Source organism: Meiothermus cerbereus DSM 11376, from assembly GCF_000620065.1.
Lineage (GTDB): Bacteria > Deinococcota > Deinococci > Deinococcales > Thermaceae > Meiothermus > Meiothermus cerbereus.
Map to the genome: position 1 here is coordinate 1 of NZ_JHVI01000022.1, position 55,670 is coordinate 55,670.

Annotated in this window: 52 protein-coding genes, 1 tRNA gene, 1 pseudogene and 2 riboswitches (1 of these 56 running past the window's edge); of the genes and pseudogenes, 18 read left to right on the top strand and 36 right to left on the bottom strand. The window is 59.1% G+C overall.

Annotated features, from left to right (window positions below; genetic code table 11):
• Together Q355_RS15675 and Q355_RS0108980 are read right to left on the bottom strand one after the other, a co-directional pair.
• Positions 1-585 (bottom strand): annotated as a pseudogene (locus Q355_RS15675) (helix-turn-helix domain-containing protein); the annotation flags it as partial.
• A gap of 171 nt (positions 586-756) precedes the next feature.
• On the bottom strand, positions 757-1,107 hold the full coding sequence (locus Q355_RS0108980; protein WP_027877495.1) for a hypothetical protein: 351 nt from the start codon (positions 1,105-1,107) through the stop codon (positions 757-759).
• Positions 1,108-1,233: 126 nt separating this feature from the next.
• Here Q355_RS0108980 and Q355_RS0108985 point away from each other — a divergent pair, with 126 nt between their 5' ends.
• Positions 1,234-1,704, top strand: a complete 471-nt coding sequence (locus tag Q355_RS0108985) for an Lrp/AsnC family transcriptional regulator (protein WP_027877496.1) — start codon at positions 1,234-1,236, stop codon at positions 1,702-1,704.
• Between the two features lie 148 nt (positions 1,705-1,852).
• Here Q355_RS0108985 and Q355_RS0108990 read toward each other — a convergent pair whose 3' ends face one another.
• The 9 genes from Q355_RS0108990 to Q355_RS0109030 form a co-directional block, all read right to left on the bottom strand.
• A complete protein-coding gene (locus Q355_RS0108990) occupies positions 1,853-2,821 on the bottom strand; it encodes a 4Fe-4S dicluster domain-containing protein (RefSeq protein ID WP_027877497.1) in 969 nt (322 codons plus the stop codon).
• A gap of 70 nt (positions 2,822-2,891) precedes the next feature.
• The gene (locus tag Q355_RS0108995) at positions 2,892-3,977 is read right to left on the bottom strand and encodes a bifunctional 3-deoxy-7-phosphoheptulonate synthase/chorismate mutase (RefSeq protein WP_027877498.1); all 1,086 of its coding nucleotides are present in this window, start codon (positions 3,975-3,977) and stop codon (positions 2,892-2,894) included.
• A gap of 108 nt (positions 3,978-4,085) precedes the next feature.
• Positions 4,086-4,838 (bottom strand): twin-arginine translocase subunit TatC, encoded by a 753-nt coding sequence (gene tatC / locus Q355_RS0109000; RefSeq protein WP_027877499.1) that lies wholly within the window; start codon positions 4,836-4,838, stop codon positions 4,086-4,088.
• A gap of 11 nt (positions 4,839-4,849) precedes the next feature.
• Positions 4,850-5,104 (bottom strand): Sec-independent protein translocase protein TatB, encoded by a 255-nt coding sequence (gene tatB, locus Q355_RS0109005; protein ID WP_027877500.1) that lies wholly within the window; start codon positions 5,102-5,104, stop codon positions 4,850-4,852.
• Between the two features lie 138 nt (positions 5,105-5,242).
• Positions 5,243-6,616, bottom strand: coding sequence for a bifunctional UDP-N-acetylglucosamine diphosphorylase/glucosamine-1-phosphate N-acetyltransferase GlmU (gene glmU / locus Q355_RS0109010; protein WP_027877501.1), 1,374 nt, complete (start codon positions 6,614-6,616; stop codon positions 5,243-5,245).
• A gap of 44 nt (positions 6,617-6,660) precedes the next feature.
• Entirely contained in the window at positions 6,661-7,572 is a 912-nt protein-coding gene (gene lgt / locus Q355_RS0109015; protein ID WP_027877502.1) for a prolipoprotein diacylglyceryl transferase, read from the bottom strand.
• 13 nt (positions 7,573-7,585) lie between these two features.
• The gene (locus Q355_RS0109020) at positions 7,586-7,807 is read right to left on the bottom strand and encodes a glutaredoxin family protein (protein ID WP_027877503.1); all 222 of its coding nucleotides are present in this window, start codon (positions 7,805-7,807) and stop codon (positions 7,586-7,588) included.
• 228 nt (positions 7,808-8,035) lie between these two features.
• Positions 8,036-9,265 carry an aminotransferase class I/II-fold pyridoxal phosphate-dependent enzyme gene (locus Q355_RS0109025; RefSeq protein ID WP_027877504.1) on the bottom strand — a complete coding sequence of 410 codons (1,230 nt, stop codon included), beginning with the start codon at positions 9,263-9,265 and terminating at the stop codon, positions 8,036-8,038.
• Between the two features lie 2 nt (positions 9,266-9,267).
• Positions 9,268-10,227 (bottom strand): L-threonine 3-dehydrogenase, encoded by a 960-nt coding sequence (locus Q355_RS0109030; RefSeq protein ID WP_027877505.1) that lies wholly within the window; start codon positions 10,225-10,227, stop codon positions 9,268-9,270.
• A 175-nt stretch (positions 10,228-10,402) separates the two neighbouring features.
• Here Q355_RS0109030 and Q355_RS0109035 point away from each other — a divergent pair, with 175 nt between their 5' ends.
• From Q355_RS0109035 to Q355_RS0109055, 5 genes are all read left to right on the top strand, one after another.
• A complete protein-coding gene (locus Q355_RS0109035; protein ID WP_245597542.1) occupies positions 10,403-11,347 on the top strand; it encodes a CobW family GTP-binding protein in 945 nt (314 codons plus the stop codon).
• A 63-nt stretch (positions 11,348-11,410) separates the two neighbouring features.
• Positions 11,411-12,112, top strand: a complete 702-nt coding sequence (gene lipB, locus Q355_RS0109040) for a lipoyl(octanoyl) transferase LipB (protein WP_027877507.1) — start codon at positions 11,411-11,413, stop codon at positions 12,110-12,112.
• Positions 12,109-13,083: a lipoyl synthase gene (lipA, locus tag Q355_RS0109045; RefSeq protein WP_027877508.1), complete on the top strand. Its 975-nt coding sequence runs from the start codon at positions 12,109-12,111 to the stop codon at positions 13,081-13,083. The genes lipB and lipA overlap by 4 nt, the downstream gene beginning before the upstream one ends.
• 6 nt (positions 13,084-13,089) lie before the next feature.
• Positions 13,090-13,479 (top strand): DUF3054 domain-containing protein, encoded by a 390-nt coding sequence (locus Q355_RS0109050; protein WP_036259140.1) that lies wholly within the window; start codon positions 13,090-13,092, stop codon positions 13,477-13,479.
• Positions 13,480-13,648: 169 nt separating this feature from the next.
• Positions 13,649-14,272 (top strand): MOSC domain-containing protein, encoded by a 624-nt coding sequence (locus Q355_RS0109055; protein WP_027877510.1) that lies wholly within the window; start codon positions 13,649-13,651, stop codon positions 14,270-14,272.
• A 302-nt stretch (positions 14,273-14,574) separates the two neighbouring features.
• Here the strand turns inward: Q355_RS0109055 and rplI are convergent, their stop codons facing one another.
• From rplI to Q355_RS0109090, 6 genes are all read right to left on the bottom strand, one after another.
• Entirely contained in the window at positions 14,575-15,024 is a 450-nt protein-coding gene (gene rplI, locus Q355_RS0109060; protein ID WP_027877511.1) for a 50S ribosomal protein L9, read from the bottom strand.
• An 11-nt stretch (positions 15,025-15,035) separates the two neighbouring features.
• Positions 15,036-15,317, bottom strand: a complete 282-nt coding sequence (gene rpsR / locus Q355_RS0109065; protein ID WP_027877512.1) for a 30S ribosomal protein S18 — start codon at positions 15,315-15,317, stop codon at positions 15,036-15,038.
• Between the two features lie 11 nt (positions 15,318-15,328).
• The gene (locus tag Q355_RS0109070) at positions 15,329-16,162 is read right to left on the bottom strand and encodes a single-stranded DNA-binding protein (protein ID WP_027877513.1); all 834 of its coding nucleotides are present in this window, start codon (positions 16,160-16,162) and stop codon (positions 15,329-15,331) included.
• A 143-nt stretch (positions 16,163-16,305) separates the two neighbouring features.
• On the bottom strand, positions 16,306-16,620 hold the full coding sequence (gene rpsF / locus Q355_RS0109075; protein WP_027877514.1) for a 30S ribosomal protein S6: 315 nt from the start codon (positions 16,618-16,620) through the stop codon (positions 16,306-16,308).
• Between the two features lie 323 nt (positions 16,621-16,943).
• On the bottom strand, positions 16,944-18,047 hold the full coding sequence (locus Q355_RS0109085) for an NAD(P)/FAD-dependent oxidoreductase (protein ID WP_027877515.1): 1,104 nt from the start codon (positions 18,045-18,047) through the stop codon (positions 16,944-16,946).
• 132 nt (positions 18,048-18,179) lie between these two features.
• Positions 18,180-18,254: transfer RNA gene (locus tag Q355_RS0109090), tRNA-Ala, on the bottom strand.
• A 179-nt stretch (positions 18,255-18,433) separates the two neighbouring features.
• Between Q355_RS0109090 and rpsB the strand changes: the two genes are divergently transcribed.
• The 10 genes from rpsB (at position 18,434) to mqnC (ending at position 27,075) form a co-directional block, all read left to right on the top strand.
• Positions 18,434-19,177 carry a 30S ribosomal protein S2 gene (rpsB, locus tag Q355_RS0109095; RefSeq protein ID WP_027877516.1) on the top strand — a complete coding sequence of 248 codons (744 nt, stop codon included), beginning with the start codon at positions 18,434-18,436 and terminating at the stop codon, positions 19,175-19,177.
• A gap of 97 nt (positions 19,178-19,274) precedes the next feature.
• Entirely contained in the window at positions 19,275-19,865 is a 591-nt protein-coding gene (tsf, locus tag Q355_RS0109100) for a translation elongation factor Ts (protein ID WP_027877517.1), read from the top strand.
• Between the two features lie 141 nt (positions 19,866-20,006).
• Positions 20,007-20,711 (top strand): UMP kinase, encoded by a 705-nt coding sequence (gene pyrH, locus Q355_RS0109105; protein ID WP_027877518.1) that lies wholly within the window; start codon positions 20,007-20,009, stop codon positions 20,709-20,711.
• Between the two features lie 113 nt (positions 20,712-20,824).
• Entirely contained in the window at positions 20,825-21,385 is a 561-nt protein-coding gene (gene frr / locus Q355_RS0109110; RefSeq protein ID WP_027877519.1) for a ribosome recycling factor, read from the top strand.
• Between the two features lie 60 nt (positions 21,386-21,445).
• Positions 21,446-22,306, top strand: a complete 861-nt coding sequence (locus Q355_RS0109115) for a phosphatidate cytidylyltransferase (RefSeq protein WP_027877520.1) — start codon at positions 21,446-21,448, stop codon at positions 22,304-22,306.
• Positions 22,307-22,398: 92 nt separating this feature from the next.
• Positions 22,399-23,526 carry a 1-deoxy-D-xylulose-5-phosphate reductoisomerase gene (dxr, locus tag Q355_RS0109120; RefSeq protein ID WP_027877521.1) on the top strand — a complete coding sequence of 376 codons (1,128 nt, stop codon included), beginning with the start codon at positions 22,399-22,401 and terminating at the stop codon, positions 23,524-23,526.
• Positions 23,527-23,567: 41 nt separating this feature from the next.
• Entirely contained in the window at positions 23,568-24,581 is a 1,014-nt protein-coding gene (locus Q355_RS0109125; protein ID WP_027877522.1) for a M50 family metallopeptidase, read from the top strand.
• A gap of 88 nt (positions 24,582-24,669) precedes the next feature.
• The gene (locus Q355_RS0109130) at positions 24,670-25,302 is read left to right on the top strand and encodes a glycosyltransferase family 2 protein (RefSeq protein ID WP_027877523.1); all 633 of its coding nucleotides are present in this window, start codon (positions 24,670-24,672) and stop codon (positions 25,300-25,302) included.
• 16 nt (positions 25,303-25,318) lie between these two features.
• Entirely contained in the window at positions 25,319-25,555 is a 237-nt protein-coding gene (locus Q355_RS0109135; RefSeq protein WP_027877524.1) for a hypothetical protein, read from the top strand.
• A gap of 386 nt (positions 25,556-25,941) precedes the next feature.
• Complete coding sequence (gene mqnC / locus Q355_RS0109140; RefSeq protein ID WP_027877525.1) at positions 25,942-27,075, top strand: cyclic dehypoxanthinyl futalosine synthase; 1,134 nt, start codon at positions 25,942-25,944, stop codon at positions 27,073-27,075.
• Here the strand turns inward: mqnC and Q355_RS0109145 are convergent.
• From Q355_RS0109145 to Q355_RS0109165, 5 genes are all read right to left on the bottom strand, one after another.
• Positions 27,072-28,250 (bottom strand): ABC transporter permease, encoded by a 1,179-nt coding sequence (locus Q355_RS0109145; protein ID WP_027877526.1) that lies wholly within the window; start codon positions 28,248-28,250, stop codon positions 27,072-27,074. The two genes, mqnC and Q355_RS0109145, sit on opposite strands and share 4 nt — an antisense overlap.
• 209 nt (positions 28,251-28,459) lie before the next feature.
• On the bottom strand, positions 28,460-29,647 hold the full coding sequence (locus Q355_RS0109150; protein WP_027877527.1) for an ABC transporter permease: 1,188 nt from the start codon (positions 29,645-29,647) through the stop codon (positions 28,460-28,462).
• 11 nt (positions 29,648-29,658) lie between these two features.
• Entirely contained in the window at positions 29,659-30,381 is a 723-nt protein-coding gene (locus tag Q355_RS0109155) for an ABC transporter ATP-binding protein (RefSeq protein WP_027877528.1), read from the bottom strand.
• A 57-nt stretch (positions 30,382-30,438) separates the two neighbouring features.
• Positions 30,439-31,266: an ABC transporter permease gene (locus Q355_RS0109160; RefSeq protein ID WP_027877529.1), complete on the bottom strand. Its 828-nt coding sequence runs from the start codon at positions 31,264-31,266 to the stop codon at positions 30,439-30,441.
• Positions 31,267-31,344: 78 nt separating this feature from the next.
• The gene (locus Q355_RS0109165) at positions 31,345-32,154 is read right to left on the bottom strand and encodes an ABC transporter ATP-binding protein (RefSeq protein WP_027877530.1); all 810 of its coding nucleotides are present in this window, start codon (positions 32,152-32,154) and stop codon (positions 31,345-31,347) included.
• A gap of 349 nt (positions 32,155-32,503) precedes the next feature.
• Between Q355_RS0109165 and Q355_RS0109170 the strand changes: the two genes are divergently transcribed.
• Together Q355_RS0109170 and Q355_RS0109175 are read left to right on the top strand one after the other, a co-directional pair.
• Complete coding sequence (locus Q355_RS0109170; protein ID WP_051529367.1) at positions 32,504-33,109, top strand: TetR/AcrR family transcriptional regulator; 606 nt, start codon at positions 32,504-32,506, stop codon at positions 33,107-33,109.
• 50 nt (positions 33,110-33,159) lie between these two features.
• Positions 33,160-33,846 carry a Crp/Fnr family transcriptional regulator gene (locus Q355_RS0109175; protein ID WP_027877532.1) on the top strand — a complete coding sequence of 229 codons (687 nt, stop codon included), beginning with the start codon at positions 33,160-33,162 and terminating at the stop codon, positions 33,844-33,846.
• On the opposite strand, the gene Q355_RS0109180 is transcribed toward Q355_RS0109175, so the two are convergent.
• The 14 genes from Q355_RS0109180 to mglA all read right to left on the bottom strand — a co-directional run.
• Complete coding sequence (locus tag Q355_RS0109180) at positions 33,847-34,299, bottom strand: cytochrome P460 family protein (RefSeq protein ID WP_027877533.1); 453 nt, start codon at positions 34,297-34,299, stop codon at positions 33,847-33,849.
• Positions 34,300-34,645: 346 nt separating this feature from the next.
• On the bottom strand, positions 34,646-35,515 hold the full coding sequence (locus tag Q355_RS0109185) for an alpha/beta fold hydrolase (protein WP_027877534.1): 870 nt from the start codon (positions 35,513-35,515) through the stop codon (positions 34,646-34,648).
• 150 nt (positions 35,516-35,665) lie between these two features.
• On the bottom strand, positions 35,666-35,890 hold the full coding sequence (locus Q355_RS0109190; protein WP_027877535.1) for a hypothetical protein: 225 nt from the start codon (positions 35,888-35,890) through the stop codon (positions 35,666-35,668).
• A gap of 61 nt (positions 35,891-35,951) precedes the next feature.
• Complete coding sequence (locus Q355_RS0109195; protein ID WP_027877536.1) at positions 35,952-36,542, bottom strand: class II aldolase/adducin family protein; 591 nt, start codon at positions 36,540-36,542, stop codon at positions 35,952-35,954.
• Positions 36,543-36,768: 226 nt separating this feature from the next.
• Complete coding sequence (locus tag Q355_RS0109200) at positions 36,769-41,346, bottom strand: DNA-directed RNA polymerase subunit beta' (protein WP_027877537.1); 4,578 nt, start codon at positions 41,344-41,346, stop codon at positions 36,769-36,771.
• A 53-nt stretch (positions 41,347-41,399) separates the two neighbouring features.
• Entirely contained in the window at positions 41,400-44,774 is a 3,375-nt protein-coding gene (gene rpoB, locus Q355_RS0109205) for a DNA-directed RNA polymerase subunit beta (protein ID WP_027877538.1), read from the bottom strand.
• 339 nt (positions 44,775-45,113) lie between these two features.
• Positions 45,114-46,391, bottom strand: coding sequence for a serine--tRNA ligase (serS, locus tag Q355_RS0109210; RefSeq protein ID WP_027877539.1), 1,278 nt, complete (start codon positions 46,389-46,391; stop codon positions 45,114-45,116).
• 114 nt (positions 46,392-46,505) lie between these two features.
• Positions 46,506-46,793 carry an Asp-tRNA(Asn)/Glu-tRNA(Gln) amidotransferase subunit GatC gene (gene gatC / locus Q355_RS0109215; RefSeq protein ID WP_027877540.1) on the bottom strand — a complete coding sequence of 96 codons (288 nt, stop codon included), beginning with the start codon at positions 46,791-46,793 and terminating at the stop codon, positions 46,506-46,508.
• A 148-nt stretch (positions 46,794-46,941) separates the two neighbouring features.
• A complete protein-coding gene (metX, locus tag Q355_RS0109220; RefSeq protein WP_027877541.1) occupies positions 46,942-48,081 on the bottom strand; it encodes a homoserine O-acetyltransferase MetX in 1,140 nt (379 codons plus the stop codon).
• Positions 48,082-48,128: 47 nt separating this feature from the next.
• Positions 48,129-49,421: an O-acetylhomoserine aminocarboxypropyltransferase/cysteine synthase family protein gene (locus tag Q355_RS0109225; protein WP_027877542.1), complete on the bottom strand. Its 1,293-nt coding sequence runs from the start codon at positions 49,419-49,421 to the stop codon at positions 48,129-48,131.
• 186 nt (positions 49,422-49,607) lie between these two features.
• Positions 49,608-49,783, bottom strand: a riboswitch (SAM riboswitch).
• Between the two features lie 383 nt (positions 49,784-50,166).
• Positions 50,167-53,055: an aminomethyl-transferring glycine dehydrogenase gene (gcvP, locus tag Q355_RS15680; protein WP_051529369.1), complete on the bottom strand. Its 2,889-nt coding sequence runs from the start codon at positions 53,053-53,055 to the stop codon at positions 50,167-50,169.
• A gap of 131 nt (positions 53,056-53,186) precedes the next feature.
• A riboswitch (glycine riboswitch) is annotated at positions 53,187-53,272 on the bottom strand.
• A 131-nt stretch (positions 53,273-53,403) separates the two neighbouring features.
• Complete coding sequence (gene gcvH / locus Q355_RS0109235; RefSeq protein WP_027877543.1) at positions 53,404-53,784, bottom strand: glycine cleavage system protein GcvH; 381 nt, start codon at positions 53,782-53,784, stop codon at positions 53,404-53,406.
• Between the two features lie 55 nt (positions 53,785-53,839).
• Positions 53,840-54,910, bottom strand: a complete 1,071-nt coding sequence (gene gcvT, locus Q355_RS0109240) for a glycine cleavage system aminomethyltransferase GcvT (protein ID WP_027877544.1) — start codon at positions 54,908-54,910, stop codon at positions 53,840-53,842.
• 221 nt (positions 54,911-55,131) lie between these two features.
• Positions 55,132-55,670 carry the 3' portion of a GTPase MglA gene (gene mglA, locus Q355_RS0109245; protein ID WP_027877545.1) on the bottom strand. The gene runs 52 nt beyond the window's last position, so only the last 539 of its 591 coding nucleotides appear in the window; its start codon lies off the right edge, out of view; it ends in the stop codon at positions 55,132-55,134.

The following is a 55,670-nucleotide window of genomic DNA, read 5'->3' on the forward strand; positions in this document are numbered from 1 at the left end:
TCCACATGGCCGTTGAGCTTAGGACTTCGCGGGGGCAGCACGAAGAGCCGGATGCCCAGAGCCTGGCAGCCCTCCTCAAACGCCGCCATGAACTCGCTTCCCCCATCCACCTGCACCGCCCGGATGGGAAAAGGACACCGCTCCACCCGTCCCTGGCCCTCCAGGTAGACCAGGATGCGCCCCACCGTGCGCTCGCTCAAGGTATAGCCCGCCTTCCGCAAGGAAAGCCAGATGGGCCAGCGCCCCCAGGTGGGGTTCTCCTTCCGCAAGCCTTCCACCTGCGCCAGCAGCTCGGGGGTCCAATGCACCTTGCCCCGCAGGCGTTGGGGTCGCTTACTTCTGGGTTTCAGGCCGGTGAGTCCCTGCTCCTTGAGCCTTCCCTTCCAGCGGTAGTAGCTGGCCCGGCTGAGGCCCACCACCTCCTGCACCTCGCTCCAGGGTACCCCCCGTTTCCTGAGGGCTTCCACCTGCTTGAGCTGGCGCAGGCGTTCTAAGGACTGTGGGGTCACCTGCGCCGGCCTCGGCCAGTTCTAAAGCTTTCCTGGCGCCCCTAAAGACCTCTTTGCCAACTGTGGTAAGCTGCATCTGGGGAACCTCCTCTTCCTAAAAGTGGTTCCCCTATTTTGCTTCACTCGGAGTCTCACCTGTGTTTGTCCGAGTACACCCAGTGGTTAAAAAGTTGAAAAACGAATGCGCCTGTATCCAGCGGAGCTTCCTGGCAAGAAGCACACTACGGGTTCCTCAGGGGGCAGGACACTAGCTGGCGCAACTCAGCATTCGGTTCAGCAGCCGTGGGTTCTGCGTGTGGGCCTGCAACTCGAGGGCCAGCAGCTTCAGGTATTCGGCAAAGAAGGGCTCGAGCTGGGGTCGCCAGTTCACCAATAGGGTTTCGGACAAACCCAGGTGTTCAGCCCATAGCTCCACAAGCTCATCGGCTTTGATGGGAAGGTGCGCCTGCAAACGATAAAGCAACGTTGGAATTAAGTGCTCAGACACAAAATGCCGGTCTACCAACCAGTCTTGCTGGCCACCTTGCTTTTGCACAAACAGGGCGAGGGCGGTGTGGGCGCTTTGCTCCAGAGTTTTGGCGTTAAGGGCGTGCTTCATATCGTTCTCCCCGATCGGCTCGACTCGAGCCGATGTCTTAATGGTAGTAGGCACATGAGCGATTGAGAATGGTAAAACAAAAGAAAAGTGGGCTCATAACAAGCAAAACTAAAGTAAACTTTGCATATGGCTATTGATTCTAAATATCTAGATGGAACCTCTTGGAAAATCCTCGAGCTGCTCCAGCAAAACGCCCGCCTGCCTTTTAGCGAGATTGGCCGGCAGGTGGGGTTGTCGGCTCCTGCTGTTGCCGAGCGGGTGCGCCGGATGGAGGAAGCTGGGATCATCCGGGGCTACCGGGCCGAGGTAGACCCAGGCAGACTGGGCTACACCCTCGAGGTCTTTATTCGGGCCGAAATAACCCACAGCAACCACGATGCAGCCATCCGTTACATTGCTCAGCTACCCAATGTGCTCGAGTTCTGGAACCTGACGGGCCGCGATGGCTACCTGATTCGAGCAGTTTTTCGCTCCGTACAGGAGCTCGAGCAGGTGCTCAACCAAAAACTGGGTATGTACGGAACCACCACCACCGCCCTGGTGCTTTCCAAGCCGGTCGCCTTTCGCGTCCTAAGCAAGGAGCAAGCCGCTTTATAATCGAGCGCACCCTTTCCGGGCAGTTGAAGCCCAGGTTTGACTGAACAGTCTCTAACAGCGGGGCGACGCTCTTTTCGCCCTAGGGAGCGAAGGGTGGGCACTGGGCTTCACAGCGATAACTTTGATGGGCAGCTCTGTGAAGCCGCTATTACAGGTCGTACCAGGGTGGCGTTCCGCGAAATAGCTCGATGGGCTCACCCAAAACTTCTGCCCGGCTGGCCTCTACAAGCGAAATTACCTGTGGCGGGCAGCTTTCCACACAGGCCCGGCATCCCGTACAGGCCGACACGTTTAGTTTCAAGACGTACTCTTCGCCCCCTGCGCTGTCGCGTTCACGCTCGACTGCTTTGGTGGGGCAAACGTTGGTGCAAACCGGGCATAGCGTACACCCTTCTGCTACCGCAATGCGCGTCCACTGCACAGCCGGGGCTCGGTAGGCAGCCACTTTACGCAAACGCAGCTCTGCGGGCAGGTCGCCCCGCTTGTCCTCGTAGGGTTCCGCTGGTGGCAGGGGCAGGTTGGGCACCAGCTCGGCAGCCGAGCGCTTGGCCCCGCCAAACATCGCCCCAAAAAACTCCCGCCGACCCACCTCGGCCCCACGTAAGGCCTCCTGCTGCATATGCGCCTCGAGCCCTGGAAAATACCTCTTCGCTTCCTGCAGCGCCCATTGCACCCGCTCTGGAACGGTAGGGCCACCAATCTTGCAGCTTTGGCAGTCGCCGTGGGCCAGCTTGAGCGAACCAAAGCGCGAGGCCGCCTCGGCTAAAACCCCGGGCGTAAGCTGGCCCAGGCAATGGATTTCGTCGCCCGCACCGGGCGCTTTGGAGCAGCGAAGCTGTCCCTGGCCCCGGTGCAGCTTCTCCTGGATTGGGCCAAGCGGAAACTCCAGTGCTACGCCCGGACAAACGGCGGTACAGAGCCCACAGCTGGTGCAGCTCACCTCATCTATCTCGACGGTAAAGTTTTGCAAGTTGATGGCCTGGTGCGGGCACACCTGCTGACATTTATCGCACCCACCCACGCTGTTGCGCTCGAGCAAGCAGCGCGGCCCGGTATATTCCGGGGTGGGGTCGGTTAGTTTGAGAAAAGCGCCTACGAGGTTATCGAGTAATCCCACAATAAACAGCGTACAGGGTAATGGGTAGCGAGGAGGGACAAAACTGACATTTCATCGCGCTGGCGGAGCTTCAAGCAGGGGAGCTCGAGGCCGCCTTTGGCATCAGGTCGCCAAGGGCCTGTAGGAACTGTTCGAACTGGGCAAAGTCGAGCTGCTGTTCGTTATCGGAAAGGGCCACTTTAGGGTTGGGGTGTACCTCAATGTGAACCCCATCGAGACCAGCCGCCAGGGCCGCTCGAGCCAGTGGTGCCAGCAAATCCCGCCGCCCGGTCGCATGGGTTACATCCACAATCACCGGCAGGTGGGTTAGCTGCTTGGCCAGGACGGCCGCCGAAAGGTCGAGGGTATTGCGGGTCCATTTTTCGTAGGTGCGGATGCCCCGTTCGCACAAGATTACCTCGGAATTGCCCTGCGAGAGGATGTATTCCGCGCTATAGAACCACTCTTCAATGGTCTGGGCAAAGCCCCGCTTGAGCAAGACCGGCTTGTTGGCTCTGCCCACCTCGCGCAGCAGGGCAAAGTTTTGCGCGTTGCGGGTGCCCACCTGCAGAATGTCGGCATACTGGGCCACCAGCTCCACATCGCGGGTATCCATCACCTCGGTCACGAAGACCATGTCGTTGGCATCGGCAGCCGCGCGTCCGAGTTTCAGGGCAGGCTCCCCCATGCCCTGAAAACCGTATGGCGAGGTACGGGGTTTGTAAGCACCACCACGCAATACTTTGACCCCGTGCGCCGCCAAAAACCTGGCCGTAGTGAACATCTGCTCTTCCGACTCTATGGAGCAGGGCCCGGCCACCAGCACCTTGCCCCGGCCAAAGACCACATCCCCTACCTTAACCGTGGTGTCCTCGGGTTTTACCTGGCGGGAATAAAGAAATTTTTGCTGATCTTGCTTCTCCTCTAAGTCGAGGGAGGCCTTAAAAATTTCCTTGAACAACCGCTTGATGGTCTCGGCCGGGTAGGGACCAGGGTTCTCCCGGGTGAGGTAGGCCAGCATCTCCTCCTCTCGCTTGGGGTCGTAGTGGGGCATGCCCACCTCAGTTTGAACCCGCCCAATCTCACTCACCAGCCGGCCCCTTTCGGAAAGCAAGCGGAGCAGTTCCCGGTTGATGCGATCTACTTCTTTGCGCAAGTCTACGATTCGCTGGTCCATGAACACAATGGTATACCAAGCCAGCCCCTTTGAGGCAAGCCCGCCTGATACACCCAACCAATCGCCGCATCGGCTGGTGGGGTGATGCCAGTAAAGGTTCCGACAAGCTCAGACCGGGCTGGTCTCAACCTCTTTAGGACGCCCCCGCTCAGCCCACTTGACCAGCAGAATTGAGAAGCCATAAAGCACCATCAGGGGAATAGAAACCAGGCTCAGGTTGACCACGTCTACGGTCGGGGTTATCAGGGCTGCCAGGGTAATCAGCAAGACCACCGCAATGCGCCAGTTGCTGATCAGGAAGCGGCTGGAGAGCATCCCCAGCTTAGCCAGCAGGAAGCTCACCACCGGCATCTCAAAGAGAATACCCATTACGGCCAGGAAGGTAACCACCTGACCCATATACATGCCAATGGAGATTTGCGGCGTAACCACGTCCCCCAAAAAACCCAGCAAGAAGGGCACGGCAAAAGGCAACAGCACAAAATAAGCGAACAGCGCGCCCAGGGCAAAGCTAAAACCCGCTCCCAGGATGAATGGAATCGCCAGTCTGCGCTCGTGAGGATACAAACCGGGGGCAATGAAGGCCCAGATCTGGTAAACGATAAAGGGCAGGGCCAGGGCCAGTCCACCAAAGGCCGCTACCTTAAAAGCGGTAAGGAAGGGCTCAGTGATATTGAGCACAATCAGCTCGGCTTTGAGCGAGGCGCTTGTGTTGTAGGCGTCCAGGGGCCGCCGCAGGGCCTCGAGGATCTGTACACGAAAGGTAAAGGCCACCACGGTCATCGCCGCCCAGGAAACTATGGCCCAGATTAGGCGGTTGCGCAGTTCCTCCAGGTGTTCCATCAAAGGGGCTTCACGCATGGCAACCCCCACTAGGACTTAGGTTCTTCCTTGGCCTCGAGGGGCTTTTTGAGTTCCTCCAGAGGCTTGCTGATCTCTTCTTTGATCTCTTTTAACTCCTGCACATCGGCGGCTTTTTCAAACTCCTCGCGGATGTTCTTGGCGCCGCGTTGAAACTCGCGGATACTCTGGCCCAGGCTGCGCCCCAGCTCAGGCAGCTTGCGGGGGCCAAAAAGCAGCAAGGCGATCAACAAGATAATCAGGATTTCCGTCATTCCAAGGTTCATGGCAATCTCCTAAACACAGTTTACTCGCTACCCTGAAACCCATCTGAAAGCCGGGCCACCGCATGGCCGCCCCCTCGGGTGCAGGTTTCTCCTGGCAGCAGCACAGGGAGGGGCCAAAAAGGCCGGGAAGTTTGCGCTTTACTGGCTCCGCTTGCGCTTAGCATAGTCTTCGATGTTGCGTTGCCGCCCACGGGCAATGGCGAGCGCACCCTCGGGCACGTCCTGGTTGATGCTGCTTCCCCCAGCAATAAAAGAATGGTCAGCAAGCGTAACCGGGGCGATCAAAACGCTGTTAGAACCAACAAACACCCGCTTGCCGATGGTGGTTTTGTGCTTGTGCTGACCATCATAGTTGGCCGTAATAACCCCAGCCCCGATGTTGGATTCCTCCCCCACCTCGGCATCGCCGAGATAAGCCAGGTGTCCGGCCTTGGCCCGCTTACCCAAGCGGGCATTCTTGAGTTCAACAAAATTGCCCACATGGGCGCCTTCATCCAAAAAGGCTTTGGGGCGCAGCCGTGCGAAAGGTCCGGCGTCGGCGCCACTCGATACGTAGGCCTCTTCGCAAACCGTATGGGATTTGATCTTCCCTCCCGGCTCTACTACGGTATCACTTAGCGCCGCATAGGCTCCAACCTCGACCCCCTCACCCAGTCGGGTTTTACCTCGCAAAATTACCCCTGGCCACAAGGTAACATCGGGGGCCAGCTCGACCGTAGGCTCAATGTAGATGGTCTCGGGCTGGATCATCCGCACCCCAAGAGCCATCCAGTGGGTACGCAAGCGCTGTAGCAGCACCTGCTCCACCTGGGCCAGTTGGGCACGGGAATTAACGCCCAAAAGTTCTCCCGTATCCCTGGACTCAATGGAGGCGATTTTTTGACCGGCCTCGCGGTAGATGCGAATCAGGTCGGGTAGGTAGTATTCACCTGCGGCGTTGCGATTGTCCACCAGCTTTAGTTTTTCCCAGAGGCTGGCATCGAAACAGTACACTCCAGGGTTGATCTCCTGAATTGCCCTTTGTTCTGGGGTAGCGTCTTTTTGCTCGACGTTGCCGATAATCTGACCCTGTTCATCGCGCAGGATGCGGCCATATCCGGTGGGGTCATCAAGGTGCATGGTGAGCATGGCCATTCCTGCCCCCTCAGCCTGCATGGTGTGCACCAATCCGGTCAGGGTCTCGACCTGGGTAAGGGGTGTATCGCCCTGGGTTACCACAATGGGACCCTGAAAACCCTGCAAAACTGGCTCTGCCTGGGCCAGGGCATGGGCCGTGCCCAATTGCTGCTCCTGTACCACAAAGCTCAGGTTTGGGTACCCTTCGAAGACCTGGCGTACCTGTTCGGCCCCATGACCTATGACCACCACCACTTTTTCGGCCCCACTGGCAAAAGCGGTATCGATGCAATACCCCACCAGGGGTTTGCCCAGCAGGGGGTGTAGAACTTTTGGTAGCCTTGATTTCATGCGGGTTCCCAAGCCCGCCGCGAGAATCACTACAGCATGTGCCATATCACTCCAATTGTATTGCCAAAAACGAAAGACCCGACCAAAATCTAGCGTTTCTTCCCAGGTGTGCTGGGCCTGGCCGAAGACCCTACCGAAGCAGCAGCAGGCGGGTTTTCACGCGATCCCTTCCAGCGCATTAAGAAAAAGATGGCCAGGGCGATGAGGGGGATGGAGATTATCTGGGTTGCGGTGAAAAGGCCAATGCCTGCTTGCTCGTTGAGGTAAACCTTAATCCACAGCGGGTTGAGTCGGAAGGTTTCCTCGAAGACCGAGCGCAAAAGGCTGTACCACAAAACAAACTGCCAAAACACATAGCCATAGGCTCGGTTCTGCCTTAGCCAGTAGATCGAAAGCAGCAACAGAACCAGCCCAATCAGAACCCCGTACAACTGGGTAAAGTGGACTGGGCCGCGTACCAGCGCCTCCGGGGCACAGCGCACCACCTCGCTAATGTCGTTGATGCCAGGGCAAACACCCGGAAAACCGCTGGCCGAAGCGGGCCAGGTAAACCCGATGGGCCAGTTGGTCAGGCGGCCCACGGTATCGGAGCCGTTCATGATGTTACCTAGGCGACCTGCCACAATGCCCACTGCAACACCCGGCACCACCGCGTCCAGGTAGGCCCAGACCGGGATTTTGCTGCGGTAGTAGTGGTAAATGAATGGAATCAGGCCCCCGATGATCGCCCCGTGGAAAGAAAGGCCGCCCTGCCAGATGTAGAGGGCCGAGATGGGGTTGCTGCTGAAGTCGCCCGGACTTGTAAGCACGTATCCCAGGCGGGCCCCAATAACACCCCAGATAACAGCCCAAAAGGCAATTTGCTCGAATCGGTCGGGGTCAAAACCCCAGCTCTTTAGAATACGCTTGGCAATTTCAAAGGATGCAAAAATGGCCAGTACTAGGAACAGCCCGTACCAGCGTATTTGCAGCGAACCAATTTCGACTAGGATTGGATCCATTCAAAGCCTCCAGTCACAACGATAGTTTCTTGGATAGGCGCTCGAGGGTAAACTTGCCCTCGAGCAGCACCCGGCCCTCGCGCAGGAGAACCGGAACCCGGAAGGTATATAGATTTTTGAGATTTTCGTCAGCGTCTACATCCTGAAAAGTATAGGCAATACCCTGCGCTGCCAACAGCGCCTCGGCCTCCTCGCAGAGGTGGCAACCTTTCCGACTGATCAGCACGTAGCCCATCTGCCAAACAAGTATAGCCCGCACAAGCAGAAATCCAAATGCATCTACTAGAGCACGGTGCATATGCCAAACCCAACCAAAACTACTAGCCGGTGGGTTTAGCCTGGCCGTAGCTATTTTTCGCTGCGGGCACAGACCGCCAAACAGGCTGGAGCAGCCCTTTGCGTTTTTGCTGAAGGTTACTTTAGTTGCGCGTCTAGCAGAGCAAACCCTGGATACTCCATCAACTCAGGCCGCTCTTGCAGCCTGTAAAATGCCCAGCACCTCGTCCACATCGCGCTGGGTGTGTTCAGCAGAAATCTGGAATCGGATGGAGGCCTCGCCTTTGGGCACCACCGGGTACACAATGGCAGTAGCCAAAACCCCCTGTTCACGCAGAAAGCCCACCAGGCGGTTGGTTCGGGCCGCATCGCGTAGGAGCAGCGGAACTACCGGGTGTGCTCCGGGGAAAGACTCGTATCCCAGGCTCAGAAGGCCCTGGCGAAAACGCTCGGTCATGGCGGAGAGGTGCTGCAGGCGCTGCTGACCTTCTGGGGCCTGTACCAGCTTTAGGGCAGCCACCGCGGCGGCCGCTTCGCCCGGCGTGATGGGATTAGAGTAGATGTACATGGGAGAGGTTTCGCGCAGATAAGCAATCAGGTCTGCTGCGCCCACCACATATCCCCCATTCACCCCAAAGGCTTTACCCAGGGTTCCAATCAAAACGTCGGCTTGCGCAGCGGTGTGCTCCTCTGTGCCACGACCCGTAGCGCCAAACGCACCCACCCCGTGTGAGTCGTCCACAATCAGAATGGCGTTTTCCGCAAACCGCTCATCGTACTGTTCTACCAGCCGGGCAATTTCTGCCAGCGGGGCGTGCGAACCGCGCATGCTGAACACCCCGTCGGTAATCACCAGAACCCGCCGGGCTCCCAAAGCTGCGGCCTTTTGCAGGGCTTGCTCTAAGTTATCCAGGTCGAGGTGCTTGTAAATCAACTTCTCCAAAGGCCGCGCCAGGCGCACTGCGTTGATGATGCAGTTGTGGTTAAGCTCGTCGCTGATGAGCACCGTTTGGTCGGTAGTAAGCGGCACCACCACGCTGAGGACGGTGGCATAGGCCGAGGAAAAAATCATGGCCGCCTCACGCCCATGAAAAGCAGCCAGGTGGCCTTCCAGTTCTACGTGCGGCGCATAGGTGCCGCTAATAAAACGCACCGCTCCCGGCCCCACGCCAAAGTGTTCGATGGCTTCCTCCTCAGCTTTTTTGAGGGCCGGATGTCTGGATAGCCCCAGGTAGCTGTTGGAGTTCATGCGGATAAAAGGTTTATCGCCATAGCCTTGCAGCAAGTAGCGTGGCCCCCGATCGCCCTGGGGTGGCAAAATCCCCACCACAACAGTTTCGTGGCCCTTGCGGCGGCCTTCTTGCTCCAGGGTTTCCAGGCTCGGGCGTAAAACAGCACTCAGGCGGTTCAAAGGCATATTCAGACCTCCTTCAGGGCACGTTCGGCTAGTTTTTCTAGCATATCTGCGGTCATGCCAGCCAGGTTATAGCGCGGTTGCCATCCCCACTCCTCTCTAGCGGCGCTGTCATCCAGGGTACGTGGCCAGGATTCCGCGATGGCCTGGCGAAGCGGATCCACGGCATAGTGCATTTTGAAACCAGGGCGGTGTTTCTGGATCTCCGCGGCCAGCTCGGCTGGGGTGCAGCTAAAAGCCATGATGTTGAAGGCATTGCGGTGGCGAAGCCGGGCTGGGTCGGCCTGCATAAGCTCGAGGGTGGCCCGTATTGCATCGGGCATGTACATCATGGGTAGCCGGGTATCGGGCCCCAGGAAAGAGGTGTACTGGTTGTGGCGCAGGGCATGATGAAAAATCTCCACCGCGTAGTCGGTGGTGCCACCGCCCGGGTGTGCGGTGTAGGAAATTAGGCCGGGATACCGCAAGCCCCGCACATCCAGGCCAAACCGCAGCGCATAGTAATCGCACAACAGCTCTCCTGCCACCTTGGTCACGCCGTAGAGGGTATTGGGCCGCTGGATGGTGTCCTGGGGTGTGTGATCCTGGGGCGTGTTTGGGCCAAAGGCCGCAATCGAACTAGGAACGAAGACCTGGGCATTTATCTGGCGTGCAGCCTCGAGCACGTTGTAAAGGCCCTCCATGTTCACCCGCCAGGCTAGCTGAGGATCGGCCTCGGCCCGGGCCGAAAGGATGGCCGCCAGGTGATAGACCACCTTGAACCGGTGGCGCTCGAGCAGTTCCCGTAAGGCATTTCCGTTGGCACAGTCCAACTGCTCATACGGACCACCCAGCGAAGGATGTTCTGCTGGCGCACCCCGAATATCCGTTGCCAAAACCTGTTCGGTTCCGTAAAAGCGACGCAGAGCCGGAACCAGCTCAGAACCCACCTGACCCAACGCACCAGTAACCAAAACTTTAAGCATACACACCTATGTTAGTTCTTCCTTAGCGGGACTTACTGCCCACGCAGCGGGGGTAAGTATAAGCGTTTCCATCTATTTTTTGTCACTAAGAGCAGTCTGCAATTCGACAAAAGCTAAACTGGCAAGCTCAAATGTAAAGCTGGTTTCCCTTCATCGTAGTCGCTGGAGTATGGTAATGCCCATGGCCCAATTGCAAAAGCGCATTCCCGTAAGCATCATCGGGGGTTTTTTGGGAGCCGGAAAAACCACCCTGGTCAACCACCTGGTAGCCAGCAAAGCCCACAGGTTCGGCATCATCGTCAACGAGTTTGGGGAGACGGGCATAGACGGCTCACTGATTGAAAATGTGGACACCGATGGAATCGCCGAGCTGTCCAACGGCTGCTTGTGTTGTGTGGGACGTGAAGATCTGGTCTCGGCCTTGTTTAAGCTTGTATCCCGCAAAGACAAACCTGATTACGTCTTAATCGAGCTATCAGGCCTGGCCGACCCGGTGCCAGTAGCCCAGACCGTGATGGATCCATTTGCCCGCATCAAGTTTGAACTGGACGGCATTATTGGAGTGGCCGATGCCCGCAACCTCGAGCAAACCCTGCGCGATGGCCCCGAAGGCGCGGTTCAGCTAGCCTACGCCAGCACCGTGGTGCTGAACAAAACCGACCTGGCCAGCCCTGCGCAGGTGGCCGAGGCTGAGGGCTTGATCCGCCAGATTAATCCGCTAGCCCAGATTTACCGCACCTCGCGGTCAAGGGTAGACCCACAAGACCTGTTGCACCTGCGCGCATTCGACCTGGACTGGCGGCCCCAGCATTACCAGCACCTGCACACCCCCAAAGTTCAGAGTTTCACCCTTACCGCCGAAGGGCTGCTCGAGCGCCAAAAAGTAAATGCGTTTATTGATCAGTACCTGATTTCCCGACCCGATGCAGTTTTTCGTGCCAAGGGTTTCCTTAGCGTAAAAGGCTTCGACAAGCAGGTGCTGTTTCAGTCGGTGCGTGAGATATTTAGCCTCGAGCTAGCCCAGCAGCCGGTGCAGGCCCTGTCGCGCCTGGTGGTGATTGGCCGGGGCCTGAACCAGCCTGAGTATGAAGAAGCTTTCCAGGCCCTAAAAGCGGGTTGACCTGGCAGCTATGTGTAGCTTCGTTCCTATGCGAACAGCAGGCTGGGAGTATGCTTTAGAGGTATGAGCGCCGCCTTCGAGGTGGAAAAACTTGGAACAGTGCCCTATGCACAGGCCTGGGAATACCAGAAGCAGGTTCACGCCGAGGTGGTGGCGGGGCGGCGTAAGCCCACTTTGCTGCTTTTGGAGCACCCCCGCACCATCACCCTGGGCCGTGCAGCCAGGGCCGAAAACCTGCTGTTGAGCGAGGCCCAGTACCGTGCCATGGGCATTGAACTGTTTAGCATCGAGCGGGGGGGCGACGTCACCTACCACGGCCCCGGCCAGCTGGTGGGGTATCCCATCTTTCCGGTGGGGCGGCAGGTGCGGGGGTTCTTGCGGCAGCTCGAGCAGGTGGTCATGCAGGTGGCCCGCAGCTATGGCATCGAGACCTATGCCACCCCAGGCTACGCGGGGGTCTGGGTGCGCCAGGCCGCGCCGGTGGCAGGCTGGCCCGAGCGCGAGGAAAAGCTCTGTGCCTTTGGGGTAGCGGTCAAGCAAGAGGTGGCCCTGCACGGCTTTGCCCTCAATGTGAACACCCAGCTCGAGGACTTCAACCTGATTGTGCCCTGCGGCATTAAAGACAAGGGTGTAACCTCGCTCCAGAAAATCCTGGGCTACCCGGTTAGCATGAACCAGGTAATGGAACGGGTGGTGCAGGCTTTCGGGCAGCAGTTTCCCAGCTTCGACTTCAAGCCCGCTACTTCTGCAAAGGAACCGGCATGAGCAAACTCAAGACCGTTCAACTCGAGGACTTCCAGCACGGCGGCCTGATCGAACTCAAGGTCATTCCGGGTGGCATTGCCCAGGAACGCCCCGAACCCATCGACCGCAACAAGCCCGCCTGGTTGCGAGCCACCGTGCCTACCGGCCCCAACTACCAGCGCCTCAAAGAGATGACCAAGCGGCTGCGCCTGAGCACCGTTTGCCAGGAGGCCAGGTGCCCCAACATCGGCGAATGCTGGGGGCATGGCACCATGACCATCATGCTGCTGGGCAGCGTCTGTACCCGGGCCTGCAAGTTCTGCGCGGTGGACACCGGCAACCCCAGGGGCTGGGTAGACCCCCTGGAACCCCTGCATGTGGCCCAGGCCGTGGCCGAGATGGGCCTCAAGTACGTGGTGCTAACCTCGGTTGACCGCGACGACCTGCCCGACGGCGGGGCCGCCCACTTTGCCGAGGTGGTGCGGCAGATCAAGCGGCTCGACCCCTCGGTCAAGGTCGAGACCCTCACCCCCGATTTCCAGGGCCACCTGGCCGACGTCGAGACCGTTCTACAGGGCGGCCAGGACGTTTTTGCCAACAACCTCGAGACCGTCCGCCGCCTGACCCCCCGCGTGCGCGACCCCCGCGCCGGCTACGATCAGACCCTGCGGGTGCTCGAGCACGCCAAAAAAGTGCGCCCCGAGGTGCTCACCAAGTCCAGTCTGATGCTGGGGCTGGGCGAAAGCGATGAGGAAATCCGCCAGGCCCTGCGCGACCTGCGGGCGGTGGGGGTGGACATTGTGACCTTCGGGCAGTACTTGCGCCCCACCCAACACCATTTGCCGGTCGAGCGCTACGTAACCCCCGAGGAGTTCGCAATGTACCGCGACTGGGGCTATGAGGAAGGCTTTATGGAGGTGTTCAGCGGCCCCCTGGTGCGCAGCTCCTACCGTGCCGAAAAGGTCTTTTTCGAGGCCACCCAGGCCGAGTAGCCGCCTATGGTACGCACAACCCGCCGCGTAAGCCGAGTGCTGGCCTGGGGCGACGCCGTTTGCATCTTGCTGTTCGCCATTATTGGCCTGCAAACCCACGGCGAGCCCATCGGCCTAGCCGGAATCATCCGCAATGCCCTGCCCATTTTGCTGGTTTGGTGGCTGGTCTCCCCCTTTCTGCGCACCTACACCCGGCCCACCTGGCAAAACCTGCTCTACACCTGGGCCATCGCCGTGAGTACTGGCGTCTGGCTACGTTTTATGGTGCTAAATAAACCCTTCGACCTCGGTTATCTCGTCTTCTGGGCTGTAACCCTGGGCGCAACCTTGGTCTTGCTGCTGGCCTGGCGGGGGCTGGCTATGCTTCTGGCAAACCGCCTAAGAGCCAAATCTTGAAACCAAAACGGCTTTGTAGGTGGGTGATAAGAAACGTCTTTGATTTGTTCTTTTTCTGGGGCCCCCGCCTGAAGCGCGGGTAGCAACATCTCGAAAAACCAGGGTGCTCTGACAATCCCTAACGGAACGATTCAGGCGGGGTTCACATGAGAGCTGTAAAGTGTGGGAGATGCATCTGATCTCCGTCAACCTGGGCCACCCTCAGCTTCTACCTGACAAGACAACCACCGGCATCTACAAAAGCCCGGTCGAGGCCGCACAAATTTCCACTTTAGGGCTGGTCGGCGACCATATAGACGACCAGGAACACCATGGCGGCCCCGACCAAGCGGTGTATGTCTACAGCGCCGAGGACTACGACTGGTGGATGGAGCAGCTGGGCGAGGCCCTGCAACCGGGCACCTTTGGCGAGAACCTGACCTTCTCGAGCTTCGGCCCTGCGCCTTTGCGCATTGGCGACCGTTTTCGCATCGGTCAGGTTCTACTGGAAGTCTCCGCCCCCCGCATTCCCTGCGCGACCCTGGCCGCCCGCATGAATGACCCGCAGTTCGTCAAAAAGTTTCGCCAGGCCCAGCGTCCGGGGTTTTATGCTCGGGTGCTGGAGGCGGGCCAAGTTCGAAAGCAAGACCCCATCGAAAAAATTGCAGCCCCCACCCACTGCGTTACGCTGGTTGAAGTATTCAATCTGTGGTATGAGAAAGCCCCCGATGCGGCCAGGCTTCGTTGGGTTCTTACGGCTCCACTAGCCAGCCGGGCCAGAAAAACCTTTGCGGGACGGCTGCAATCAACATAGCTCTAGGGTCTTTCGCCTTGAAGGCGGTATCATATCGCTGCCCCCAAGGGCAAAAAATACGCCCGCAACGGTCTTCTTCTTGATTGGGTTGTATCAAGTCTGGCATAACAGGGGTTCCCTGAACCTGTCGAAGGGAACACCACGTAATGGATACCCGTATTGACCGTTGGGACGTTGGCTTCGACAAGCTCAGCCAACCTTATCGCACGCTTCGCAGGCGTGGACTCCCATCCAGGAGGCTTCATACTCCCGCCAAACAAAAAATGCCGCCAAATCCGGCGGCATTTCTACAGGAGCTGGCTTCAGGCCTTGTCGGCCTCCACCGAGACTTTAAGGGTCATGGGCACTTCAGGGTGGGGCTTGTAGGCCAGGGCGTAATCGCCCAGGTCTTTGATGGGCTTTTCCAGAACCAGCTTCTTGGGATCAATGGTGATCTGGTGCTGGGCTTCCAGGGCAGCGGCAATTTCGCGGCTGGTAACCGAGCCGTAGATCTTCTGGTCGCCGGCCTTTACCTTGAGCACCAGGGTAATGGGCTCGAGGAGCTCCTTTAGGCGCTCGGCCTCGGCCTTGCGTTCGGCAGCCTTCCTGGCCTGGGCGCGGATTTTAGCTTCCAGGGTCTTGAGGTTGCTCTCGGTAGCCAGCGTGGCAATTCCGCGCGGCAGCAGGTAGTTGCGGGCATAGCCCGGCTTCACGTTGACCACTGCCCCCACATCGCCGAGGTTCTCCATAGGTTCAAGCAGAATCACTTTCATTTTCCACTCCCCTATTTCCGTACCAGCTTTTCGGTGAAGGGCAACAGACCCATCATGCGGGCACGCTTGATGGTGCGGGCCAGTTTGCGCTGTTCCTGGGCGTTGAGTCCGGTGCGACGGCGGGGCAAAATTTTTCCGGTCTCGGACAGAAAACGCCGAAGAATCTCAACGTTCTTGAAGTCGGTGAGGTCGAAAGCCCCCACTGCCGCAGCCACTTTGGGTTTACGACCACGGCGCATACCACGCTCGCCACGGTCCTGGCGGTCGCCCTTAGGGCCACCACGGTTGGACATCTTCTTGGTGCTCAAAACGGTAAATCCTCCTCAGGTGGGAAATCGTCTTCCAAGCCTTCTTCAATATCTACCTTACCCGTACGGCCTTTGGCTATAGAAGCCATCTGGGAACTGTTTCCACCTGTACTTTGTCCAGTTCCACGGGCAAGTCGCTCAAGGCGGGAGAGCTCCACACGGGTGGTGAAGCGTCTTGTGCCGTCCTGAGCAGTCCAGGAGTCGTTCACCAAGCGTCCGATTAGGAACGCCCCGTCTCCTTTTTTGAGTTCTGCCGCATACTCGGCCAGCTCGCGCCAGGCCTGAGCTTCCACGTAGTGCACCTTTTCCTGCTCTCCACCCTGGCGGGTGGTGTACTTTTCGTTTATCGCCAGCGAGAGTCGGGTTACGGCGGTTCCCTGGGGCGTGTAGCGCAGCTCGGGGTCACGGGTCAGGTTGCCTACCAGCATTACGTGGTTGTAGCCATCCTTAAGGCGCTCCTGACCACGGGCATCGGTGATGGTTACCTGGCCCCGCTTACCTTCCAGACTCACAATCTCCATGCGGTCGGCACGGATGTCCAGACTGCTCTTCTTTTGCCCGTCCTGCTCCCAGGAACGGTACTCGAGCCTGCCATCCACAAACAGCGCCATACCGGCCTTCAGGGTGTCGCCCCAGAACTCTGCACTTTTCCCCAGCAGTTTAATGCGGTGGTACCAGGCCGGTTCGCGGGTCTGGCCCTGCTCGTCGGTGACGATATCGTTGCCGGCCAGGTTAAGATCCATGACAGCCAGCCCACCGGGCGTGTAGCGCAGTTCAGGGTCTTGGGTAAGGGTGCCTACAAGGGTTACGCGGTTGAGGCCTCGAGCCATACTCATCAGTCCTTTTCGTTACGGTCTTTGCTTCAGTTTATCTCTAGTAGCGCTTTTTAGTCGGCCTCTTCAGGCTTCGGGTTTTGCGCCTGGTTTGAGTTCCATTACGGTCTCGGCCTCAGAACTCAACAGCAGCCAGCAGCCTACTTCTTCTTCTGGCTGTTTCGCCATTCGGGACGGTCGCGGATGATGGTTACACGACGTACGTGCTCACGCAAGCGCAGTTCGCGCTCCAGCGCGGCATTGTTGTTACCGGCCATCTCCACCGTGTAAAAGACCACATTGCCTTCGGGGTCTTTCTGGATGGGGTAGGCCAGACGGCGGTTGCCCCAGTCGTCCACGTTTTTGATACTGGCTCCGTGGCGCTCGAGGGTAGCTTTGATGGTGTCTTTTTCTAGAGCAGACTGGGCTCCATCGAGGTTGGGGTTGAGGATGACGTTAACTTCGTACTGTGGCATGTTCACCTCCTTTCTGGCTGGCTTTACCCATAACGCCCACTTGAAGAGCGGAATGGGGCACAACGCTACGGGCGATCCTTTCGGATCACGCAAGGTGAGAGTATATCAGATGAACACCCAGTAGGCCAATTAATGTTCTGGGTTCGCGCCGTCTGAGTTTGCAGCAGTCTCGCAAGGTTTCCTCGACGCCCAGGCCACCATTACATCAAACAACACCAGCCGTTGTACGTGGGGGAATGGTGGGGGCCGCTCTCAGTGGGCCGAGTCTGTCAGCCGAGCCGGGGTGCAGATCGTGCCGACTGCTTTTCGCCGACAGCACAGGCTCAGGTTAGCAATACCGCTCCCGGCCTCCGGCTGCCATGTAAAACCCAGGCCGCTTCACGGCCCAGCAAAGCCCCCACCACGTTTCCAGTTCCGCTGTAAGCGCCAATGGCCCACACGTCGGGCCGCACCTCCTCGGCAATGGGCAGCCCGTTCGCGCTGTAGCCCACCGAGGCGGCCCAGCGGTGGGTAATGGGGGCCTCGATACCAAGTTGATGCAAAAGCGCCTCCAGGCGATGCTGCACCGTATCGCTGGGTTCATTCTGGGCCGTCCACTCGGCCTCGCCTCCGGCGTCGCGCATACCTCCCAGCGCGATGCGTCCATCGGGCAACTGCTGCCAGTAGTCGTATCCCCAGCGGCGATAGACAGGCCGCTTATAGCGCCGGGCTACCGGAGCCGTAGCCAGCATTTGCAAGCGGGCGGTGCGTACCCGGCCCTTTAGTTCGGGCAGCAGATGCTCGAGCCTCCCGTCCACCGCCACCAGTACCTTCTGGCAGCGTATGCACCCCTGGAGGGTTTGCACTTCCTGGCCACTAATCTTGTGTGCAGGGGTATTTTCAAAAAGCCGGGCCCCCGCCTCCAGGGCTTGTCGCGCTAATGTCCGACAGCGCTGCAGGGGATTGAAAGCAGCATCACTGGGAATCAGCAAGCCCTGCCCCTCTGGGCCTTCGTAGGGTTCGGCCTCAAACCCGTCGGCCCTGAGGGCCTTTAGGTGAGCGGCACAGTCCTGCAGTTCCTCCTCCGAGGCCGCAATGCGCAGCGAACCCACCGGCCAGATGGCCTCTGGTGTCTCGCGCTGCATATGGGCGATCTGCTCGAGGGTAGCCTGGTAGAGCCTTCGGGCAAGCGCAGGCCCGTGCTCGGCCACACTCTGGTGGTAAAACTTAGCCACCCCAGCCAGCAAGAACCCCCCATTGCGGCCTGCCGCCCCGCCCGCCACCGAGCCCGCATCTATCCCCACCACGGTTCGCCCCAGCCTTAGAAGCTCGAGGATGGCCGAAAGTCCCGAACCCCCCAAGCCCACCACGCAAAACTCGCTCTCGAGGTTCCCTTCCAGGTGTGGCAGGGGATGCCAGTTTCCATCATCCCAAACGGGTGTGTTCATCCCTTTAGCATATGGCTGCTAGCCGGGATTTCGCCACTCAGGAACGCTCTAGGGTCTGGGCTTCTGGCGCTGTTGCTGAAAAGCAAGAAAAATAACCTGGGTTTCCCCAGGCCTAGTCTTGGTCTGGCTTTCTGGTGGAGGCGAAGGGATTTGAACCCCCGACCTTGTCCTTGCAAAGGACCTGCTCTCCCGCTGAGCTACGCCCCCAGGGGCCAAACAGCACCAAGGAGTATAGCAATGTTTGGGACTTCCGTAAAGTGTCTCTCTCGGTTATACTCCTCCTTTGGGTGTGCCAAGCGCTGCCTGGGGTTAGGGAACGGTACCCAGGGCAAAAGCGCAGACTGCACAAATTAACGCCCGCTCCAACCGTCCCGTCAGGAGAAACTATGGCTGTCAACGTAAGCATCAAGGAACTGCTCGAGGCCGGTGTGCACTTCGGCCACGAAACCAAGCGCTGGAACCCCAAGATGAAGCGCTACATCTATGCCGAGCGCAACGGCATTTTCATTATTGACCTGCAAAAAAGCATGGTTGAGCTCGAGCGCACCTTCAAGTATGTGCAGGACCTGGCCATGCGGGGGGCCACTATCCTCTACGTAGGCACCAAAAAGCAAGCCCAAGAAATCATCCAGCAGGAAGCCGACCGAGCTGGGATGCCTTATGTCAACCAGCGCTGGCTGGGTGGGATGCTGACCAATTTCCGCACCATCACTGCTCAGGTAAACCGCTTAGCCGAGCTCGAGGCCCTCTTTGCCTCCGATGAAATCAAAGAGCGGGTCAAGACCGAGCAGGTGAAACTTCAGCACGAGCTCGAGCGCTTGCAAAAAAACCTTGGTGGTTTCCGCAAGCTGCGCCGTCTGCCCGACGCCATTTTCGTAGTAGACCCCACCAAGGAAGCCATCGCCGTTAAGGAAGCCCGCAAACTGGGCATTCCGGTGATCGCCCTGGCCGATACCGACTCCGACCCCGATGTCTGCGACTACATCGTTCCCGGCAACGACGACGCCATCCGCTCGATTCAGCTCATCGTAAGCCGCATGACCGACCTGATTGTGGAGGCTCGTGGCGGCGGACGTGAGGTTTCTGCCGCTGCCAGCAGCGACCAGGCCACTGAAGTAGCCGAAGCGTAAGCAGGGCCAGGCGTCGCCAACGAGAGCCATAAGTGCTCGGGCACGCCCACCCACTTAGCGCCACTCATGCGCAAAAATCGTACAAGAGGTGAAACCAATGACACAACTTGAGCAAATCAAAAAACTCCGCGAGCAAACCGGCGCTGGCATGAGCGATGTCAAGAAAGCCCTGGAAGATGCAGGCTGGGACATGGAAAAAGCCACCACTCTGCTGCGCGAACGGGGCGCCCTCAAAGCCGCCAAAAAAGCCGATCGCGAGGCCCGGGAGGGCATCATCGGTTCCTACATCCACCACAACCAGCGGGTGGGGGTGCTGGTCGAGCTCAACTCCGAAACCGATTTCGTAGCCCGCAACGAAGAGTTCCAGCGTCTGGCCAAGGACATCGCCATGCACATCGCCATGGCCAACCCTCGTTACGTTAGCATCGAGGAAGTTTCTCAGGAAGACCTCGAGAAAGAAAAAGCCATCTATATTCAGCAGCTCCTCAACGAAGGCAAGCCGCAGAACATCGCCGAAAAGGCCGCCGAGGGCCGCCTTAAGAAATTCTACGAGGAGATGGTTCTTTTAGAGCAGCCTTTCGTAAAAGACGATAAAATCAAGGTGGGCGACTTGATCAAGGCCGCTATCGCCAAGATTGGTGAAAACATCCAGATCAAGCGCTTCTGCCGATTTGAAGTTGGAGCGTAGGGCATGGGCAGCCAGGGTCGAGAGTCGCAAGGCTTTCGACCCTTTGCTTTTGCAAGGGGCAGACGGACTTTGGTCGAGAGCGGTCGTACCTAAATACAGCTATTACCCTGCCCAACAACAAGCTGCGGCAAAGGGGGCCGGATGAAATACAAGCGGGTTCTGCTCAAACTATCGGGTGAATTTATGAGTGGCAATGGGTTTGGTATCCAGCCCGAGGCCACCAAAGCGCTGGCTCAAGAGGTGGCCAAGGCCCATCAGCTTGGTGTGCAGGTCGCGATTGTGGTAGGTGGTGGCAATTTCTGGCGTGGAGCACGCCAGGGGGTGGGCATGGATCGCGCCAGCGCCGATTACATTGGGATGCTGGCCACCATCATGAATGCGCTGGCTTTGCAGGATGCGCTCGAGTACATCGGTGTGCCAACACGTGTTCAGACCTCACTAACCATTCAGCAGGTAGCCGAACCCTACATAAGACGACGGGCCATCCGACATCTGGAAAAAGGCCGGGTGGTTATTTTTGGTGGTGGAACCGGCAACCCCTTTGTTACCACCGATACCGCCGCAGCCCTGCGTGGCCTGGAGATGAACGTGGACGCCGTACTGATGGCTAAAAATAAGGTGGACGGGGTCTATAGCGACGACCCCCGAAAGAACCCAGAAGCCAGGAAGTTCGACGACCTCACCTACCATCAAGCCCTGGTCGAGGGCCTGCAGGTTATGGATGCTACGGCCATGGCTTTATGCCAGGAACAAAACATGCCCATCGTGGTCTTCGATATGTTTACCGAGGGCAATTTAGAGAGAATCATCAGGGGTGAGCGGGTAGGAACCCTGGTGCACAGCTAGCGTCTTGCCCAGCCCTGGCCGCGCTCCCCGGCAGTTCAGGAGGGTTGCCCCAACCGTCAAACTCGCGCCCATCTGGCACTTTTAGGGGTAAGCTATCCCAGACCCAGGAGGGAATCATGCTCAAAGACCTGTACAACGAAACCAGACAGCACATGCAAAAATCGCTGGAAGCCCTCGAGCACCACCTCGCCACCATGCGTACCGGAAGGGCCAATCCCGCCATTCTCAGCAACATCAAAGTGGAGTATTACGGTTCCGCCATGCCCCTGAACCAGGTCGGTACAGTCTCTTCGCCAGACCCCCGCACCCTGGTGATTCAGTCGTGGGATCCGGGCATGCTCAAGGAGATCGAAAAAGCCATCCGCGACTCCGATCTTGGCCTGAACCCCACCAACAAAGGCGATGCGTTGTACATTAACATTCCGCCCTTAACCGAAGAACGCCGCCGCGATCTGGTCAAGTCGGTCAAACATTACGCAGAAGAAGCCCGTATCGCCGTGCGAAACATCCGGCGCGAAGCGCTGGACAAGACCAAAAAGTTGGAAAAAGACCTGCACCTCTCCGAAGACGAGATCAAACGCGCCGAGGCCGAAATTCAAAAAATCACCGACGAGTTCATTCATAAAATTGACGAGGCCCTGAACAAAAAAGAGCAGGAAATTCTGAAGGGCTGAGGTACCTGTCCACAAGCCCCCTCCGGATCGCCGCCAAAACCTGCTGATATCCTTTAACCCGTGGTGCCCGAAGCCCGACCAGACCCCTCGCTGCCCACCCGTGTGATCTCCTCACTGATCGGGGTGGTGGTGTTGTTTGTGGTGCTGTGGGAAGGTCGCGTTTTTATGTTTTTGGCCCTGGTATTCATCCTGGTGGTGGGTTCGCTCGAGCTCCGCTATATGCTTCGCAACAAGGGCATCGAGCTGAATATGGCCTTCCTGATTGGCGGGGGGCTGGTCATGCTGCTCTTCAGCCTGCCCCAGCTCCACGACATCTACCCCGGCGTGCCCTGGCGGGAAATTGCCTTAGGCCTGGTGCTGATTGGTGCATTTAGCTCGGAGCTAATCGTTGGCGCCAACATCCAGCGGTTTGCCTACAGCCTGATGGCCTTTTTGTACCTGCCCTGGACCCTGGGGTTTTTCCTGCTGTTGCGCCACTCCCCCGACGGCAACGTGGGGCTTTGGATTCTGGCGCTGCCTTTGATTACTAGCTTTGCCAACGATATTGGGGGCTATTTTGTGGGGCGTTACCTGGGAAAGCGCAAATTGGCACCCACCATAAGCCCCGGCAAAACCGTCGAAGGCTCCATTGGCGGTATTGTCACCAGCTTTGTACTGCTGTTCCTTTTTACCACCATCGTGCGCTCGGCCTATCCCGAAAGCCCCTTCGCCTTATTCAGGCCGGTAGAGTTGTTTGTGGTCAACCTGGTGCTCTCTTTTGCCGCCCAGCTCGGCGACCTGACCGAATCCATGCTCAAGCGCTACTGCGGCGTAAAGGACTCAGGTCACTTCCTGCCAGGCCACGGCGGTCTGCTCGACCGCCTGGACTCGCACCTGTTCACTGTGCCCCTCACCTACTATCTGCTGACCATCTTCATGTAGTGAGCAAAGCGGGTGTCTACAACTTTGAGTTCCAAAACACCTTGCGGGTCTGCTTACAGACCCAGGCCGCCAAACCTGTACACTGACCCACAATGAGCGAAACTTCCAAACGCGTTGTTGTACTGGGCTCTACCGGCTCCATTGGCACCCAGACCCTGGATGTCTGTCGCTGGCGCGGCTACCGGGTGGTGGGGCTGGTGGCGGGCAAGAACCTCGAGCTGCTTTCGCAGCAGATCGCGCAATTTCACCCCGAAGCAGTAGCAGCCGACCCCGCAGTGCTGCCAGTTCTCCGAGAACGTTTCCCCAAACTGCACATTGCAGATGCCCTCGAGGTGGCCGCCTGGCCCGCCGAGGTGGTGGTGGGGGCCATCCCGGGCCTGGCAGGTCTGCCCGGTGTGCGTGTGGCAGTGCAGCAAGGGCGCCGTATGGCCCTGGCCAACAAGGAAAGCATGGTGGCCGCCGGGCCGCTCTTATGGCAGGAGGCCGCACAGCACGGGGCCGAGATTATCCCGGTGGATTCGGAGCACTCGGCCATCTTCCAGAGCCTAGTGGGGGAACCCTTCCAAGACGTTGCCGAGCTGATTCTTACCGCATCTGGGGGCCCTTTCCTGCACGAACCCGCCGACCTTTCCAGCGTGACCCCCCAAATGGCCCTAAACCACCCCCGCTGGAAGATGGGCCCCAAGGTGACCATTGACTCATCCACCCTGTTCAACAAAGGCTTGGAAGTTCTGGAGGCCGTACAGCTATTTAGGGTGCCGATCGAAAAAGTAAAGGTGCAGATTCACCCGCAGTCGTATGTGCACTCGATGGTGCGCTTTCAGGACGGCAACATCAAAGCCCAGCTCGGGCCTACCGACATGCGGCTGGCCATCCAGTACGCCCTGACCTACCCTCAAAGGCCCCCCACACCTTTGCGCGATGCACCTATACCCGAGCGCCTGGAGTTTTTTCCCCCCGACACCCAGCGCTTCCCGGCCCTGGCCCTGGCCTACCAGGCCGGGCGCATGGGGGGACTGGCCCCGGCGGTGCTCAACGCCGCCGACGAGGTTGCGGTAGAGGCTTTCTTGAAGGGCCAGATCGGTTACCTCGAGATTCCCTGGCTGCTGGAAAAAGTGTTGCAGCAGACCCCCAGCGGCCCGCTCACCTGGGACAATATCTTCCAGGCCGACCTCGAGGCCCGCGAGCTGGCTCGAGAACTGCTGGAAGTAAAGGTCTGAAGATGAATCTTTCCGGCCTTCAAAACTGTGCGGGGTAAAGCATGAGCATCCTCTGGTTTCTTCTAATCATTTCCATCAGTATCTTCGTTCACGAGCTGGGCCACTACCTGGCCGCCCGGGTTCAGGGGGTAGGGGTCAAGAACTTTGGGCTAGGCTTTGGCCCGACCCTGCTCAAGTTTGACCGCTGGGGAACCACTTTTCGACTTAATGCCATTCCGTTGGGGGGCTATGCCGAAATTGAAGGCATGATGCCCGGCGATACCCACGGCTACGCGCGGTTGTCGGGCTTGGGCAAGTTTTTCATTCTAGTTGCCGGGGTTGTGATGAACCTGCTGCTGGCCTGGGGGGTGCTGGGGGCTCTCTCCTCTATTCAGGGCATCCCTCAGACCCAGGCCATCGTGACCGAGGTGCTCCCTGGCAGCCTGGCCGAGCAAGCTGGTTTTAAGGTGGGCGACCGCATTCTTAGCCTGAATGGGGTGAAGCTCGAGTCCTACGACCAGGTCACGCGCTTCCGCCAGACCCCCGGCGAAAAGGTTTTTGTGGTGCTGCGCGATGGGGTCGAAACCACGGTGCGCTTCAACTGGGACAACACCCAGACCCGGCTGGGCATCGTCTACCGGCCCGAAGTCATCGGCTATACCCGCATCAATTTCTTTCAGGGCTTTGCTCGAGCTATCGGCGAAACAGTGGTGGCCGTGCCGCGCTTCGTGCAGGAGTTCGTGGGAAGCATCGTCCGCATCCTGAGCGGCCAGCAAGCCCAGGGCGTCGCAGGGCCGGTAGGTATTGTCAACATCACGGGGCAAGCGGCGCAACAGGGGCTGAGTACCCTGGTGGGGCTGCTGGCAGTCATCAACCTTTCGCTGGCCGTGTTCAACCTCTTGCCCATTCCTGGCCTCGATGGGGGTCGTATCCTGGTGCTCTTTGCCAATGCGATCAGCGGTGGACGCATCAAACCCGAGACCGAAGCCCGCCTCTCGTATGGGGGCTTTATCTTTTTAATTCTCCTGATTGTGCTGGTAACCATCAACGATATCCGCAACCTGGTGGGCGGCTAACCTCGAGCGCCAACCTCATGACGCCGACCAAAGCCCAGCAGCGAATTGTTTCTGCTCATTGAGCAGCAAGTTGGTAAAATAGGCCACAGTGGACACCACGGTGCTGATTCCCGCCTACAACGAAGAAGCGCAGATCGAGGCTGTGGTAGCCGCTGCGCGGGATGCCGGTTTGCCGGTTCTGGTAGTGGACGACGGCTCCACCGACCGAACCGCCGAAAGAGCCGAACGGGCTGGGGCACGGGTGTTGCGGCTGCCAGAGAACCGCGGCAAAAGCCAGGCCCTGGCCTGTGGGCTGGCCCATGTCCAAACCCCCTATCTATTGCTGCTCGATGCTGACTTAGTTGGACTAAAAGCAAAACACTTGCTGGAAATACTCGAGCCTGTTCGCAGCGGCAAGCTGGACATGGCCATCGGTGTATTTAAGTCGGGTGGACTGATGACCGATTTCGGCAACCGGGCCACCCCTTTCTTGTCGGGCCAGCGTGCCTGTAAGACCGACTGGCTCAAAGGTGTGCCCAACTTAACTCAAGAACGGTGGCCCGAGCCGGCCATTACCGACCACCTGAGCCGCAGCCAGGCCCGCTGGGCCTATGTGGAACTCCGCGGGGCCGGTCAAGTAATGAAGGAGCAGAAACGCGGCTTCTGGAGGGGCCTGGGTCTGCGCTTGAAAATGTACGCTTCTATTTTGCGCTACCGGTTCTCAGGAAAAACTCGAGCCTAAGTTTTCCTGACATCAAATGCCTAGATTTACAGAACCGGAGGTTGATACGCGAATAGAAGTGGCCGTGATGATGCAGGTACACGTCCCCGACAATACCGACCTCGACGATCTAAATATCAAGATTGACGAAGAGGGTCTGCGCTTTATGAGCAAAGGCCGCGTTATGGCCGATGCCAGCCACATCGAAGACTACTACATCGACGATATCGAGTCGGAAGATGAGGACTGGGACGAGGATGAGGACGAGGACTAAGACCCCAACCGTCCAGTCTTCCTCTTCGTAGGATGCCTTGCAAATGCCGAATTTCAAGGTCATGATGCAAAAAATCTCGGCTAATACCAGATTCGGTTAGTTCGTCGCCGAACGGTGACGAACTAACCCGACCGAAGGGATACGCTTTCTTCGCCGAGCGCAGCGAGGGGTGTGCTCTAGGATTCAAAAAGATAGCCTCTTAGCGCTTTTTGTTTGAAGATTATCTTTTTGAATCCGGTATAAGTTGGGCGCTCCAGCCTAAAGGGATTCCAAAAGCCTTTAGCAAAGCGGTTGCGACACTTTCGAGCCAGTGGCCGATCAACCATCAAGCCAGCAGGGGTTGTTTGTCCTACTATTTCCAGAAAACCACTTAGTAGAATGGAGGCATGGATGTTTTGAGCCGCGCAGTAGCGGGCGAACGACTCTCCGCCAACGAGATACGCGACCTATACCAGCTCCCCTTACCCGACGTAGCTGCAGCAGCCCACGAGCTGCGGTTGCAGCGCGGCAACCCCCAGGTCGTTACCTACCTGATCGACCGCAATATCAATTACACCAACATCTGCAATGTGGCCTGTAACTTTTGCGCCTTCTACCGCACCAAGCGGCAGGGCGATGCCTATGTGCTTTCCTTCGAGGAGATTGGCCGCAAAATTGAAGAGCTCATGCAAATTGGCGGGCGGCGCATCCTGATGCAAGGGGGGGTCAACCCCGACCTGCCCTTTGAGTGGTACCTGGATCTGTTGCGCTACTTGAAGCAGCACTACCCCGAGGTGCGCGTTGACGCTTTTAGCCCCGAAGAGATTCTGGGCCTGGAAAAGATTACCGGGCGCGACTGCCGCGAACTGCTAACAGAGCTCAAAGAAGCAGGTCTGGACGGCCTGCCGGGCGCGGGCGGCGAGATTCTGGTGGACGAGGTGCGGGCCAAAGCGGCTCCTGCCCGCATCAAGAGCCGCGACTGGTTCCGCATCCTGGACACCGCCCAGAGTCTGGGACTCTACACCATTGCCACCATGGTCATCGGCTTTGGTGAGACCTATGAACAGCGCATCGCCCACCTGCTCCAGATCCGCCTTCAGCAGGAAAAGGCCCTACGCGAGTACGGGCAGGGCTTCGCGGCCTTTGCCATGTGGACGCTGCAAACCGAGCACACCCGCCTAAAGGGCAAGGCGCCGGGGGCCAGTGCCCACGAGTATCTGCAGCAGCTTTCCATCGCACGCATTGCCCTGGACAACATTCCCAACCTGCAGGCCAGTTGGCCCAGCATGGGCTTCAAGGTGGCCCAGGCCGCGCTTTATTACGGGGCCAACGACTTTGGCTCTACCATGCTGGAAGAAAACGTGGTCAGCGCAGCAGGTGGTCACAACCGCACCCACGCTACGGTGCGCCAGATTGTGCGGCACATTGCCGACGCAGGCTTTATCCCCGCCGAGCGCGACCCCTTTTACAACATCAAGCAGTACCCGGACGTAGAGGCCATCCTGAGCGAGAAGCCGCCGGTGGCGCTGCCGCTGGCTTAGTTGCGAAAAACAACGTCCTCTCGGCTAAAATTTCTGAAGGCCAGGTACAGCACCAGCAAACCATACACCAGGGTGGAAACCCAGGTCAGGCCAAGCTGCCAGGGGCTCGAGGTTCCCTTCACGATGGCATCTATCGCCACCACAACCCCCAGGCCGGGCAGGACAAAAAACCAGTCCTGGACTTTGATGAAATCGAACACAAAAAAAAGCAAAAGCGGCGACATCACCAACATATCCAAAGGGTCAAAATAAATGTTGGCCTCACGGTAGGTGCGGGCAAAAATGCCCAGCGCCAGCATCGCTGCTACCACAAAAAAAGCCAGAAGCACCGAGGTGAGAAAGATCGCTGCCAGGTCGGCTGGCTCGAGGGCCAGTGTTCCCAACTGCACTTCAAGGTCATCGGGCAAAGCCTGAATCTGGCCCGAAAAGCCCATCCTGACAAACATGCTTCCCAAAACGACCCCAATAAACGAAGTCGTGGCAGGGAAAACCGTTGCCACCAAAACAGCCAGCCCCTTGCCTAGAAGTAGCTTCCAGGGCGCTACAGGCGCAGAAAGCAAGGCCTCTATGGTGCCCTTTTCTTTCTCTCCTACCGTGGCCTCGAGGGCCATGGCCTGTCCTCCCGAGATAAGCAGACCCACCAGCATAAGGGGAATGATGAGTGCCAGTAGGCCCAGGGACTGCTCTCGTTCACTGGCCGCCTTCTGGGTCTCGATGGTGAAGGGCTCGAGGTCTACCAGGCCCAGCCCACGGGATTGCAGGCGCTCGAGCAAAACCTGTTCTTTATACCGCTGCAAAACTTGCCGGGTCTGCTCGGTTGCTGCCGAAAGCCGCAGACTGAGAAAACTGTTTTGGTCAAAGATGGTGTAGCGCCCCTCGGAGTAGATCAGTCCAACCGCCGCAAGCCGCTCTCGAACAGCCTTGCGCGGGTCAGGGCTGGACTGCACTACAAAATTGGCCTGCCGCAGAAGAATCTGAACCTCTTGGGACACCCCTTTGATGGCCACAATCTGCGGCCTGCTTTGGGCTTGCTGTAAGAAGTGACCCATCAACAGTAAAGGTAGGTTGATCAGCAAGGGCATAATCACCAACGGCAAAAAAACCATTAGCCAAAAACGATCCTCGCGCACATAGGTCAAAAGCTCCTTACGGGCAATTTTCAGCGCATCCTTCACCTCAACGCCTCCTCACAGCCAGCCTACGCATTCAAACATCAGGTCCTGGTGCTTTTGACATCAGCGCACGATTCTAAGCCAGGCAGAACACAGCATCGCCGCTTGGGTTCGGTGGAATCTACCTGACATGCCCTCAACCTACTCGCGCAGAACTACCGTCAGTGCATCAAGAATGAAAACTTGTGGTTCCCCCGGCCTGATCTCTCAGGCTAGTTTCTAAACACCACATCCTCCCGCTGGAAGTTGCGGTAGGCCAGGTAAAGGGCCAGTCCAGCGTAGAGCAGGGTGGAAGCCCAGGTATTGCTGAGTTGAGCCACGGTAGCAGCGCCCTTGACAATAGAATCCAGCGCTAGCACCACGCCCACGAAGGGCAGGGCAAAATACCAGTCTTGCAGTTTGAGAAAATCGGAGAACTGAAGAAACAGGATGGGAATAATCATCACCAGCATCAAAGGGCTCATGTAGCTTTGGGCCTCTTTGAAGGTGCGGGCATAGAGGCCCAGCGAGATCATGATGGCAATCACCAGCAGGGCAAACAATACCGCCGTGAGGACGATGGAAAGGTAGCCCAGCGGGTCCAGGGCCAAAGCACCTCCCAACTGAACCGCGTTCCCTCCATTTTGGACTGCTTGAATCTGCACGGCAAAAAGATTGCGAAACACACCCCCGCCCAGCAAGAGCCCGGCAATTGCAGCAAAGGTCGAGAGCAACGACATCACAAATACCGCCAGCCCCTTGCCCAGCAAAATCTGGACAAGCGGTACAGGGGCCGCCAGGAGGGCCTCGAGCGTTCCTTTTTCCTTCTCACCCGCCGTAGCATCCACCGCCACCGGCATTCCACCCGATTGAATGAACACGATCAGGAAATATGGGATCAGAAAAGCGAACAGGCCCGCTGCTTGCTCCTGCTCGCGCGAAGCATCTTTGGTTTCGACCTGGAAAGGTTCCAGTACTTCTGGACTAACACCCTTGGCTCGGAGCTGCTCGGCCACTACCTGGTCTTTGTAGGTACTCAAAGCGTTCTGCACTTTTTCGACCACCAATGCGCTCTGGGTAGCCCCGCCAGAAAGCCTGCCGTAGAGAGTGTAGACGCCGTTCTCAAATACCAATGCGGCTTCCACCTCACGGTTCTGCACCGCTTGCTGGGGGTTGACAATCTCGATCGGCTCGACTCTGGCTTTCCTTAGCTCCTCCAGTACAACCGCTGGAACCCCAACCACCCCCACTTTCTGCACCGACTCCTGGGTTTGTCGCGCAGCATTGCCAAATAGAAGAATCGGCCCGAACATCAGCACCGGCATAATCACAATCGGCAGAATTATGGTAGTGAAGAGCACCCGGCGCTCGCGCACCACGCTCAGCAGCTCCTTGCGGGCAATGATCAGGATTTCGTTCATGCGCCTACCCCTCACGCGGCCTGTTCCAGACGCCGGATGAAGGCCCGCTCGAGGTTGCCCGAGCCAAGCTCGAGGGCTTCCTGCAGACTCCCTTCATATACCAGCAAGCCTTTGTCAATAAAGCCCACGCGGTCGCAGACCTCCTGGGCCTCGCTCATCACGTGGGTCGAGTAGATCAGGGTTTTGCCCAGATCCACATACGCCCGCACAAAATCGAGCAAGGCCCGCCGGGCAAACACATCCAGCCCCGCAGTGGCTTCGTCCAGCAGCAAGACCTGGGGCTGGTGCAGGATGGCCCTGGCGATCACAATTTTTTGCTGCATGCCGGTAGACATGTCCTTGACCTGCTTATTCAGTACCGACTGCTCGATGTGCAGCAAATCGGCAGCCCAGGCAATGCGCTCTTTGAGCCTGGGCCCCCACAGGTCGTAGAAGCTGCCAAAGAAGTCCAGCACCTCGTAGCCGGTGAGCCGGTCGTAGACCTTCATGCCACCGTTGACGATGCCCAGGTTGCGGCGCACCTCCAGCGACTCTCGCACCACATCGTAGCCCGCCACCTTTACGCTTCCGGCAGTGGGCTTGAGCAAGGTAGCCAGCACCCGCAAAGTGGTGGTTTTGCCCGCGCCGTTGGGGCCCAAAAGGCCATACGCCTCTTTGGCCTTTACCGCAAACGAAATGCCCTTTACCGCCACGAACTTCCGATAGGCTTTTTGCAGGTTAGAGACTTCAATCATGTTGCCCCCGTGTGCTCGTTCTGATTGCAGCAAAACCAACGCTCCGCTGGTTGCATTTTAGCCGGTACGCTTGAGTTTGCCGGTGCGCTTGGCCCACATCTCGGCGGTGTGGAAAACCAAAAGGCCCAGCGGAATCAAAACCACGCCCATCAGCAGCAAGATGCCCAGCTCGGGCAGCACCGAAGAAAGCGGAGCACCCACCAGTTTGTCGGGGGTGGAGTCGGGGTGGTTGATGCCCATCAGCTTGCGGCAGGCTTCCAGGGCATAGGTGGCCGGGCTCAGGTAGGCCAGGGGCTGCACCCAGCTTGGTAGTACGCTCACCGGATAGTAGATACCCGAAACCAACAGCAAAATGCCCTGGAAGATGTTGGTGGCCTGGGCACCGTTCTCGGGCGACATCACCGGCAGAATGGCGGCCATCAGACCCAGGCCCATGAAGGCCAGACTGGCTACCAGCAAGACCACCAGCACCCCCAGCAGGTTGGCCCCGTTCACCGAGACCTGGATGAAGAGCACCAGCCCCACCAAAATGACGATGGTGCGCAGCACGCTAAAGATGATGGCAAACAGCGAGACCCCCGAAAGGTGGATGAGCCTCGAGACCGGGGCCATAAAGGTGTACTCGAGCGTACCCTCCCAGCGCTCGTAGCTGATGGAGTTGGCAATCTCGTTGTACATGGCCGACAAAAACGACCACAACAGCACCCCCAGCAACAGCGTCAGGGTCAGGCGAAAGTCGTCCTGGGCCTTGCCAATGAGGGCAATGGTGGCCGAGTTGACGATGGCGTAAAACACGAACACCACTACCCAGCTCATATAGCGCCGGGTCAGGTGCCAGTCGCGGAAGACAAAAGCCCACATGGGGCGGATGTATCGTTCAAGCATAAAACTCCTTTCGCTCGGGGGCCCAGATTTCTGGCTATCTCTAAGCGCTTAAGGCCTCCGGCCACATCAAGCTGTCTACTAGATGGTGGCCTCTTCGTCCAGCTCCTCGCCGGTAAGGGCAATAAAGGCCTCCTCTAAGTCGGGGCTCCCTGCCTGGCGCTTGAGTTCCTCAGCAGTACCCTCGGCCACCAGTCGTCCGTGGGCCAGAAAGCCGATGCGGTGCGAAAGGCGCTCGGCTTCGGCCATGTCGTGGGTGGTGAGCAGGATGGTGGTACCCTCGCGGGCCCGCAGGTCTTCCAGGAAGGCCTGCACGTCGCGACGGCTTTTGGGGTCGAGGCCGGTGGTGGGCTCGTCCAAAAGCAGTAGCGGCGGGTTGATGAGCAATGCCCGGGCAATGGCAATCTTCTGCTGCATACCCCGGCTCATCTCCTCGATGGGGTCGCTAAAGCGGCGCGACTCGAGGCCCAGTTGCTCCAGAATCTGCATGGCCCGCTTTTCGGCCTGGCGGGGCTCGAGGCCGTAGAGCTGTGCAGCGTACAAGAGGTTCTCCCGCGGCGAGAGCTTTTTATAGAAGGCCGCATCCACGCTCACCCGGCCCATCTTGCGGCGCAACTCCCGCTCCCCTTCGGGGAGGGTATGCCCCAGCATCCGCACCGTGCCGCCATCGGCGGTGAGCAGGGTGGAAAGGATGCGAATCAGGGTGGACTTGCCCGAGCCATTGGGGCCTAAAAGAGCGTAGGTCTCGCCCTCCTGCACGTAAAAAGAAACCCCCTTCAGGGCCCATTCTTCCTTGAGGGGGGCCCGCAGTCCTTCGCGCTTGCGGAAAACTTTTTTGAGGTCGGAGACCTCGATGGCGAGCTTGGTTTGGGCGGGTATCAAGGTTAGCATAATTGAGTCCTGTATCTAAACAGCCAAGGCTTTGGGCTGGGGTCGAAGGTTGCTAAGAGTTCCAAAGAACACATTTTTCCTCCAAACCGATCGGCGGCCCGAAGGCCGCCGAGAAACGCTGAAGCGTGGTAAATGCGGATCGGGCTTGGGTCGCGCTTAGGCGCGAGACCAGAAGTTACGAATGACAATCGGGTTGCTCATGGTTCACCTACCGAGTTCAAGTGTACGCTTTGGTCAGATAGATGCGCAAGAGGAGAAGCTATACACCAATGTGATGCGCTGTACGGGCAGGCAAATGCGCCCGGCACTATTGACGCAGCCATGCTCAAATCCTATACTCTGCGCCAAGGTGTCAAACAACCGTTCGTTTGAAGTGGCCAAAGCAGAAAAGGTAAACCGCCGCGACGAAATTCTGGATGCAGCCGGTCAGCTTTTCAGCCGACAGGGGTTTCACGCCACTTCGATGCGGGATCTGGCTCGAGCCGTTAATTTGCAAGGTGGAAGCCTTTACGCCCACATCCAGTCGAAGGAAGAGGTATTGTTTGAGCTGGTAAATCGGGCTGCAGATGAGTTTTTGAGCAATGCTGAAGCAATACCTTCCGACCTATCACCCAAAGAGCAGCTCGAGCGCTTTGTGCACGGACACCTCGCGGTCATCGTGCGCGAGCTGGATAACGCCACGGTCTTCTTTCATGAGTGGAAATTTTTGAACCCCGAGCTGCAACAAAAAATTACTGCCCGCCGGGATGCCTACGAGGCCCACTTTCGCCGGATTATCGAGGCGGGTATTCAGCAGGGCCAGTTTCAGGTCGAGGATGTTCGGCTAGCAAGCCTGTTTATACTTTCGGCCCTGAACTGGACGTACCACTGGTACCGGCCCGGCGGCAAACTAACCCTCGAGTCCCTCTCGAGCCACTACTGCAGGCTCATTTTTAAAACTTTAGGGGCTGCATGAACCACACAAACTCCCCAAGCCCTGCCAGCCTTGGGTAAAATCGGGTTCAAATGCCCTATCTTCATCAGCCCGGTTTCTTGGAGCGACTTAGCGAATACGAGCGCGAAAGGCTGGCACAGATTTGCCCGCCCCGAATCTTCCAGCCCGGCGAGCTGCTGCACCGTGCAGGTGAACCCTGCCAGAGCTTGATCATCCTGATTGAGGGCCAGGTAAAACTGCTGAGGATGGTCGCAGGAGGCCAGGAGCGCATCGTTTATGTGGCTGGCAGCGGCGACCTGCTGGGCATTAACTTTTTGGATCAGGACGCAACCCATACCAGCAACGCAGTCTGCCTGAGCCGGGTGATGATCTGTCCGGTGGGAAAGAGCCAGGTCGAGCAGGTCTCGCGTGAGTTGCCCAACGTGCCACTACGGCTGGCCCAGGTGCTGGCGCAACGGGTGACCTTGTTGGAGGGCCAGCTCGAGGTGGCTTCAGCTCCTGTAGCGTTTCGTCTGGGACGCGCCCTGGCCTGGCTCGCACAACGCTTCAGCGTGCCCGATTACTCAGCCTGGCGCGATTTACCCATGGAGCTCAAGCAAGAAGACCTGGCAGCCATGTGTGGAACCACACGGGTGTCGGTTACCAACAGCCTGGGCGAGCTCAGAAACCTGGGGCTTGTGCAAGGTACTCGAGGTCGGTATAGGGTCAATCTAAAGGCCCTCGAGGACTGGCTCGAGGGCTTTGGTGAAATGGCCTAGTTATCTGCGGCCCCAGGGTGTAAATACCAGGTCAGATGCGCTGGCCTGGCGGTGGCAGTCCACACACATCGCCGGGTTGGCCAGTGTTCCGCCCTGAAAAGTGTCTCCTTTGCGCTCGTAGGCTGCCCAGGCCCAGTCACCCGCTGTGTTGCTGCGCTTTTGCATCACATATATGTTGGTAACTTGCAGGCTTTGGGGATCAACGCGCTCCTTGACAAAAATGGTGCCCTGACCAAAGGGTAGCTTGTAGTTTCCGTTTGCGCCCAGCAGGCGGTCTGGGGTCAGGTTGACATAGACGTCCTTACCCAATGCGTGTGCACCAGCGGTATTGATTTTATTCACGTTTACCCGGGTCCAGCTTGCATAATTGCGGATATTTTCCGCCAGGCTCGACACCTGTCCTAAAACCGCCCCAACAAACAGCAATCCCGCCAACGCCATCCACTTTTTCATAAACTTCCTCCCAGATTGAGGCTACCTTCTATCCCAGGAGGGCTGTGTATTGCGCTTAACCTAAAACTCGCTTATCGCACCCTTCGCAGACGTTGCTTCCCATTCGGACAAAGCAATCATGTTGTGAGCAGCTCAATATTTGTGAAGAGGGCACTATATTGCTAAACATCCGGGGCGTTGTGCTTAGGCCAGCTCGTGGGCCATGGCCCAGGAAGCCTGCTCGCTGACCTCGCGGGCTAGGCTACCAGATCGTGCCTTAACGCTTACGCTTCCAGGGCCAGCCGGTGGGATTCATATAAGAAGCCCTTCTCCCCAGGGGTCTTTAGCAATTTCTCTGAAGAGCGCGCTATTGCACGTTTTGAAGCGCGTTTTGCAGCGCCTCCCCAAAGGCCTGGGGCTGGTCAATCCAGGGATAATGGCCCGCACCCTCAATCAGCTCGAGCTGGCCGCCAACCAGGTCGGCAATGGTCTGGGCTTCGGGGTAACTGCTGGCATCCAGGGCACCCAGCAAAACCGCAGTGGCTGCCTGCACCTCGAGCACAAAGGGGGTGTAGTCTAGCCGCCAAAGCCCGTTAAGCACAAACATACGTCCCGGGGTATCGGCCCCCACCACGGTTGATCCCTCGGCGATCCACTCATATTCCATGCGGCTATGCGGGCTGGGAAACAGCAGCCGGTCGAATGCAGCCTTTGGCTCTACCGTGGCAAAAGCCTCCTGCAGCAGCCGGGTTCCGTCTTCAGGAATCTCTAGGTCTGCGTTTTCGTCCATGCCCTTCAGTGCCAGCGCGGCCCGGTAAAGCTGGCGAGCCAGCCAGGGAAAGTTGGTCCAGGGGTTGATGAGCACCAGCTGCTCGGTGGTGTCGGGCGAGCGGCGGGCATAGTCTAGGGCCAACAGCCCACCAAACCCATGCCCCAGCAGTGTCCAGGAATTGAGCCCCAGGTGGTCGCGCAGGTGGAAAAGGTCGCTCACCAGGGCATCAATGGTAAAAAGTCCGGGTTCTTCTGGAAGGGCTGGGCTGCGCCCGCCTCCGCGCTGATCCAGGTAAATCACGCGGAAGCCCTCCAGGTACTCCTCCAGACCCTCCCGCAAGGTATAGCTGCTACCTCCAGGCCCGCCGTGGAGTACCATGATGGCCGGTGCATCCAGCGGGCCAGTGTCCTCGAGGTAGACCTCTACCCCATCGTCAACTGCAATCAAATCGATTTCTTCACGCATACCTTACCTGTTATACCGGATTCAAAAAGATAATCTTCAAACAAAAAGCGCTAAGAGGCTATCTTTTTGAATCCTAGAGCACTCCCTTCGGTCGGGTTAGTTCGTCACCGTTCGGTGACGAACTAACCGAATCTGGTATTAGACCCGCCACTAAAAGACGCTATCCCGTCTCCCCTCCTCGAGCAACTCAAAACTCCAGCTACGATAACCCTCGAGCCCCGTCGCGGCAGCCTCCATCTCCGGGCCAAAAGCCCAGACCTCGAGCAGGTATAGGGCCTGTTCGGGGCGATGCAGCAGCCGGTAGGGGTGTGGGTGCAGTCGGGCCAGTGCCCGCAGGGGTTCGGGGTTCTTGCCTTCTACAAAAAGCACCTTCATCCGCCTTCAGTCTACCCTTTCAGGTCTATGCCGGGCCCTTCCCTGGGCCTGCCAAGGAGGCTCAAACCCCTGCACCTCGCCACAGGCGCTCTAGAAACAACACCTCACAGGCTTCCTCCAGGCTGGTCATGAGCGAGTAGGCCTGCAACAGCGATTTTTCCAAGGCCTCTTCGGTTCCTTTAATGAAGGCCCCATGTCCGCGCACCACACAGGCTATGTTTTCTCGCAGGGCTTCGGCCACGGCTTCGGCAACCTCTGGGGTTCCCGAGGCTGTCTTGGGAGTCAAAACAGGAATTTTGTCGAAGTAGTAGCGCCCTTCTAGGTCTATCGGCACGATGGCCTCGAGGTGAAACGACAGCGCAATGGCGTGGCGGGGGTGGGCGTGTACCACCGCGGTGGCGTCGGTTTGTTGGTATATGGCCCGGTGAATCACCCGCTCGACCGAGGCCCCCTGGTCCCGTTTTGGGTCGGGCAAAAGCGGCAGAAACATCACATCCTCGGGGGTCAGGTGGGCCTTCTGCGCGCCCGAACGGGTAATCCAGAGCCCTTCCCCCTCCCGCACCGAGTAGTTGCCCGAGGTGGCCGAGGCCAACCCGGCAGCAAACAAATCGGCACCAATTTGCTGAAAGGTAAGATACAGTTTGGCTTTCATAATCTACCTGCCCCAGGTAAACCGTCTTCAGGCAACTGTTATCAAACAACAGCACCGCCTTGCGGGCATTTATAGCATCCAATAGCTATGGGCTGTAAGCACAGTGCCTACAGCCCATAAGTCAGGGTTTCGCTTTAGAACAGAGATGCCCTTCTAAAGCTTCAGTGAGACGCATCTCTGTGAAGCCGAGTGTACCCCATCCAGTGGCTGGTTAACCAAACCCAGGTTAGACCTCGCGTGCGGGCTGCTCGGGCCGCACACCCGGACGGCGCGTGCCAATGGGCGCCTGCTCGGCTTCGCGGCGGGCCTCCTCGAGCCGCTTGAGGGTCTTTTGGTCGACCACCTGGGTATCGCGCACAAAGTCGGAGCCGGTACCAGCAGGAATAAGCTTACCCAGAATCACGTTTTCCTTGAGACCAATCAGCTCATCGAGCTTGCCGGCGATGGCGGCTTCGGTCAGCACATGGGTGGTGTGCTGGAAGCTCGCTGCCGAGAGCCAGCTCTTGGTCGAGAGGGCGCTCTTGGTCACGCCCATCAGCATGGGCTTCCAGCTAGCCGGGGTCTTGCCTTCGGCCATCAGGGCTTCGTTGGCCGACTCCACGTCCCACTTCTCGATGACCTGGCCCTCGAGGTAGCGGCTATCGCCGGAGTCGGTGATCTCCACATACTTGAGCATCTGCCGCACGATGGTCTCGATGTGCTTGTCGTGCAGCTTCACACCCTGGGCCCGGTAGACGCGCTGGATTTCGTCGGTCAGGTAGCGCTCCACCGCTTCGGGGCCTTTGGCCTCGAGGAGCTGGTGGGGGTCAATGGCCCCACGGGTCAGGGGCTGGCCTGCCTCTACCGTTTCGCCTTCCTTGACGGTCAGGCGGGTGTCCTTGGGCACCTTGTACTCTTTAGAGAAGCCCTCGCTGGAGATGTAGATGATAACCTTGTCCTCGAGCTCCTCGATGTGCACCACCCCGTCAATCTCGGCAATAACGGCCTTTACCTTGGGGCGACGGGCCTCGAACAGCTCGATCACGCGGGGCAGACCCTGGGTGATGTCGGTACCGGTCGCCACACCGCCGGTGTGGAAGGTACGCATGGTGAGCTGGGTGCCGGGCTCACCGATGGACTCAGCAGCAACCACACCTACGCTCTCGCCAATCGAGACCAGCTTGGCCGCCGACAGATCCCAGCCGTAGCACTGCTGGCAGACCCCATAACGGGTGCGGCAGGTGAGGGGTGAACGCACCGGTACTTCCTCGATCAGACGCTCTTCCGCCGCCTTAACGATGAGGTTGACATCCTCCAGGCTAAGCTGATGTCCTTCGGAAAACACCCTGCCCTTGACCTCGATCTCGCGGGCTACTGTGCGGCCATACAGCCCCGACTCGATGTCGCTCTTCTTGCGCAGGCGCTTGTTGCGGAAAGCCTCGTCGAACTGCAACAGGGGAACCGAGATGTAGTCCGGTGTGCCGCAGTCGGCTTCCCGCACGATCACCTCATGGGCTACGTCGTGCAGCTTGCGGGTCAGGTAGCCCGAGTCGGCTGTGCGCAGGGCGGTATCGGCCCCACCCTTACGGGCCCCGTGGGTGGAGATGAAGTATTCCAGCACCGTCAGACCCTCGCGGAACGAGGCCTTTACCGGAACCGGGTAGGTCTCACCGGAAGGCTTGGCCATCAGGCCGCGCATCCCGGAGATCTGACGAATCTGCTGGGGGTTACCACGGGCCCCCGACTGGCTCATCACGTAGAGCGGGTTGAAGGGGTAGTTTTCCTCGAAGTTCTTGAACACCGCGCTGGTCACCTTTTCGGTGGTCTGGCTCCAGAGCTGCAAAATCTGCTGGAAACGCTCTTCTTCGGTCATCAGGCCCAGCTCGAAGGCCTGCTCGATCTGGGCCAGCTTGGCGTCGGCTTCCTGCAGGTACTGCTTCTTCTCGGTGGGAATTACCGCATCGTCAATGCCGATGGTAATGCCCGAGGTGGTGGAGAGCACGAAGCCATAGTATTTGAGGGCATCCAGGAGCTTGGCGGTTTTTTCCACGCCCAGCACCAAAAAGCTCTTGTAGACCAGGTCTTTGAGGGAGTTCTTTTCCTGGGCCACCTCGAGGTTCACGAGTTCCTGGGCCTTTTCCTGGTCTTCGATGGCCTCGCTCACAATCCGCAAGAACAGCATCCGGCCCGGCGAGGTCTCGATGAGCTTATCGCCCAGACGCACCGTCACCACGTCCTGGTGATCCACCACACCGCTCTGCACGGCCAGCAGGGCTTCGTCCACGCTGCTGAAGACGAATTTCAGGCGGCCCACGCTGGTTTCCTTGCCTGCCACCTTGATTTTGGCGTTGAGGGCCACCCGGCCTTCGTCGTAGGCCTGGAGGGCCTCCTCGATGCTGGCAAACTCCAGACCCTGGCCCTTCTTCTCGCGCCGCAGCTGGGTGATGTAGTAAAGCCCCAGAATAATGTCACGGGCAGGCTTGGCCACCGGCTCTCCCGAGGCAGGCGAGAGGATGTTGTGGGCCGAGAGCATCTGGATACGGGCCTCGGCCTGGGCATAGCTCGAGAGCGGTACGTGCACGGCCATCTGGTCGCCGTCGAAGTCGGCGTTGAAGGCCTCACAGACCAGCGGGTGTAGTTGAATGCTCTGACCCTCGACCAGCACCGGTTGGAAGGCCTGGATGCCCAGGCGGTGCAGGGTGGGGGCGCGGTTCAGGAGCACCACCTTGCCGTGGATGACCTCTTCCAGGGCATCCCAGACTTCGTCTTTGATGTCGCGGGAACGCTCCAGCATCTTGCGGGCGCTCTTGACGTTGTTGGCGATGCCCTTCTCCTCCATTTTCTTGAGCAGGAAGGGCTTGAAGAGCTCGAGGGCCATGCGCTTGGGCAAACCGCACTGGTGCAGCTTGAGCTGCGGCCCCACCACAATCACCGAACGGCCCGAGTAGTCCACGCGCTTGCCCAGCAGGTTCTGGCGGAAGCGGCCCTGCTTACCCGAAAGGATGTCGGTGAGGGAGCGCAGGGCCCGGTCGGAGCCGGGGTTGGTGACCGGGGTGCCCCGGCGACCGTTGTCCAGCAGGGCGTCCACGGCTTCCTGGAGCATCCGCTTCTCGTTGCGGATGATCATTTCCGGAGCGCCCTGCGCGAGCAGCTTACGCAGACGGTTGTTGCGGTTGATCAGGCGGCGGTAGAGGTCGTTGAGGTCGGAGGTCGCAAAACGCCCACCGTCCACCTGCACCATCGGGCGCAGGTCGGGCGGCAGCACCGGCACGGCCTCGAGCACCATCCACTCCGGGCGGTTGCCGGAGTCGCGGAACGCGCGCACCACCTCCAGGCGCTTCCTGGCCTTGGCCCTTTTGGCCCGGCTGGGGTGCTTCATCTCCTCCACCAGTTCGGCCTCGAGCACGCTCAGGTCGATTTCCTTGAGCAGTTCCTGGATGGCCTGGGCCCCCATCTTGGCGTCGATGTCGTAGGACTCGATGACCCGCACCGCCATGCGGATAAAGTCCACCTCCACCCGGCCATAAATGTCCGAGGTCACCTTGCCGCCGTCGGCCAGGGCGTCGCCGGGTGAGACCCGGTCGCCGTTGGTTACCTCCACGTCGTCTTCGAAGGGGTAGAGCCTGGCCTTCATCACCACGATAGAGGCGGGCTCGTGCAGATGCACCACCCCATCGGCTTCCGCGTAGACTTCCTCTTCGGGCTCGATGGCCCCCACCAGCTTATCGCCCTTGCGCACCTGGGTGCCCTCGGCGGCCAACACGTGCATGTGGGGCTGCAGGGGATAGTCCACCACGCGGGGGCGCTCGAGGGTGAAGCTGAGGTGTACTTCTTTTTTGGAGGTCTCGGCCACCAGCTTTTCGACTTTCAAGCCTTTGGGCATGCGTAGCTGCCCTTTGCCCTGGGCCAGCACATCGCCATTGCCCACCAGCTCCCCCTGCCCCACCTTGAGGTGCATGCCGGCGGGAATGAGGTAAATCGCATTCACCACACTGGTGTCCGGATCCAGGATTTTTACCAGGGCTCCGTCGCCGACCTCCTCAACGTCCACCACGCCCGCGTCTTCGCTGACGATCTGGTAGGAGGCCTCGAGCTCGGCCAGGGGCTCGCCGGGCTTGTAGCTGTCCTGCTCGATCCAGGCGGCTTTGGGCAGGGTCAGGCTGGCCCGTTCTTTATCGGCGTACTCCACCCGGATCCGGCGGGGGAAGCGGAAGAGCACCAGCCCGTCCATCTTGCTCACCACACCGGGGGCTAGCTCCTGGCCTTTTTTGACCTCGTCGCCGTCTTTGACAAAGGTCTCCACGCCTGCCGGAATGGGATAGGTCTCCTGCCGGCCAAAGCGCAGCTCGCGGTACTCGTCGTCGGTAAGCAGCTGACGCTTCTGCACCGGCACCCCGCCCAGCATGGCCCCTTTGGGGTCGATGGTGATGTATTTGGCAAAGTACAGAACCTGCTCGAGCTCCTGCGCCGAAAGGTCGAGCAGGGTGCCAATCTTGCTGGGCACATCCTTGACATACCAGATATGGGCCACTGGGGTTGCGAGTTCTACGTGCCCCATGCGGTAGCGCCGCACGATGCTCTTGGTCACCTCGACCCCGCAGCGCTCACAAACCTTGCCCTCGAAACGCTGCCGCTTGTACTTGCCGCAGGCGCACTCGTAGTCTTTTTGCGGCCCAAAGATGCGCTCGTCAAAAAGCCCGTCGCGCTCGGGTTTCAGGGTGCGGTAGTTGATGGTCTCGGGTTTTTCGACCTCCCCATAGCTCCAGCTGCGGATTTTATCGGGCGAGGCCAGACCGATTCTTACCTTACGCACTTCACGTTTGATCATTTTTCCCCTCTTGGATAGCCGATAGCCCAAGGGCCACCGGCTTTCGCTCTTTAGCGTTTAGAAGCCAGTCCCTCGAAGATGTCCAGGTTGCGCGCGTTTTCGTCGTAGGTCTCCACATCGAGCCCCAGCGACTGCAACTCTTTTACCAGCACCCTGAAGCTCTCGGGCACGCTGGCCTCGGGCACGTCTTCGCCTTTGACAACTGCTTCGTAGGCGGCATTGCGTCCCTCGATGTCGTCGGACTTAATGGTGAGGATTTCCTGCAGGGTGTGGGCCGCGCCGTAGGCCTCGAGGGCCCAGACTTCCATCTCGCCGAAGCGCTGGCCACCAAACTGGGCCTTACCACCCAGGGGCTGCTGGGTAATGAGCGAGTAAGGGCCAGTAGAGCGGGCGTGCATCTTGTCCTCGACCATGTGGTACAGCTTCATGATGTACATCACACCCACCACAATGGGGGCTTCGATGGGCTCACCGGTGCGGCCATCGTAGAGCACGCTCTTGCCCTGCTGGGCCACCTCACGCAGCTGCTCTACCAGGCTAGCCTCGCCATTGACCAGGCCCAGCTTGGCCGCTCGAGCCAGCACCTCGCGCTCGCGGTTGTCGATGCCGAATCCGGCAGCGGTGCGGGCTTCCCACTTCTTGTCGAAGGCTTTACCCAGCATTTCCTTGATCTCTTCCTCGCTGATGCCGTCGAACACGGGGGTAATAAACTTGATGCCCAGTTCGTAACCCGCCAGACCCAGGTGGGTTTCCAAAATCTGGCCCAGGTTCATACGGCTGGGCACGCCCAGCGGGTTGAGCACGATGTCCACCGGGGTGCCATCGGGCATGTGGGGCATGTCTTCGGGCGGCAATATTTTGGAGACCACGCCCTTGTTACCGTGGCGGTTAGCCAGCTTGTCGCCCACCTGCAGCTTGCGCTTCTGGGCCACGTAAACCCGCACCACCTCGCGCACACCCGGCTTGAGCTCTACACCGGGATCGCCACGGCGCAGGCGCAGGGTACGCACCACAATGCCGCCTTCGCCGGGCGGCACCCTGAGGGAAGTGTCCTTCACGTCGCGGGCTTTTTCACCGAAGATGCTACGCAAAAGCCGCTCTTCGGGGGTAGGCTCGGTCTCGCCCTTAAAGCTGGTACGGCCCACCAGGATATCGCCGGCCTTGACCTCCGCCCCGATTCGTACCACGCCGTCCTCGTCGAGGTCGCGCAGGGCTGCTTCGGAAAGGTTGGGGATGTCGCGGGTTACCCGCTCGGGGCCCAGTTTGGTATCGCGGGCCTCGATCTCGTAGCGCTCGATGTGCACCGAGGTGTAGAAGTCGCGGCGCAACAGATCCTCGGAGATAACAATCGCGTCTTCGTAGTTATAGCCATCGAATGGCATGATGGCCAGCAGGATGTTTTGACCCAGAGCCAGGTGCCCCTCTTCCGAGGCCGGGCCATCGGCCAGGAGGTCGCCCTTACGAACCTTCTGGCCCTTGGAAACTCGAGGGCGCTGGTCGAGGGCAGTCCCCTGGTTGGAACGGGTGAAGCGGCGCAGGTTGAACTCGTACAGGCCCTTGTCTTCGCCCCTGATTAAAATTTTGGAACCATCCACATACTCCACCACCCCGTCCACGTGGGAGTACAGGGAGGTGAGCGAGTCACGCACCACCCGCTCTTCCACCCCGGTCATCACCACCGGGCTCTGCGCGCGCAGCAGCGGCACCGCCTGGGCCTGCATGTTAGAACCCATCAGGGCGCGGTTGGCGTCGTCGTGCTCGAGGAAGGGAATCAGGTTGGTGTTCACCGAGAAAACCTGCTTGGGTGAAACGTCCATGTATTCCACTTCTTCCGGGCGCATCACAATGGGCTCGCCTTTCTTGCGCACCACCACTTGCTGGGTATCGAAGTGGCCGTCGGGCTTGAGCGGGGTGTTGGCCTGGGCAATAGCGTAGCGATCCTCTTCGGTAGCGGTCATGAAGTCGACCTGCTCGGTTACCCGTCCGTTAACCACCTTGCGGTAAGGGGTGAGGATGAAGCCTAGGTCATTGATGCGACCAAAGGAAGCCAGCGAGGAGATCAGACCGATATTGGCGCCTTCGGGTGTCTCGATGGGGCAGATCCGCCCGTAGTGGGTGCGGTGCACGTCACGGACATCGAAGCCTGCACGCTCGCGGGTCAGACCACCCGGCCCCAGTGCGGAGATACGGCGCTTGTGGCGCAGTTCCGAGAGCGGGTTGGTCTGATCTTTGAACTGGCTGAGCTGGCTGCGGCCAAAGAACTCGCGGATGGCTGCTACCAGGGGGCGATTGTTAACCAGCTTGGCCGGGGTAGCCGATTCAGGTGTGCCCAGGAGCATACGCTCGCGCACGCCTCGAGCCAGCCGGGAAAGTCCCACCCTAAACTGGTCGGCCAGCAGTTCACCCACGGTGCGGATGCGGCGGTTGCCCAGGTGGTCAATATCGTCGGCCTCGTAACCGGGCTCGCCGCTTTGCAGGGCAAACAGGTATTTGAGCACCGACAGCAGAGCTTCGTCTTTGAACTCGCCGTTCTCAAACCTAATCAGCATTCGTCCCGAAAGCTGAATGCCCAGTTTTTGCTGGGCTTTGTACTTCCCAGCCTCGCCCAGGTCATAGCGGCGGGGGTCGGACAGCAACGAGTGCAGGTAGGTAACGGCTTTATCGCGTTTGGGCGGGTCGCCGGGCCGAAGCTCGGTAAACAGCTTCAACAAAGCCTCATCCACGCCCATCTCGAGGGCCTTGGTTCCGCGGAACTGGGCTTCCAGAAGGCCGGGCAGCAGGTCGGGGTAGCTTTCCAGTTCTTTGCTCAGGGTTTCGGCGGTAAAGCCCAGCACCCGCAGAAGAAGGGCCAACGGGAACTTCTTCTTGTTGACCTTCATCACCACCACGCCGGACTGCTCGAACTCCAGGTCGATCCAGGGGCCGCGCTTGGGCAGCGGGATGACCGAGGCCACAAACCGGCCCGGGCGCGCCTGGTCTGCGGTGAAGTAAACGCCTGGCGAACGGTGAATCTGGGAAACAATCACCCGGTCGGCACCGTTCACAATAAACGAGCCGTCTTGGGTCATGAGGGGGAGGTCACCCAGGAAAACCTCGTCTTCCTTGAGCAGGCCGGTGTCTTTGTGCACCAGCAGCAGCTTGGCGTACAGCGGAGCCTGGTAGGTCAGGTCTTTTTCCCGACATTCGTCCTGGTCAAAGGGCGGTTCGCCCAGACGGTACTCGAGGAAATCCAGTACCAACCCCCGCCCCTTCTCGCCTTCCTCTATGGGAAAGGTCTCTTTGAAGGCAGCTTGCAGACCGACGTTCTCCCGCTTGGAGGGGGGCACGTTGGCCTGTAAGGCTTTGGTAAAGGAGTCTACCTGGATCTCGGTGAGGGGTGGAAGGGGGATAACTTCTTTAATTTTGCCGAACCGCTCTATCTTCATCAAAACACCTCATAACCCGTACGCTCTGGTCTGCCCCTGCTGGTGCAGAAACGGCTTGCCTGGGGTCGTTTGGGGGTTTTCGTAAGCTAACAGGGTTCTTCCGCAGGCGAAAATTCCCTGCGGCGGCTGGCTCTTACGCTTTTTGTGGGACACACCTGGGGTGCAGGCCACAAAACACAAAGGCTAGTGTACCATACCTACACGCACAGGCACAATATGCACCCCGAATCTCAAGCTGCTAGAGGCGAGTGTAGCACAGAATGAGATTTTTGAGGAGTAGCCTAGCACCCTGCCAAAACCGGAGCTACGACCACTGCGGCCCGCAAAGCAAGAAGGGTGTTAGGGCAGGGGTGTGGGCTCGAGCTTCTCTTTTCCAAAGTAGGGCTGCACTGCCCTGGGAACGTTGACGGTTCCATCCTCGTTCTGGTGGTTTTCCAGGAGCATCACCAGAATTCTGGGCGTAGCCAAAGCGGTGTTGTTGAGGGTGTAGGCGTAGCGCACCTTGCCGTGCTCATCGCGGTAGCGCAGGTTGGCCCGTCGGGCCTGCCAGTCGAGCAGGGCCGAGCAGGAGTGGGTTTCACGGTAACGGTTCTCGCTGGGAACCCAGGTCTCGAGGTCTACCTGGCGGTACTTGCCCAAACCCATGTCGCCGGTGGACACCTCGATCACGCGGTAGGGCAGCTCGAGGGCCTGTAAAATGCCCTCGGAAATAGAGAGCATGGTCTCGAACCAGCGGTTCGACTCCTCCAGATCGGCTTTGCACAACACGTACTGCTCTACCTTATTGAACTGATGAACGCGCATCAGGCCCCGCACGTCCTTTCCCGCCGAGCCAGCCTCGCTACGAAAACAGGGCGAAAGCGCACAGTAGGTTTTGGGTAGCTCGCCTTCGGGAAGGATCTCTCCAGCGTGCAGGTAGTTCAGCAATACTTCAGCAGTCCCCGCGAGGTAGGCGTCCTGCCCATCTACCGAGTAGACCTGGTCGCGGGCAGCCGGAAACTGACCGTGGGCATAGAGGGCCTCTTCCTTGGTGAGGCTGGGTACGCTCATGGGGGTAAAACCAGCCCGGATCATCTGATCCAGGGCAAAGCGCAACAGGGCTTGCTCGTAGAGCATCAGGTCACCCTTGAGGATGTAGGAGCGAGAGCCCGAGACCTTCGCGGCACGCTCAAAATCACCCCAGCCGTTTTTTTCAATCAATGCCACGTGGTCCAGGGGTTCAAATAGAAATATACGCGGGTTGCCGTGCACGCGGGTTTCCAGGTTGAATGAGTCGTCCGGGCCAACCGGCGCACCCTCCCAGGGAATGGTGGGGGTAAGGTAGAGCAGGTTCTTGAGCCGGGCCTCGAGGGCCCGTAGCTGGGGCTCGAGCTCGGCCAGCTGCCGGCCAATCTCCTTGCCTTTTTCAATCATGGCCGCGCGTTCTTCCGGCTTGGCCCGGGCCGCAGCTTTGGCGTTGGCGTTGCGTTCAGCCTGGAGTTGCTCGGTTTTTCGCTTTAGCTCCTGCACCTGCTTATCCAGGGCTAGTAACTCGTCCAGGTCGAGGTTGACGCCTTTTTTTTCAATGGCCTGGCGGACGATCTGGGGGTTCTCGCGAATGAATTTGATGTCTAGCATAAAAAGTCCAGGGTACTGCTTAGGTCTTTAGCTTTCAGTCTGGTTTTAGCGCCGCATCCGAGCTGTTTTCTAAGTGAGCCGGCGCGGTGCTCAGGCCCTTTGGGATCGCATTAGCTATTCGATGACCCTGGGCACTTTGAACTGCCCCTCGAGCTGCTCAACGGCTACCGAGAGGGCTTCCTGCTGCGAAAGCGATGGGCCAACCTGGTCGGCCCGCAGGCGGTTGGTGATCTCTACCGGTCGGGCCATCTCGGGAAGCCCCTGGGTATCAAGCTCGCTCAGCTTCTCAAAAAAACCCACAATCGAGCGCAGTTCTCCCTCGAGCCGGGTCTCTTCTTCGGGCGTGAGTGCAAGACTTGAAAGCCTGCCCAGATTTTTCACCAGCTCAGGCGTAATCTCCATAGGTGTCATTCTAATACCAGATTCGCCCGGTTCGTTAGCAAAGGCGAGCAGGCCGGGCAAATAAAAATTGTCTTTGCTTTGTTCCTTTTGCTGTGGCCCCTGCTGTGTGGCTGCTCATTTGGTGAAAGCGTCGGGCCAGCCTGGCCCCCTACAGGAAATCCCCCAGAATACGCTCAACCTGGTCGGTTTCAATCAGAAAGGCGTCGTGGCCGTGCGGGCTATGAATCTCGCGGTACATGGCGCCGCTCAAAGCGGCCATTTCACGAACCTCCTGGGCGGTGTATAGCACGTCGGTGTCGATGCCCACAAACAGGCTGGGGATGCCCTTGAGGCGGTTCAGTGCGGCCTCGAGGCCTCCGCGCCCGCGGCCCACATCGTGGGTATCCATGGCCTCCGAGAGGACAAGGTAGGCGTTGGCGTCAAAGCGCTTGGCAAATTTTTCTCCCTGGTACAGCACATAACTCTCGCCCCGCTCCGGGTGCTGTTGCCAGCGCAGGCGGAAGGAGTCGGGTGAGCGGAAGGAAAGCATCGCGATGGCCCGGCCCAGTTGAAGCCCCAGGGGTTGTTCGGTGTAGTAGCCACCCCGGTAGCCAGGGTCGGCCAGCACCGCTTCGCGCGAGAGGCGGTTGAAAGCCCGGGCCCAGGGGCCATGCACTGCGGGCGCGGCCAGCACCACCATCTTGTGCACCCGCTGTGGGTACAAGAGGGCGAACTCCATCGCTACCATCCCGCCCAGGCTGCCCCCCAGCAAGGTCACCTTTTCGATGCCCAGGAAGTCCAGGAGCTTGGCCTGGGCTCGAGCCAGGTCGCGCACGGTGAGCCTGGGAAATTCCGGCCCATAGGGCCGACCCGTGGCCGGGTTGAGCGAAAGGGGGCCGGTAGAGCCGTAGCAACTGCCAATGTGGTTGGCGCAGATGACAAAATACTTCTCCGTATCCAGCATCCGGCCCGGCCCAGCCAGCTCGTCCCACCAGCCATCCGGCCCGAAGGCCTGGTCGAGCCTGGGCAGGCTGCTGAGGGTTTCTTTGCTATAGGTTCCGGCCAGGTGGGCAGAGCCCGTCCAGGCGTGGAAAACCAGTACCGCATTGCTGCGCTCGAGGTTGAGCTGACCATAGGTTTCGTAGCGCATGCGCAGCTCGGGCAAGGTACCGCCGTACTCGAGGTGAAACCCGCCCGCTACCAGGGCCTGGGCCGGTACCGGAGGCGGTACCCGGCCCCGGCTCTTGGGGGGCTTGATGAGCAGGGCCTCGTGATCGCCCCAGGCCTCTTGAATCAGCAGTTCGGTCATTTCTGGTTATCCCTGGTTGTGAATTCCCAAGCCATGCGCTATGTACCTCAGGCCCCAACCTTTGCACGGAGGGCTTGCTTGATGTCGGCTTTGATGTCGTCAATGGCTTCCAGGCCCACGCTGATTCGTACCAGTTCGGGGTTTACCCCTGCCCGAAGTTGTTCCTCTGGCGATAGCTGGGAGTGCGTGGTAGAGGCCGGGTGGATGGCCAGGGTGCGGGTATCCCCGACATTGGCCAGGTGCGAGACCAGCTCGAGGCTGTTAATAAAGCGCTTGGCTGCTTCGAAGCCTCCCTTGAGGCCAAAGGTGAGCACCGAGCCGGGTTTGCCTTTGAAGTACTTTTGCGCCTTGGCGTGGCTGGGGTGATCGTCTAGGCCAGGGTAATTAACCCAGGCCACCTCGTCCTGTTCGCGCAGCCAGTGGGCCAGGGCCAGGGTATTTTCTACGTGCCGTTCGGAGCGCAGTGAGAGGGTCTCGAGGCCCAGCAGCAGCAAGAAAGCCTCGAAGGGCCCCAGGCACTGCCCCTGGTCACGCAGGCCATCGATGCGGGCCTTGATAATAAAGGCCAGGTTTCCCAGGGCTTTGTGGAGCTCGAGGCCGTGGTAGCCGGGCTGGGGTTCAGTGATTAGCGGATACCGCCCGTTGTCCCAGTCGAAGTTGCCCCCATCCACAATCAGGCCCGCAATGGCGGCCCCATGTCCCCCAATCCACTTGGTTCCAGAGTGGGTCACGATGTTGGCGCCCCACTCCAGCGGGCGGAAGAGGTAGCCCCCGTGCCCAAAGGTGTTATCCACAATAAGGGCAATACCCCGCTCCTGGGCAGCCTGGGCGATGAGCTCGAAGTCGGGGATATTCAGGGCTGGGTTGCCCAGCGACTCCAGGTACCAGAAGCGGGTTTTTTCGTCGGTCAGGCGGATAAAGTCCTCTACGCTTTCGGCGCTGTCGGTAAAACGGCTCTCGATGCCCAGCCGCGGTAGCGTAACTTTGAACTGGTTGATGCTGCCACCGTACAGGTTCGGGGTAGAAACAAAGTTGTCGCCAGCCTGGGCGATGTTGGTAATGGCCAGAAATTGCGCCGCATGGCCCGAGCTGGTAGCCAGGGCGGCCACACCCCCCTCGAGGGCAGCAATGCGCTTTTCCAGCACATCGGTGGTGGGGTTCATGATGCGGGTGTAGATGTTGCCAAACTCCTGCAACCCAAAGAGCCGGGCCGCGTGGTCAGTATCCTTAAACTGGTACGAGGTCGTGGCGTAGATGGGCACCTGGCGGGCTCCGGTAGTGGGGTCGGGGCTATAGCCAGCATGCAGTTGAAGGGTCTCGAAGCGGTGTTTTTGTGACATGTGCATCTCCTACCGTCTATCCCGAAGGGAATCGTCCGCTTGGTGAACAGCGGCGCGAGCCGTCTGTCCCAGAGGGGATCGTCCGCGTGGGATTTGGGGCGCTGTTGGTAGGAGTTTTGCTATAGCAAAACCCCCTACCAGACGTTCTTTTATGGCTGGAAGGGGGTACGGCTTGCGCATTCCCTTCTCTTATCTTTCCCAACCGCCAAGCTATGCCTAGCTTCGAACGCCGTGTGCCTACAACGTTCAGCGGATGGGCCGGAATTAGCACCGTGCAAAAAGCTTTCTGGTGATGAGCAGAAGCTTTTTGTGGGTTGCTGCGACTTCACAGGGCCGAATCCCTCCGTCGCTCTCGATAAAAGAACTTTTGATTGTGGCCGCGCCCCAGCGCGGATAAAAGTGAGTGTAGTTAGAAGGTATGGTTATGTCAAGCCCAGTGCAAACCGGGCCCGGAGGGAATCATCTCGCTGGTGAACAGCCGTGGCAGCATCCTGTCCCGAAGGGGATTGTCCGCCGGGTGAACAGCCGCGTCAGCCGTCTGTCCCGAAGGGGATCGTCCGCCGGGTGAACAGCCGCGTCAGCCGTCTGTCCCGAAGGGGATCGTCCGCCCGGTGAACAGCGGCGTCAGCCGTCTGTCCCAGAGGGGATCGTCCGCCCGGTGAACAGCCGCTTTAGCGGTCTGTCCCAGCAGGGGCGAACTGGCACCGCTCAGCCAGGCCGCCACGTTAAGCGCCCTGGACGCCGGTCAGGCGCTATGTGTCTCTTTCTGCAGTCCCGGCGAATCGGTAGCCTGAGCGTACGCTTCCATCGGTGGGCACGAGCAGACGATGTTGCGGTCACCATAGACGTTGTCCACACGGTTTACCGGGCTCCAGTACTTGTCCATAGCCTGCTGGCCCGCAGGGAAGCAGCCCTGGGCCCTTGTGTACTTGCGGTTCCAGTGCTCATCGGCAATGTCCAGCACGGTGTGGGGAGCATGGCGCAAGGGGCTTTCGTCTGCGGTAAGTTCGCCGCGCTCGATTTGCGCAATTTCCTGACGGATGGCAATCATGGCGGCAATAAAGCGGTCGAGCTCGTGCTTCGACTCCGACTCGGTCGGCTCGACCATGAGGGTGCCGGGCACCGGGAAGCTCATGGTAGGGGCGTGGAAGCCATAGTCGATCAGGCGTTTGGCGATGTCCTCCGCGGTGATATCGCAGCGGGTTTTGAAGGCCCTGGGGTCGAGGATGCACTCATGGGCCACCAGGCCTTTTTCGTTTTTGTAGAGCACCGGGAAGTAGGGCTCGAGCCGACTAGCAATATAGTTGGCGTTCAGAATGGCCACTTCGGTGGCCCGCTTGAGCCCCTCGCTACCCATCATCCAGATGTAGGCGAAGGAAATGGGGAGAATCGAGGCCGAGCCATAGGGGGCTGCCGCCACCGGCCCCACCGGAGCAGTTCCACCGTCAAGCGCAGGGTGCCCAGGCAGGAAGGGGGCCAGGTGAGCCTTGACCCCAATGGGGCCCATCCCGGGGCCACCCCCGCCGTGGGGAATGGCAAAGGTCTTGTGCAGGTTGAGGTGCGAGACATCGGCCCCGTAGTGGCCGGGTTTGGCCAGCCCCACCTGGGCGTTTAAGTTGGCGCCGTCCAGGTAGACCTGGCCCCCGTAGCGGTGCACAATCTCGCACAGCTCACGAATTTTTTCCTCGAACACCCCGTGGGTCGAGGGGTAGGTAACCATCACCGCCGCCAGTTTATCGGCGTGCTGCTTGGCTTTGGCCTCGAGGTCGCTCAAATCCACATAGCCCTGCTCGTCGCAGGCCACCACCACCACCTCCATGCCGGCCATCTGCGCCGAGGCCGGGTTGGTGCCATGGGCCGAGGAAGGAATTAGGCAGACCTTGCGCTGCCCCTCCCCTCTCGAGCGGTGGTAAGCCCGGATTGCCAGCAGTCCAGCATACTCGCCCTGGGCGCCCGAGTTGGGCTGTAGCGAGATGGCGTCGTAGCCGGTAATTTCACAGAGCCAGCGGCTCAAAGTCTCGAAAAGCTCGTGGTAGCCCTGGGCCTGCTCGGCGGGTGCAAAGGGGTGCAGGTTGGCAAACTCGGGCCAGCTAATGGGCATCATCTCGGCGGCGGCGTTGAGCTTCATGGTGCAGGAGCCCAGGGGGATCATGGCCCGATCTAAGGCCAGGTCGCGGTCGGCCAGCTTACGCATGTAGCGCATCAGTTCGGTCTCGGAGTGGTAGCGATTGAAAACCGGGTGGGTCAGGTAGGGGCTGGTGCGCCGCAAGGCCGCAGGCAGATGGTTTTCCGGGGCAAAGTCTTCGTATTTGAACTCGCCCCCAAAGGCCTGCCAGACCGCCTCGATGACGGCGGGGGTGGTGGTCTCGTCGAGGGCGATGCCGATATGGGCCTCGTCCACTTTACGCAGGTTGATGCGGCGGCTGCGGGCTTTGGCCAGAATCTCCTCGAGCTGGCCTTCCGCCCGAATGGTGAGGGTATCGAAGAAGTGTGGGTTGACCGGCTCAAAGCCCAGGCGCTTTAGCCCTGCCGCCAGCACTGCGGTTTTGTCGTGTACGCTCTGGGCAATTTCACGCAGCCCGTCTGGCCCGTGATAGACCGCGTACATCGAGGCGATAACCGCCAGCAAGACCTGCGCGGTGCAGATGTTGGAGGTGGCTTTTTCCCGGCGGATGTGCTGCTCGCGGGTCTGAAGGGTCAGGCGGTAGGCCCGGTTGCCCCTCGAGTCGATCGAAACCCCCACCAACCGCCCCGGTATGGCCCGCTTAAGTGCGTCCTTAACCGCCATGTAACCCGCGTGGGGCCCACCATAGCCCATCGGTACCCCAAAGCGCTGGGCCGAACCCACCGCAATATCGGCCCCCAGCTCGCCAGGAGGGGTGAGCAAGGTAAGGGCCAGAAGGTCGGCGGCCACCACCGCCAACCCACCCGCGGCCTTTACTTTTTCGATGTAGGGCCGCAGGTCGCGGATGTTGCCCAGGGTGTCGGGATACTGAAAAATGGCACCAAACAGCCCCTCAGGGTTCAGATCGGTCTCGAGGTCTCCCACCACCAGCTGCCAGCCCAGGGGCTCGGCCCGGGTTTGCAGCACCGCCAGGGTCTGGGGGTGAAGGTTCTTATCGGCAAAAAACGCGATGCGGGGCTCTTTGCAGACCCGATGCGCTACCGCCATGGCCTCGGCCGCTGCGGTGGCTTCGTCCAGCAACGAGGCATTGGCGATGTCCAGCCCGGTGAGGTCGGCGATCATGGTCTGGAAGTTGAGCAAAGCTTCCAGGCGGCCCTGGCTAATCTCAGGCTGGTAAGGGGTGTAGGCGGTGTACCAGGCAGGGTTTTCCAACAGGTTCCGCTGGATTACGGGGGGCAGGATGGTACCGTAGTAGCCCTGCCCAATCAGCGAAGTGAAAACCTGGTTCTTACTGGCAATGGCCCGCATGCGTTCGAGCATCTCGCTTTCGCTCAGACCCGGACCGATGTTCAGGGGCGCGGCCTCGCGAATGGAGGCCGGCACGGTTTGCTCGATGAGTTCATCTAGAGATGAAACCCCCACCGCCTGAAGCATCTGCTCGATATCGGCAGGGGTGGGGCCAATGTGGCGGCGGGAAAAGTCGGTGGACTGGGGTTTACGTTGGGTCATGGGGTCTCCTCTCTTCGCTGTTGCAGGGGCAGCAAACACCCGTTGCAGTCTTTGAAGAATCTTGACCCCATCTGTCCTTTTGCCTGAGAGTGTTATCCCGTCGGCGGGCGGCGTTCGCCTCTCTCCAGATTGCGCTGCTGTGGTCCTTTTGCCTGAGAGTTTCCGGGGTGGTTGCTCCTTCGGCGTGGGGCTGGCCCATCTCTCCCATCAGCAGCCTGCTGCATGTACCTTGATTATCATAGCCCAAACAGGCCTGGCTCAAAAAGTGACACTTGTACAGTTTCTCAAGGAAATCGGGATGGGGCTGTATTACCCCATCCCCAGCCTGGCAGGGCGCCCGCTCGAGCATTACTGGCTTTCAGCTACAGCCTGATACTCCGCCGCCGACAAAAGCCCATTGGCGCTTTCTGGGTTAACTTTCATTTTGAACAACCAGCCCTCGCCGTAGGGCGACTGATTAATCAGCTCGGGCTTATCCGACAGGGCGCTATTAACTTCAATGATTTCGCCGCTCAGTGGCGCATAGATGTCGGAAGCCGTCTTGACCGACTCCACCACCGCCACCGCTGCAGCGGCTTCTACCTTCTTGCCCACCTGTGGCAGATCCACAAAAACCACATCCCCAAGGGCATCCTGGGCAAAGTCGGTGATGCCCACCACGGCTACGTCGCCCTCGAGGCGAACCCATTCATGCGTCTTGGTGTACTTGAGCTCAGAAGGATAGTTCATGATGTCACCTCGGTTGTAAGTTTATTGCCCAAAGGGCCTTTTCGCACAAACCCAGTTACTGGGTTCCTGGCTGGCGCTTCCAGAAGGGCATCTCAACCACTGTAGCCGGCACTGTCCTGCCACGAATTTCAACTTCTAGTAGCGTGCCTACCTGGGCTAAATCGGACTGCACGTAAGCCATCCCGATTCCCTTTTTCAAAAGGGGTGAGTGGGTTCCCGAGGTCAGCAGGCCCACCTCGCTTCCTTCTTTCAGCACCCGGTAGCCCTCGCGGGGAATGCCCCCTTCGACCAGCAAGCCCACCAGTCGGCGCTCACATACGCCCTGGAGCAAAGCGCTTTTACCGAAAAACTCCTTCTGGTCTTTGACCACCCAGCTAAAGGGGGTACACCGGGGGTTGGTCTCATCGGTTAACTCGTGGCCGTAGAGGGGAAATCCGGCCTCGAGCCGCAAGGTATCGCGTGCCCCCAGGCCACAGGGGGTTACCCCAGCAGCCAGCAAAGCCTCCCAAACTACCTGGGCATCCTCAGGGGCGATAAACACCTCGTAGCCATCCTCTCCGGTGTAGCCTGTCCGGGCAAAGCGCACCCATTTACCTGCCAGCTTACCCATGAAGGTATCGTTCTTTTTGCGCGAGGCCAGGTCGGTATCGGTGAGTTTTTGCATTACGGCCACCGCGTTGGGGCCCTGCACAGCGATCAGGGCAAATAGATCGGAGGCGTTCTTTAGCTCTACTGCAAAGCCCTCCGCCAGCCGCTGGAGGTGGCCCCAGTCTTTCTCGATGTTGGCTGCGTTCACCACCATCAAATACTCTTGTGCGCCGGTTCGATAAAGATAAATGTCGTCCACCACGCCCCCCCGCGCATTGGGCAGCATGGAGTACTGGGCCCGTCCTTCCTTAAGCTTGGAGACATCGTTCAGGGTGGCGTACTGCAAAAACTCGAGCGCATCCGGCCCACGTATCCAGAACTCGCCCATATGGCTCACATCAAACATACCCACCAGTCCCCGCACCGCCAGGTGCTCCGAGGTGATGGAGGTGTACTGGATGGGCATCTCGTAGCCCGCAAAAGGCACCATCCGGGCTCCTTGCGCCAGGTGGGCTTGATGTAGTGGAGTGGTTTTCATGCCCCAATAGCATACCAATGCCAGGGCCAATGGCTGCAAATTGCCGTAGGGCCGCGTAGTCAAACATCAGCCTACCAGGCCAATCCCGACAACAGCGCCACACACCTGCGCCAGGGCGGTTGAGAAGACCCCTTACACCCCTCAGCTAGTGGCGCACAACAAAAGGTATGTAGGCCGCCCAGCGGCCCCAGAGCAGCGCGTGGGGCTTTCCAGTCCTGGTACTAGCTGGCAGCCGCCACCCTTGAAAGCACCTGGCGGCTTACGGCTTTGAGGGTTTCAAAAACCCCCATGCCAGTGGTGGCTACCGCCTCGAAGATGGGCAGGCGCATCTCGGGGTCAATAACGGCCTGAATCATCTCGAGCGGTAGGGCATCCGGGGCGTCGCGTTTGTTGGCTTGCAGCACGATGGGGATGTCTTCTAGTTTTATGCCGTATTCGGCCAGGTTTTCGCGCAGGTTGCGCATGGACTCGGCATTGGCGCGCAAACGGTTGGGGGCCGAGTCGGCCACGAACACGATGCCGTCCACACCGCGCAGAATTAACTTGCGGCTGGCGTTATAAAAGACCTGGCCCGGCACCGTGTAGAGGTGAAAGCGGGTCTTGAAGCCCTTAACTTCACCCAGGTCTACAGGCAAAAAATCAAAAAACAGGGTGCGCTCGTCCTCGGTTGCCAGCGAGACCATCTCGCCTTTGCGGTTTTGCGGCACCTGCTGGAAAACCCACTTGAGGTTGGTGGTCTTTCCAGACATGCCGGGGCCAT

Excerpts from the sequence above, each read along its gene's own strand:
- rplI (WP_027877511.1), bottom strand. The coding sequence starts at position 15,024 with ATGAAAGTGATTCTGCTTGAACCTATGGAGAACCTCGGCGATGTGGGG.
- Q355_RS0109085 (WP_027877515.1), bottom strand. The coding sequence starts at position 18,047 with ATGAACACACCCGTTTGGGATGATGGAAACTGGCATCCCCTGCCACAC.
- Q355_RS0109125 (WP_027877522.1), top strand. The coding sequence starts at position 23,568 with ATGAGCATCCTCTGGTTTCTTCTAATCATTTCCATCAGTATCTTCGTT.
- Q355_RS0109050 (WP_036259140.1), top strand. The coding sequence starts at position 13,090 with ATGGTACGCACAACCCGCCGCGTAAGCCGAGTGCTGGCCTGGGGCGAC.
- Q355_RS0108995 (WP_027877498.1), bottom strand. The coding sequence starts at position 3,977 with ATGGACCAGCGAATCGTAGACTTGCGCAAAGAAGTAGATCGCATCAAC.
- tatB (WP_027877500.1), bottom strand. The coding sequence starts at position 5,104 with ATGAACCTTGGAATGACGGAAATCCTGATTATCTTGTTGATCGCCTTG.
- lipB (WP_027877507.1), top strand. The coding sequence starts at position 11,411 with ATGAGCGCCGCCTTCGAGGTGGAAAAACTTGGAACAGTGCCCTATGCA.
- Q355_RS0109180 (WP_027877533.1), bottom strand. The coding sequence starts at position 34,299 with ATGAAAAAGTGGATGGCGTTGGCGGGATTGCTGTTTGTTGGGGCGGTT.
- Q355_RS0108980 (WP_027877495.1), bottom strand. The coding sequence starts at position 1,107 with ATGAAGCACGCCCTTAACGCCAAAACTCTGGAGCAAAGCGCCCACACC.
- pyrH (WP_027877518.1), top strand. The coding sequence starts at position 20,007 with ATGAAATACAAGCGGGTTCTGCTCAAACTATCGGGTGAATTTATGAGT.
- Q355_RS0109150 (WP_027877527.1), bottom strand. The coding sequence starts at position 29,647 with ATGAACGAAATCCTGATCATTGCCCGCAAGGAGCTGCTGAGCGTGGTG.
- glmU (WP_027877501.1), bottom strand. The coding sequence starts at position 6,616 with ATGGCACATGCTGTAGTGATTCTCGCGGCGGGCTTGGGAACCCGCATG.
- rpsR (WP_027877512.1), bottom strand. The coding sequence starts at position 15,317 with ATGTCCAACCGTGGTGGCCCTAAGGGCGACCGCCAGGACCGTGGCGAG.
- gatC (WP_027877540.1), bottom strand. The coding sequence starts at position 46,793 with ATGGAGATTACGCCTGAGCTGGTGAAAAATCTGGGCAGGCTTTCAAGT.
- Q355_RS0109190 (WP_027877535.1), bottom strand. The coding sequence starts at position 35,890 with ATGAAGGTGCTTTTTGTAGAAGGCAAGAACCCCGAACCCCTGCGGGCA.
- Q355_RS0109020 (WP_027877503.1), bottom strand. The coding sequence starts at position 7,807 with ATGGGCTACGTGCTGATCAGTCGGAAAGGTTGCCACCTCTGCGAGGAG.
- gcvP (WP_051529369.1), bottom strand. The coding sequence starts at position 53,055 with ATGACCCAACGTAAACCCCAGTCCACCGACTTTTCCCGCCGCCACATT.
- Q355_RS0109035 (WP_245597542.1), top strand. The coding sequence starts at position 10,403 with ATGCCCATGGCCCAATTGCAAAAGCGCATTCCCGTAAGCATCATCGGG.
- rpoB (WP_027877538.1), bottom strand. The coding sequence starts at position 44,774 with ATGAAGATAGAGCGGTTCGGCAAAATTAAAGAAGTTATCCCCCTTCCA.
- gcvT (WP_027877544.1), bottom strand. The coding sequence starts at position 54,910 with ATGAAAACCACTCCACTACATCAAGCCCACCTGGCGCAAGGAGCCCGG.
- lgt (WP_027877502.1), bottom strand. The coding sequence starts at position 7,572 with ATGGATCCAATCCTAGTCGAAATTGGTTCGCTGCAAATACGCTGGTAC.
- Q355_RS0109070 (WP_027877513.1), bottom strand. The coding sequence starts at position 16,162 with ATGGCTCGAGGCCTCAACCGCGTAACCCTTGTAGGCACCCTTACCCAA.
- tatC (WP_027877499.1), bottom strand. The coding sequence starts at position 4,838 with ATGCGTGAAGCCCCTTTGATGGAACACCTGGAGGAACTGCGCAACCGC.
- gcvH (WP_027877543.1), bottom strand. The coding sequence starts at position 53,784 with ATGAACTATCCTTCTGAGCTCAAGTACACCAAGACGCATGAATGGGTT.
- Q355_RS0109055 (WP_027877510.1), top strand. The coding sequence starts at position 13,649 with ATGCATCTGATCTCCGTCAACCTGGGCCACCCTCAGCTTCTACCTGAC.
- Q355_RS0109225 (WP_027877542.1), bottom strand. The coding sequence starts at position 49,421 with ATGTCACAAAAACACCGCTTCGAGACCCTTCAACTGCATGCTGGCTAT.
- tsf (WP_027877517.1), top strand. The coding sequence starts at position 19,275 with ATGACACAACTTGAGCAAATCAAAAAACTCCGCGAGCAAACCGGCGCT.
- Q355_RS0109155 (WP_027877528.1), bottom strand. The coding sequence starts at position 30,381 with ATGATTGAAGTCTCTAACCTGCAAAAAGCCTATCGGAAGTTCGTGGCG.
- mqnC (WP_027877525.1), top strand. The coding sequence starts at position 25,942 with ATGGATGTTTTGAGCCGCGCAGTAGCGGGCGAACGACTCTCCGCCAAC.
- serS (WP_027877539.1), bottom strand. The coding sequence starts at position 46,391 with ATGCTAGACATCAAATTCATTCGCGAGAACCCCCAGATCGTCCGCCAG.
- metX (WP_027877541.1), bottom strand. The coding sequence starts at position 48,081 with ATGACCGAACTGCTGATTCAAGAGGCCTGGGGCGATCACGAGGCCCTG.
- Q355_RS0108985 (WP_027877496.1), top strand. The coding sequence starts at position 1,234 with ATGGCTATTGATTCTAAATATCTAGATGGAACCTCTTGGAAAATCCTC.
- rpsF (WP_027877514.1), bottom strand. The coding sequence starts at position 16,620 with ATGCCACAGTACGAAGTTAACGTCATCCTCAACCCCAACCTCGATGGA.
- Q355_RS0109165 (WP_027877530.1), bottom strand. The coding sequence starts at position 32,154 with ATGCTAACCTTGATACCCGCCCAAACCAAGCTCGCCATCGAGGTCTCC.
- Q355_RS0109195 (WP_027877536.1), bottom strand. The coding sequence starts at position 36,542 with ATGAAAGCCAAACTGTATCTTACCTTTCAGCAAATTGGTGCCGATTTG.
- rpsB (WP_027877516.1), top strand. The coding sequence starts at position 18,434 with ATGGCTGTCAACGTAAGCATCAAGGAACTGCTCGAGGCCGGTGTGCAC.
- Q355_RS0109030 (WP_027877505.1), bottom strand. The coding sequence starts at position 10,227 with ATGCTTAAAGTTTTGGTTACTGGTGCGTTGGGTCAGGTGGGTTCTGAG.
- lipA (WP_027877508.1), top strand. The coding sequence starts at position 12,109 with ATGAGCAAACTCAAGACCGTTCAACTCGAGGACTTCCAGCACGGCGGC.
- dxr (WP_027877521.1), top strand. The coding sequence starts at position 22,399 with ATGAGCGAAACTTCCAAACGCGTTGTTGTACTGGGCTCTACCGGCTCC.
- Q355_RS0109025 (WP_027877504.1), bottom strand. The coding sequence starts at position 9,265 with ATGCCTTTGAACCGCCTGAGTGCTGTTTTACGCCCGAGCCTGGAAACC.
- Q355_RS0109135 (WP_027877524.1), top strand. The coding sequence starts at position 25,319 with ATGCCTAGATTTACAGAACCGGAGGTTGATACGCGAATAGAAGTGGCC.
- Q355_RS0109185 (WP_027877534.1), bottom strand. The coding sequence starts at position 35,515 with ATGCGTGAAGAAATCGATTTGATTGCAGTTGACGATGGGGTAGAGGTC.
- Q355_RS0109160 (WP_027877529.1), bottom strand. The coding sequence starts at position 31,266 with ATGCTTGAACGATACATCCGCCCCATGTGGGCTTTTGTCTTCCGCGAC.
- Q355_RS0109175 (WP_027877532.1), top strand. The coding sequence starts at position 33,160 with ATGCCCTATCTTCATCAGCCCGGTTTCTTGGAGCGACTTAGCGAATAC.